General features: G+C 73.2%; 58 protein-coding genes (1 of these 58 cut by a window edge). 36 read left to right on the plus strand and 22 right to left on the minus strand.

The window, feature by feature from the left end; translation table 11 throughout:
• The first annotated feature begins 307 nt into the window (after window positions 1-307).
• The 3 genes from VNF07_03350 (at window position 308) to VNF07_03360 (ending at window position 4004) form a co-directional block, all read left to right on the plus strand.
• Entirely contained in the window at window positions 308-2044 is a 1737-nt protein-coding gene (locus tag VNF07_03350) for an ABC-F family ATP-binding cassette domain-containing protein (GenBank protein ID HVB05269.1), read from the plus strand.
• 1070 nt (window positions 2045-3114) lie between these two features.
• The gene (locus VNF07_03355; GenBank protein ID HVB05270.1) at window positions 3115-3636 is read left to right on the plus strand and encodes an alkaline phosphatase family protein; all 522 of its coding nucleotides are present in this window, start codon (window positions 3115-3117) and stop codon (window positions 3634-3636) included.
• Window positions 3633-4004 (plus strand): alkaline phosphatase family protein, encoded by a 372-nt coding sequence (locus VNF07_03360; protein HVB05271.1) that lies wholly within the window; start codon window positions 3633-3635, stop codon window positions 4002-4004. The genes VNF07_03355 and VNF07_03360 overlap by 4 nt, the downstream gene beginning before the upstream one ends.
• Before the next feature lie 91 nt (window positions 4005-4095).
• Here the strand turns inward: VNF07_03360 and VNF07_03365 are convergent, their stop codons facing one another.
• On the minus strand, window positions 4096-5004 hold the full coding sequence (locus VNF07_03365; GenBank protein ID HVB05272.1) for an alkaline phosphatase family protein: 909 nt from the start codon (window positions 5002-5004) through the stop codon (window positions 4096-4098).
• A 98-nt stretch (window positions 5005-5102) separates the two neighbouring features.
• Here VNF07_03365 and VNF07_03370 point away from each other — a divergent pair, with 98 nt between their 5' ends.
• From VNF07_03370 to VNF07_03385, 4 genes are all read left to right on the plus strand, one after another.
• Window positions 5103-5333, plus strand: coding sequence for a hypothetical protein (locus VNF07_03370; protein ID HVB05273.1), 231 nt, complete (start codon window positions 5103-5105; stop codon window positions 5331-5333).
• A gap of 127 nt (window positions 5334-5460) precedes the next feature.
• Window positions 5461-6186 carry a GAF and ANTAR domain-containing protein gene (locus VNF07_03375; GenBank protein HVB05274.1) on the plus strand — a complete coding sequence of 242 codons (726 nt, stop codon included), beginning with the start codon at window positions 5461-5463 and terminating at the stop codon, window positions 6184-6186.
• Between the two features lie 614 nt (window positions 6187-6800).
• Window positions 6801-7397, plus strand: a complete 597-nt coding sequence (locus VNF07_03380) for a GAF domain-containing protein (protein ID HVB05275.1) — start codon at window positions 6801-6803, stop codon at window positions 7395-7397.
• Between the two features lie 125 nt (window positions 7398-7522).
• Entirely contained in the window at window positions 7523-7771 is a 249-nt protein-coding gene (locus tag VNF07_03385) for a hypothetical protein (GenBank protein HVB05276.1), read from the plus strand.
• 182 nt (window positions 7772-7953) lie between these two features.
• Here VNF07_03385 and VNF07_03390 read toward each other — a convergent pair whose 3' ends face one another.
• Entirely contained in the window at window positions 7954-10110 is a 2157-nt protein-coding gene (locus VNF07_03390; protein ID HVB05277.1) for an FUSC family protein, read from the minus strand.
• Window positions 10111-10281: 171 nt separating this feature from the next.
• Here VNF07_03390 and VNF07_03395 point away from each other — a divergent pair, with 171 nt between their 5' ends.
• From VNF07_03395 to VNF07_03405, 3 genes are read left to right on the plus strand one after another with little or no spacing between them, the layout of a single operon-like run.
• Complete coding sequence (locus VNF07_03395) at window positions 10282-12630, plus strand: glycosyltransferase (protein ID HVB05278.1); 2349 nt, start codon at window positions 10282-10284, stop codon at window positions 12628-12630.
• Window position 12631: 1 nt separating this feature from the next.
• Window positions 12632-13765, plus strand: a complete 1134-nt coding sequence (locus VNF07_03400; GenBank protein HVB05279.1) for a glycosyl hydrolase family 8 — start codon at window positions 12632-12634, stop codon at window positions 13763-13765.
• A 31-nt stretch (window positions 13766-13796) separates the two neighbouring features.
• Window positions 13797-15218 (plus strand): glycosyltransferase, encoded by a 1422-nt coding sequence (locus VNF07_03405; GenBank protein ID HVB05280.1) that lies wholly within the window; start codon window positions 13797-13799, stop codon window positions 15216-15218.
• Window positions 15219-15250: 32 nt separating this feature from the next.
• On the opposite strand, the gene VNF07_03410 is transcribed toward VNF07_03405, so the two are convergent.
• The 7 genes from VNF07_03410 to VNF07_03440 form a co-directional block, all read right to left on the minus strand.
• Complete coding sequence (locus VNF07_03410) at window positions 15251-15967, minus strand: DedA family protein (protein HVB05281.1); 717 nt, start codon at window positions 15965-15967, stop codon at window positions 15251-15253.
• Complete coding sequence (locus VNF07_03415; GenBank protein ID HVB05282.1) at window positions 15964-16137, minus strand: hypothetical protein; 174 nt, start codon at window positions 16135-16137, stop codon at window positions 15964-15966. The genes VNF07_03410 and VNF07_03415 overlap by 4 nt, the downstream gene beginning before the upstream one ends.
• 100 nt (window positions 16138-16237) lie before the next feature.
• A complete protein-coding gene (locus VNF07_03420) occupies window positions 16238-17257 on the minus strand; it encodes a hypothetical protein (protein HVB05283.1) in 1020 nt (339 codons plus the stop codon).
• 74 nt (window positions 17258-17331) lie between these two features.
• On the minus strand, window positions 17332-18591 hold the full coding sequence (locus VNF07_03425) for a YncE family protein (GenBank protein HVB05284.1): 1260 nt from the start codon (window positions 18589-18591) through the stop codon (window positions 17332-17334).
• Window positions 18592-18593: 2 nt separating this feature from the next.
• The gene (locus VNF07_03430) at window positions 18594-18989 is read right to left on the minus strand and encodes an ATP-binding protein (protein ID HVB05285.1); all 396 of its coding nucleotides are present in this window, start codon (window positions 18987-18989) and stop codon (window positions 18594-18596) included.
• Entirely contained in the window at window positions 18919-19683 is a 765-nt protein-coding gene (locus VNF07_03435; protein HVB05286.1) for a histidine kinase dimerization/phospho-acceptor domain-containing protein, read from the minus strand. The genes VNF07_03430 and VNF07_03435 overlap by 71 nt, the downstream gene beginning before the upstream one ends.
• A gap of 534 nt (window positions 19684-20217) precedes the next feature.
• The gene (locus tag VNF07_03440; protein HVB05287.1) at window positions 20218-21372 is read right to left on the minus strand and encodes an SLC13 family permease; all 1155 of its coding nucleotides are present in this window, start codon (window positions 21370-21372) and stop codon (window positions 20218-20220) included.
• A gap of 78 nt (window positions 21373-21450) precedes the next feature.
• Between VNF07_03440 and VNF07_03445 the strand changes: the two genes are divergently transcribed.
• The 6 genes from VNF07_03445 (at window position 21451) to VNF07_03470 (ending at window position 26220) form a co-directional block, all read left to right on the plus strand.
• Window positions 21451-21795, plus strand: a complete 345-nt coding sequence (locus VNF07_03445; GenBank protein ID HVB05288.1) for a metalloregulator ArsR/SmtB family transcription factor — start codon at window positions 21451-21453, stop codon at window positions 21793-21795.
• Window positions 21792-22700, plus strand: a complete 909-nt coding sequence (locus VNF07_03450; protein HVB05289.1) for a cation diffusion facilitator family transporter — start codon at window positions 21792-21794, stop codon at window positions 22698-22700. The genes VNF07_03445 and VNF07_03450 overlap by 4 nt, the downstream gene beginning before the upstream one ends.
• Before the next feature lie 117 nt (window positions 22701-22817).
• The gene (locus VNF07_03455; protein HVB05290.1) at window positions 22818-23114 is read left to right on the plus strand and encodes a PadR family transcriptional regulator; all 297 of its coding nucleotides are present in this window, start codon (window positions 22818-22820) and stop codon (window positions 23112-23114) included.
• Window positions 23111-23995 carry a hypothetical protein gene (locus VNF07_03460; protein ID HVB05291.1) on the plus strand — a complete coding sequence of 295 codons (885 nt, stop codon included), beginning with the start codon at window positions 23111-23113 and terminating at the stop codon, window positions 23993-23995. The genes VNF07_03455 and VNF07_03460 overlap by 4 nt, the downstream gene beginning before the upstream one ends.
• A gap of 180 nt (window positions 23996-24175) precedes the next feature.
• Window positions 24176-25177: a non-homologous end-joining DNA ligase gene (gene ligD, locus VNF07_03465; protein ID HVB05292.1), complete on the plus strand. Its 1002-nt coding sequence runs from the start codon at window positions 24176-24178 to the stop codon at window positions 25175-25177.
• 365 nt (window positions 25178-25542) lie between these two features.
• Complete coding sequence (locus VNF07_03470) at window positions 25543-26220, plus strand: DUF1345 domain-containing protein (protein HVB05293.1); 678 nt, start codon at window positions 25543-25545, stop codon at window positions 26218-26220.
• A 68-nt stretch (window positions 26221-26288) separates the two neighbouring features.
• Here the strand turns inward: VNF07_03470 and VNF07_03475 are convergent, their stop codons facing one another.
• The 4 genes from VNF07_03475 to VNF07_03490 all read right to left on the minus strand — a co-directional run bounded on the left by VNF07_03475 (window position 26289) and on the right by VNF07_03490 (window position 30240).
• The gene (locus VNF07_03475; protein ID HVB05294.1) at window positions 26289-26870 is read right to left on the minus strand and encodes a TIGR03557 family F420-dependent LLM class oxidoreductase; all 582 of its coding nucleotides are present in this window, start codon (window positions 26868-26870) and stop codon (window positions 26289-26291) included.
• Window positions 26846-27244 carry an LLM class flavin-dependent oxidoreductase gene (locus VNF07_03480; protein HVB05295.1) on the minus strand — a complete coding sequence of 133 codons (399 nt, stop codon included), beginning with the start codon at window positions 27242-27244 and terminating at the stop codon, window positions 26846-26848. Before VNF07_03480 ends, VNF07_03475 begins: the two co-directional genes overlap by 25 nt.
• A gap of 78 nt (window positions 27245-27322) precedes the next feature.
• Complete coding sequence (locus tag VNF07_03485) at window positions 27323-28435, minus strand: enolase C-terminal domain-like protein (GenBank protein HVB05296.1); 1113 nt, start codon at window positions 28433-28435, stop codon at window positions 27323-27325.
• Window positions 28432-30240 (minus strand): glycoside hydrolase family 15 protein, encoded by a 1809-nt coding sequence (locus tag VNF07_03490; protein HVB05297.1) that lies wholly within the window; start codon window positions 30238-30240, stop codon window positions 28432-28434. The genes VNF07_03485 and VNF07_03490 overlap by 4 nt, the downstream gene beginning before the upstream one ends.
• Window positions 30241-30357: 117 nt before the next feature.
• Here VNF07_03490 and VNF07_03495 point away from each other — a divergent pair, with 117 nt between their 5' ends.
• From VNF07_03495 to VNF07_03540, 10 genes are all read left to right on the plus strand, one after another.
• Window positions 30358-32121: a thiamine pyrophosphate-dependent enzyme gene (locus VNF07_03495; protein HVB05298.1), complete on the plus strand. Its 1764-nt coding sequence runs from the start codon at window positions 30358-30360 to the stop codon at window positions 32119-32121.
• A gap of 44 nt (window positions 32122-32165) precedes the next feature.
• A complete protein-coding gene (locus VNF07_03500) occupies window positions 32166-32585 on the plus strand; it encodes a hypothetical protein (GenBank protein ID HVB05299.1) in 420 nt (139 codons plus the stop codon).
• 1 nt (window position 32586) lies between these two features.
• Window positions 32587-33279 (plus strand): gluconate 2-dehydrogenase subunit 3 family protein, encoded by a 693-nt coding sequence (locus tag VNF07_03505; protein ID HVB05300.1) that lies wholly within the window; start codon window positions 32587-32589, stop codon window positions 33277-33279.
• Window positions 33276-34940 carry a GMC family oxidoreductase gene (locus VNF07_03510; GenBank protein ID HVB05301.1) on the plus strand — a complete coding sequence of 555 codons (1665 nt, stop codon included), beginning with the start codon at window positions 33276-33278 and terminating at the stop codon, window positions 34938-34940. The genes VNF07_03505 and VNF07_03510 overlap by 4 nt, the downstream gene beginning before the upstream one ends.
• 10 nt (window positions 34941-34950) lie before the next feature.
• Window positions 34951-35958 carry an SDR family oxidoreductase gene (locus tag VNF07_03515; GenBank protein HVB05302.1) on the plus strand — a complete coding sequence of 336 codons (1008 nt, stop codon included), beginning with the start codon at window positions 34951-34953 and terminating at the stop codon, window positions 35956-35958.
• 66 nt (window positions 35959-36024) lie between these two features.
• On the plus strand, window positions 36025-37290 hold the full coding sequence (locus VNF07_03520; GenBank protein HVB05303.1) for a hypothetical protein: 1266 nt from the start codon (window positions 36025-36027) through the stop codon (window positions 37288-37290).
• A 10-nt stretch (window positions 37291-37300) separates the two neighbouring features.
• A complete protein-coding gene (locus tag VNF07_03525; protein HVB05304.1) occupies window positions 37301-37723 on the plus strand; it encodes a VOC family protein in 423 nt (140 codons plus the stop codon).
• A 71-nt stretch (window positions 37724-37794) separates the two neighbouring features.
• Window positions 37795-38073 carry a hypothetical protein gene (locus VNF07_03530; GenBank protein ID HVB05305.1) on the plus strand — a complete coding sequence of 93 codons (279 nt, stop codon included), beginning with the start codon at window positions 37795-37797 and terminating at the stop codon, window positions 38071-38073.
• A gap of 10 nt (window positions 38074-38083) precedes the next feature.
• Window positions 38084-38479 (plus strand): MaoC family dehydratase, encoded by a 396-nt coding sequence (locus VNF07_03535; protein ID HVB05306.1) that lies wholly within the window; start codon window positions 38084-38086, stop codon window positions 38477-38479.
• A gap of 28 nt (window positions 38480-38507) precedes the next feature.
• On the plus strand, window positions 38508-40196 hold the full coding sequence (locus VNF07_03540) for an AMP-binding protein (GenBank protein HVB05307.1): 1689 nt from the start codon (window positions 38508-38510) through the stop codon (window positions 40194-40196).
• Here VNF07_03540 and VNF07_03545 read toward each other — a convergent pair.
• Both VNF07_03545 and VNF07_03550 read right to left on the minus strand, forming a co-directional pair.
• Entirely contained in the window at window positions 40163-41911 is a 1749-nt protein-coding gene (locus VNF07_03545; protein HVB05308.1) for a hypothetical protein, read from the minus strand. The two genes, VNF07_03540 and VNF07_03545, sit on opposite strands and share 34 nt — an antisense overlap.
• A gap of 132 nt (window positions 41912-42043) precedes the next feature.
• Entirely contained in the window at window positions 42044-42577 is a 534-nt protein-coding gene (locus tag VNF07_03550; protein ID HVB05309.1) for a GNAT family protein, read from the minus strand.
• A gap of 131 nt (window positions 42578-42708) precedes the next feature.
• Between VNF07_03550 and mscL the strand changes: the two genes are divergently transcribed.
• From mscL to VNF07_03565, 3 genes are all read left to right on the plus strand, one after another.
• On the plus strand, window positions 42709-43116 hold the full coding sequence (gene mscL / locus VNF07_03555; protein ID HVB05310.1) for a large conductance mechanosensitive channel protein MscL: 408 nt from the start codon (window positions 42709-42711) through the stop codon (window positions 43114-43116).
• Window positions 43117-43480: 364 nt separating this feature from the next.
• Entirely contained in the window at window positions 43481-43669 is a 189-nt protein-coding gene (locus VNF07_03560; protein HVB05311.1) for a helix-turn-helix domain-containing protein, read from the plus strand.
• A 583-nt stretch (window positions 43670-44252) separates the two neighbouring features.
• A complete protein-coding gene (locus VNF07_03565) occupies window positions 44253-44714 on the plus strand; it encodes a 2,4'-dihydroxyacetophenone dioxygenase family protein (GenBank protein HVB05312.1) in 462 nt (153 codons plus the stop codon).
• 13 nt (window positions 44715-44727) lie between these two features.
• Here the strand turns inward: VNF07_03565 and VNF07_03570 are convergent, their stop codons facing one another.
• The 4 genes from VNF07_03570 to VNF07_03585 are packed head-to-tail and all read right to left on the minus strand — an operon-like array spanning window position 44728 to window position 47781.
• Window positions 44728-45066, minus strand: coding sequence for a DoxX family protein (locus tag VNF07_03570; protein ID HVB05313.1), 339 nt, complete (start codon window positions 45064-45066; stop codon window positions 44728-44730).
• A gap of 39 nt (window positions 45067-45105) precedes the next feature.
• Window positions 45106-46026, minus strand: coding sequence for a hypothetical protein (locus VNF07_03575; GenBank protein ID HVB05314.1), 921 nt, complete (start codon window positions 46024-46026; stop codon window positions 45106-45108).
• Window positions 46023-47195 (minus strand): sterol desaturase family protein, encoded by a 1173-nt coding sequence (locus VNF07_03580; GenBank protein ID HVB05315.1) that lies wholly within the window; start codon window positions 47193-47195, stop codon window positions 46023-46025. Before VNF07_03580 ends, VNF07_03575 begins: the two co-directional genes overlap by 4 nt.
• A 28-nt stretch (window positions 47196-47223) precedes the next feature.
• The gene (locus tag VNF07_03585; protein ID HVB05316.1) at window positions 47224-47781 is read right to left on the minus strand and encodes a hypothetical protein; all 558 of its coding nucleotides are present in this window, start codon (window positions 47779-47781) and stop codon (window positions 47224-47226) included.
• A 405-nt stretch (window positions 47782-48186) separates the two neighbouring features.
• Here VNF07_03585 and VNF07_03590 point away from each other — a divergent pair, with 405 nt between their 5' ends.
• A complete protein-coding gene (locus VNF07_03590; GenBank protein HVB05317.1) occupies window positions 48187-48951 on the plus strand; it encodes a dienelactone hydrolase family protein in 765 nt (254 codons plus the stop codon).
• An 11-nt stretch (window positions 48952-48962) separates the two neighbouring features.
• Window positions 48963-49223: a DUF6295 family protein gene (locus tag VNF07_03595; protein HVB05318.1), complete on the plus strand. Its 261-nt coding sequence runs from the start codon at window positions 48963-48965 to the stop codon at window positions 49221-49223.
• A gap of 6 nt (window positions 49224-49229) precedes the next feature.
• Here the strand turns inward: VNF07_03595 and VNF07_03600 are convergent, their stop codons facing one another.
• Window positions 49230-50288, minus strand: a complete 1059-nt coding sequence (locus VNF07_03600; protein HVB05319.1) for a glycerate kinase — start codon at window positions 50286-50288, stop codon at window positions 49230-49232.
• Between the two features lie 106 nt (window positions 50289-50394).
• Here VNF07_03600 and VNF07_03605 point away from each other — a divergent pair, with 106 nt between their 5' ends.
• From VNF07_03605 to VNF07_03615, 3 genes are all read left to right on the plus strand, one after another.
• Window positions 50395-51090 carry a response regulator transcription factor gene (locus VNF07_03605; protein HVB05320.1) on the plus strand — a complete coding sequence of 232 codons (696 nt, stop codon included), beginning with the start codon at window positions 50395-50397 and terminating at the stop codon, window positions 51088-51090.
• Window positions 51087-52595: an ATP-binding protein gene (locus VNF07_03610; GenBank protein ID HVB05321.1), complete on the plus strand. Its 1509-nt coding sequence runs from the start codon at window positions 51087-51089 to the stop codon at window positions 52593-52595. The genes VNF07_03605 and VNF07_03610 overlap by 4 nt, the downstream gene beginning before the upstream one ends.
• Before the next feature lie 120 nt (window positions 52596-52715).
• The gene (locus VNF07_03615) at window positions 52716-53534 is read left to right on the plus strand and encodes a hypothetical protein (protein HVB05322.1); all 819 of its coding nucleotides are present in this window, start codon (window positions 52716-52718) and stop codon (window positions 53532-53534) included.
• Between the two features lie 24 nt (window positions 53535-53558).
• Here the strand turns inward: VNF07_03615 and VNF07_03620 are convergent, their stop codons facing one another.
• Entirely contained in the window at window positions 53559-54311 is a 753-nt protein-coding gene (locus tag VNF07_03620; protein HVB05323.1) for an SDR family oxidoreductase, read from the minus strand.
• Window positions 54312-54338: 27 nt separating this feature from the next.
• A complete protein-coding gene (locus VNF07_03625; protein HVB05324.1) occupies window positions 54339-55061 on the minus strand; it encodes a class I SAM-dependent methyltransferase in 723 nt (240 codons plus the stop codon).
• Between VNF07_03625 and VNF07_03630 the strand changes: the two genes are divergently transcribed.
• Entirely contained in the window at window positions 55042-55425 is a 384-nt protein-coding gene (locus VNF07_03630) for a 2Fe-2S iron-sulfur cluster binding domain-containing protein (protein ID HVB05325.1), read from the plus strand. The genes VNF07_03625 and VNF07_03630 overlap by 20 nt on opposite strands.
• A gap of 85 nt (window positions 55426-55510) precedes the next feature.
• Window positions 55511-55999 carry the start of a glucose-6-phosphate isomerase gene (gene pgi, locus VNF07_03635; protein ID HVB05326.1) on the plus strand. Its footprint extends 1140 nt past the window's final position, so only the first 489 of its 1629 coding nucleotides appear in the window; it begins with the start codon at window positions 55511-55513; the stop codon falls past the right edge of the window.

The following is a 55999-nucleotide window of genomic DNA, read 5'->3' on the forward strand; positions in this document are numbered from 1 at the left end:
AAACCCCCCGCCCCCGACGACCGAGTGGAGGTCCCACCATCCTGCGCGCGCTCGACCCGGAAGTATTTGATGCCGCCTGGGCTGCGGTTGAGCCCGTGGTTCCGACCCCTGAAGACCGACATCCGCTCGGCTGTCGTCGCCCGCGCGCGTCGGACCGCGAGTGCTTCCGGGTGATGGTTGTCCGACTGGTGACGGGACGGGCCTCTTCCTGGTCGTGGCGCTCGCGGCCCTCGCATCGCCTACCTGTGGACCCGCCGCCCCTCACCTGACGGCCAGGCCGCTGAGCTGAGGGGAATACCCTCGCCCAATGCCCGTCCTCCTCGACCTGCAGGCGGTGACCGTGCGCCGCTCGGACCGCATCCTGTTCGAGGCGCTATCGCTCACGGTGAGCGAGGGCGAGCGCGTCGGGGTGGTGGGGATCAACGGCACCGGCAAGTCGACGCTGCTGCGCGTCGCGGCGGGCGTCGAGACCCCCGACTCGGGCACGGTGCGGCGCGCCCGCAGCTCGCGGGTCGGCCACCTCGACCAGGACCCAAAGCTCGCCGCCGGCCTGGTGGGCGCGGCGGTCGGGGAGGGATGGGAGCCGAGGGCGGTGCTCGAGCGCCTCGGCATGGGCAGCCACGCGGCGACCGACGTGGGCGAGCTCTCCGGGGGCGAGAGCAAGCGGGTCGCGCTCGCCGCCGTGCTCTCACGCCCGGCCGAGCTGCTGATCCTGGACGAGCCGACCAACCACCTCGACCTCTCGGCGGTGGCCTGGCTGGAGCAGCACCTGCTCTCGCTGCGCGGCGGCCTCATCCTCGTCTCGCACGACCGACACCTCCTCGATCGGGTGACGACGCGCATGGTGGAGATCGACCGCGGCCAGCACTACGTCCACGAGGGCGGCTACGCCGGGTACCTCGAGGCGCGCGCCGAGCGCGAGGAGCGCGCCGCCGCCGCGGACGCCACCCGGCGCAACCTCGCGCGCCGCGAGCTGGCCTGGCTGCGCCGGGGAGCTCCGGCCCGCACCCGCAAGCCGCAGGCGCGCATCGACGCCGCGCTGAAGATCGTCGAGGGGCGCCCCGTCGCGCCGGCGCGCGCCAATGAGCTCGAGATGGCCTTCCACACGCCGCGCCTCGGCGAGAAGGTCATTGAGTGCGCCGCGCTCTCCTACCGCTACGCCCCCGACGCCCCCGAGGTGCTCGCCGGGGTCGACCTCGACCTCGCGCCCGGCGAGCGCCTCGGCGTCGTCGGGGCGAACGGCAGCGGCAAGTCGACGCTCCTCGACCTGCTCGCCGGACGGCGCACGCCGACCTCGGGCGAGGTCGTCGTCGGGCCCACCGTGGTGCGCGGCTACTACGACCAGCGAGGCGTCGAGCTCGACGCCTCGGCGCGGGTGCGCGACCTCGTCGCCGGCCCCGGGCGCCCCGCCGGCGCTCCCGAGGACGTGGCGCTCATGGAGCGGTTCTGGTTCACCGGTGAGCTCCCCTTCGCCCGCGTCGCGACGCTCTCAGGGGGCGAGCGCCGCCGCCTGCAGCTGCTGCTCGTGCTCGTCGAACGGCCGAACGTGCTCTTCCTCGACGAGCCGACCAACGACCTCGACCTCGACACGCTGCGCAGGATGGAGGACTTCTTCGAGGACTGGCCGGGCGCGCTCGTGACGGTGAGCCACGACCGGACCTTCCTCGAGCGGGTCACCGATCGCATCGTCGCCCTTCCCGGCGACGGCCGACTGGTCGGGGTGCCGGGCGGGGTGGCCGGCTGGGTGAGCGCGATCTCCCAGCCGGCGGCGCGTCCGACGAGCCCGCGCGTGGCTGTCGCGCGCCCCGCCGCCGGGAGAGGGACGCGCTCGGCGAGCACCATCGGCCGCCAGCTCCGCGAGGCCGACAAGGAGATGGCCCGCCTCCTGCGCCGCCGCGACGAGCTCGCCGCGGCGATGCACTCGAGCACCGACCACGTCGAGCTCGGTCGCATCGGCTCCGACCTCGCCGAGGTGCAGTCCGCCCTCACCGAGGTCGAGGCGCACTGGCTGTCGCTCGCCGAGGAGGCCGAAGCCTCCTCCTGAGCCCCGGCCGGCGTCGACGAGTGTTCACGCGCCGTCCGCCCCGCGTCACCCAGCGGTCTCACGACCTTCAACTCGCGGCCGTACAACCACGAGAGGCGCGAGGCCCGCGGCGCGCCCGACCACCGACGCGGGACAACAGGAGGCGACCAGTGAGGTTCACCCGAACTGTTCCGGCGATGGTCGCGGCCCTGTGGGGGCGCTCGTCCTCGGCGCGACGGCGATCGGCTCGGCAGCGCCGAAGGGCCACGACGGCGGAGGCGGGCAGGGCTCGCCTCGACCAAGACGCCGATCAAGCACCTCGTCGTGATCTTCGACGAGAACGTCTCGTTCGACCACTACTTCGCCACCTACCCGATCGCGAGCAACCCCTCCGGAGAGTCGACCTTCACCGCGGCGAAGGGCACCCCGTCGGTGAACGGCCTGATGTCCTCGGTCAGCAACGGCCAGCCGAGCGGCCCCCTGCTCGCGGCGAACGGCAACGAGTCGAACCCGGTGCGGCTCGACCCCTCCGACGCGATGGCCTGTGACCAGGACCACGCCTACACCGCCGAGCAGGCGGCGGAGGACCACGGCGCGGTCGACCAGGTCGCACAGCAGACGGGCAACAACGCCACGCTGCAGAGCTGCCTCACGAGTGAGAACGCGGGCCTCACCAACCCCTCACCGATCCCCGCCGGCGCCTCGAGCAACTACGCGGCGCTCGACTACTACGACGGGAACACGGTGACCGCGCTGTGGAACTACGCGCAGCACTTCTCGATGAGCGACAACGCGTACGCGACGACCTACGGCCCCTCGACGCCGGGCGCGCTCAACGTCGCCGCGGCCCAGACCTACGGCGCGATCTGCCGCCCGACGAGCGCCACGATCAACGACAGCCCGTGCCCCGCGCCGGCCGGCTATGACGCCGCGGCGCCCGCGTCTTCGGCGATCACGACCTCGGTGACCGGGCCGACGAGTTCGCCAACCAGCCGGCGGCCGGGCCGGGCACGACCTATTCCGACGCCGACCCCACCTACGACCTCTGCTCTTACGTCCAGGACGGCCGCGCTCCGGCTGCAACGGTCACGATGGGCGGGAACAACGTCGGCCAGGAGCTCTCGACGGCGGGCATCTCTTGGGGCTGGTTCCAGGGCGGCTTCGACAACGGCTACGTGCCCGGGGAGGGGACGACCCCGCCCGCGACCGCGCAAGTCTGCGCCGAGTCGCACAACAACGTCGGGGGCGCGACCGTCGCCGACTACAGCCCGCACCACGAGCCCTTCCAGTACTACGCCTCGACGGCCAACCCGATGCACCTTCCGCCCACCTCGGTGGCGGCGATCGGCCACGACGACCAGACGAACCACCAGTACGACCTCGCGGACTTCTGGGCGGCCGCCGACGCGGGCAACATGCCGCAGGTCTCGTACCTGAAGGCCGCCGAGTACCAGGACGGCCACGCCGGGTACTCGGACCCGCTCGACGAGCAGGCCTGGCTGGTGTCGACGATCAACCACCTCGAGTCCCTCCCGAGCTGGAGCTCGACGGCCGTCGTGATCACCTGGGACGACTCCGACGGCTGGTACGACCACGTGATGCCCCGGTCGTGAGCGGCTCGCAGACCCCGCTCGACGTGCTCACCAACCCCGGCAGCTGCGGCTCGTCGAGCATCGTCCCGCAGAGCTCGGCGAACACCCCCGAGCAGGGCAAGTGCGGGGTAGGGGTGCGCATCCCGTTCCTCGTCGTCTCCCCCTATTCGCGGCACAACGCCGTCTCGAACACCCTCGTCGACCAGAGCTCGGTGGTCCGCTTCATCGAGTACAACTGGTCCCTCGCAGCGATGGGCAACGGCGCCGCTGACCAGAGCGCCGGCTCGCTCGCCACGCTCTTCCGCTTCGGCGAGGACCGCAACCCGCCGCTCTTCCTCGACCCGACGACCGGGCAGGTCACCGGCGAGGGAGGTCACGGGCACTCCTAGGAGGTTCCCCCGGCTCCGGAGGGGCGCGGCGCGCCGTCGCTGCCCCTCCGGAGCTCCGCGCCTCCCGGCAGCTCCCCCGGAAGGCGCTGCTTCAGAGACCGAAGGCGCGGAGCATCGAGGTGGCCGTTCTCGCCGCACCGAGCAGCGGAAGGCCGAGCAGCTGCTCGGTCGTGCGCAGCAGCGAGTAGTGGGTGAAGGGGGTGGCAGCCCGGGTCCCGCGCGGGACCGACGGCGCGACGACGAAGGTCGCGACCTCGTTCGCCGGCCCGGTGTCGCTCTCGTCCCAGGTGATGAACAGCACCATCTCGCCCGACCGGTACTCGCTGCTCGCGAGGAGGCCGGGCACGAAGCGGGCGAGCCAGGCGTCACCGGTCGCGACCGGGCAGTCGTGCATGTCGTCGCAGATGTTCGGGGTGACGAAGGTGAACGCGGCCGAGAGCGGGGGTGGCGCTCGCAGCGGGAGGTCGTCGCGCGAGCAGGTCGACGCGAGATCGGTGTAGTAGGCCGCGGGGTCGTGGCGCGCCGCGTAGGAGCCGCTCGTCACCTTGTCGCAGGCGCCCGGCATCGACTCCTCGAGCGCGCGCCAGTCGCCCTTCAGCTGTGAGAAGAGGTTCGTCGTCGCCACGTGGTGGGCGCTCGGCTCTCCGTCGTCGACGATCCCGTCGGTCGTCCCCGAGGTGAGCGCGAGGTAGTTCGGCAGGCTCGGGTGCGCGACGGCGCGGTAGTACGTCGCGAGGCCGCACTCGCTCCCGAGGCTGGCGAGGTAGGGCGCGGCCGCCGATCCGACCACCGACGAGTAGCCGTGGTTCTCCATCACGATCCACACGACGTGGCGGTAGCGGGGCGCCGGCACGGGTCGGCCGCAGGGCGACGGGGTCGCCGTCGCGGCGCGCGCCGTCGCGGCCGTGACCGCGGCCGCGGCCGTGCCGAGGAGGACAAGGGCGAGCGCGAGGCCCGCTGCTCGGGCGGCCGACCGTCGGGGTGCGTGGCGGACGGTCACCGGCCCATTCTCCTCCCGCGCGGCCCCGCGGGCCCCGCGACACGGGGGCGCCACCGCGCTCCCGGCGCCCGCCGGCCGTTGCCGACAGAATCGCCGACATGAGCGAGCGACGACCGGCGACCGTCTTCATCACGAGCGAGTGGGACGAGGACGAGCCGGCGGTGCCGCGCGGCATCTACTCGACGCCGGACCGGGCGATGTCGGCGATCGACGAGGAGTTCAGCGCGCAGGACTGGGTCGAGCAGGCGGTCGGCCCGGACGGACTCCGCCACTGGCGTGGCGGTGCGTACCTCTGGGTCGATGAGGTGTTCTTGGACCGCCGCCTGTAGCCGCGGGCGGGCCGCGCCGAGCCACGAGCGGCGGCGGATCGGCCGGCGATGCCTATGCTGGTGGGGTTGGCTTAGCGCCGCCTCCCAGTTCTGGGGAACAGCTTCCGAAGCCGAGATCGGAAGCTTGGTGGCCGAGCCGGAAGAATCCGACGTAGTGCGCTCCCTTGCGACCGCAGCACCCGGCGAGGAGTCCTTCGACCTCACGCTGCAGCAGGTGGTCGATCTCGCCTGTGCCAGCGTCGCCGGCTGCTCGATGGCCGGGATCACCCTCCTCGAGCGGAGCGGGCCGACGACGACGGTCGCGACGAGCGCCGTCGCGGCGAGTGTCGACGCCTTCCAGTACCGGGTGAACGCCGGGCCGTGCCTCGACGCCTACCGTCGGCAGATCACCAACCGGATCGACTCCACCGACTCCGAGGAGCGCTGGCCGGAGTTCTGCCGTGAAGCGGCGGCGAACGGGGTGCACGCGGTGCTGTCCTATCCGCTCGTCGTCGGGGGCGACGGGATCGGCGCGTTGAACCTCTACTCGGCTACCGAGCACGGCTTCGACGACCGGGCCGCGCGCTCGGGCGCGGTGTTCGCGAGCCACGCCGCCGTGACGCTCGCGAATGCCCGCGCCTTCTGGCGCACCGACGAGCTCCGCCGCCACCTCGAGGACGCCCTCCAGTCGCGCGGCGTGATCGACCAGGCCAAAGGGATCCTCATCGCTCAGGAGGGCTACAGCCCCGAAAGGGCCTTCGAGGTCCTGAAGCGCGCCTCCCAGCGCTCGAACCGCAAGGTCCACGACCTGGCGCTGGAGATCGTCGAGTCAGCGCAGCATCTCGCCACCGAGCGGCCCGCGAGCGATCGTTAGCTCGCGAGCGCGGCGTGGACGACGCCGATGGGCCGACGCGTTCAGCGGCCGAGAGCGAACCACACGGTCTTGCCGAGGGCGGCGGGCTCGACGCCCCAGGTCTGCGCGAGCCGTTCCACCAACAGGAGCCCTCTTCCGCCCGGAGTCGGTCGGAACTGGCGACCGCTGGCAGGGGAACTCGCCTCCCTCGTCGCTGACGCGGACCCACAGCCCCGGTGGGCGCCGCACCCGCAGCACGATGCGCCCGGCGCCGTGCTGGATCGCGTTGTTGACGAGCTCGTCGACGAGCAGCAGGGCCGCGCCATCTCGACGATGCCGAGGTCGACGGCACATTGCTCGACGATTCACCCGCGGTCAGGCGACGCGGAAGCTCGTGTTCGATCATGTGAGCCCGCTTTTTGGGCCGCTGTTGCAGAGGACCCATACCCCGCCGCGAACGCTCGGAACCGGATGGGCGCGAACCCAGCCGCGGTCGCGCCGGGCGGCTGCCGCCGAACGGTGGCCGAGTAGGTTGCGAGCGACAATCTGCAACCTGGTCAAAGAGTGGCCGGTGCTGTACCTGGTCCCCGAGGTCGGGCTCGACCCCGAGACCCACTCTGCGATCGGGAGCCGACGTGGCCGATGCGGGCGCGCCTGAACCACTGGCGGAGCCGTTCCCCCTGCTCGGCGGGGTGCTGTTCGACGAGCACTCGCTCGAAGAGCTCCTCGCGCACGTCCTGCGGGTCCTCGCGCAGACGATGCCCTCGGTGAGCGCCGGGAGCATCTCGCTGGTCCGTGGTGGCGCGGTCTTCACCAGCAACTCGACGAGCGCCGACGCGAGGCAGGCAGACGACGCGCAGTACCGCTCGGGTCTCGGCCCCTGCCTCGCGGCGATCGTCACCGGCGAGCAGCTGCGGGTCGAGATCGACACCGCGCGGGAACGGTGGCCCGAGTACGCGTCGGCGGCGATCGAGGCGGGCTTCCACACGAGCCTGTCGACGCCCTTGCGTGTCCGCGACGAGACCCTCGGCGCGCTCAACCTCTACGGGCACGCCCCCGACGGTTTCCAAGGCGCCGAGCAGCGCCTCGCTGAGCTCTTCGCCGAGCAGGCCTCGATCGCGTTGCGCAACGCCCTCGCGTACATGAGCGTCAACGAGACTGCCGCGAACCTGAAGGAGGCGCTCGCCAGCCGGGAGGCCATCGGGATCGCCACCGGCCTTTTGATGGGCTAGCAGGCGCTCACCCGCGAGCAGGCCTTTGACGCACTGCGCCGGAGCTCACAGCGCGAGAATCGCAAGGTGCGAGAGATCGCCACCACGCTCATCGAGCGGGCCGAGGAACGGGTAACGAACGGGGAGTGACCAGACCGGGGCAGACGCTTCTCGACAAGGCGCGCCTGCAGGCCGGGCTCTCGGTCGCCGACCTCTGGTACGCCTACTTCGCGCTCGGCGGCATGGCGCGCCCCGAGGAGGTGGCGGAGTTCGTCGCCGGCGCACGTGAGCCCGCGCGGCTCGACTACGACCTCCTCGCGCAGGCGATCAACGAGCGCCTCAGCGAGCTCGGAGGGGAGAAGCCGACGCCGTACTCCGACGAACTCGGTCGCTGAGCGCGCCTCGGGCCTTCGGGCCTTCGGCGGGGCGATGGTCACGACCTTGCCGGATCGTCGAAGCTCTGGGCTGGCGACGCGGGAGCTCGCGTGCTGGCTGTTCGGATCGGCGGTGGGGTTCACCGAAGCGGAGCTCGGTTTCGGGAGCGAGCGAGCGCTTCCGGGCAGAGCGTGGAGATCGCCTACTCGGTGCGCGCCGCGCGCGACCCCCCCTCGTGCCGCCCCTCGAGCCAACGCCGAGGCGCGGGGGCCTCGTGGGCCGGCTGCGGTGCCGCCGCGACGAGCGCCTCGAGGCTGTTCGTGGCGTCGACGACCTCGTCGAACTGCAGTGCGAGTACATCAGACATCCCCTGGGCTCCGAGTTCGGTCCGTAGCCGTCCGTAACGGGCGCGGAGATCCCCGCCGGCGGGAGGCGGCGCGCGCTCCGCGAGGGCTTCGCCGCTCGACTCGAGCGAGCGGCCGACGGCCTCGGCGAAATCCGCGAGCTCGTGGCTCTGCTCGACGCGCAGCCCCTCCTGCGCTGCGATGCGCAGCGAGTGGGTGACCTCGATGAGACGGCGGGTGATGGCGAGCGTCCCGGCGCCCGTGCGGGCGTCGATGCGTTGCGGCCGCGGCTCGCTGAGCGATCGCCTGACCGCCGCCTCGGCACCGGAGAAGGCGAGGCGGGTCGCTCGCGCCGCGACGGCGAGCGACTTCCCGTTCACCTCCTCGAGCTCCAGCGCGCCGAGGACCGACCCCAGGTAGTGCGCCTCGGCGTCGATGAGGCTGGCGAGGGCCCGCTGCGCGTCGAGGCGGCTCCACGTCGGCCAGAGGAGGTAGACGCCGAGCGCGAGGGCCCCGCCGGTGAGGGTGTCGACCAGGCGGTCGAGTGCCGTCGCGAGCGTGTCGGCCTGGGTCGTCGAGAGGAGGATCAGCACGAGCGCCGTCATGAACGCCATCGCTGCGGCGAAGCTCGCGGACCACACGGAGTAGGCCGCCCAGCCGGTGAACGCGACGAGGGCCACGACGGCGGCGGCGCCGGGGCGGAGCCCGCCGACGATGAGCGCTGCTGCCGTCCCGCCGAGGACCGTGCCGAGCATGCGGCCGAGCCCACTCCGGAACAGGCTGCTGTAGTCCGGCTTCAGCACGACGGCGACGGCGAAGGCGACCCAGTAGCTGCGGGGGAAGCCGAGGGCCCTTCCGACGAGCTCACCGGTGGGGACCGCGACGGCGAGGCGGACCGCGTGTCGGAGCGCCGCCGGGCCGACGTGGAGCGCACGCCCGAGCAGCTCGCGGGGCTGCGGCCGGGCCGTGCTGGCGCCCCTTCGGTGCTGCGGCCAGTCGAGCTTCCGGCCCACCACCACCTGCCGATGGGCGTCGTCGGCGAGCTTGCGCGCCGCGCGCAGCTGCCCCCCGAGCGCCCCGAAGTGGGTGGACCACTGGCCGAAGAGGGGCTCGGGCGAGACCGGTGTGTGTGGGCCGAGGCGCCCACTGTCCGTGGCCGACGCCCCGGCCCCTGTTTGCAGACGCCGGTGAGCGAGCGCGTCCGCGATCTCCTCGAGCGCCGCGGAGGCGGCGCGCAGTGGGGCGTCGAGTGCCTCCTCCGGCCGGGTGCCTGCCAGCCGGCGGCGGAGGCCGCGCAGCGCTCCGAGCTCGACGCGCATCCTCCATCCTTCGGCGACGAGGGCGCGCAGCACCCGGAGGTCGGTCCGGCCGAACAGCCCCGCCACTGACAGGGCCGCCTCCGCCCCGTCGAGGGCGTTGCCGACCGGTGTCGGCGTGTCCGAGCCGAGGTCGAGGGCGAGGGCGGCGAGCGACCGGTAGGCGGCCGCCACCGCGCGCCGCTGCGCCCGCAGCGTCGGGGGGAGCCGGAGCACGACGAGCACGAGCGCCTCGACGCTCGCGCCGAGGGTGACGAGCCCTCCGAGCCCGAGTGCCGGCCCGGCCGAGTCCACGAACCGCCCGAACACGACGAAGGCGATCACGGACTGCACCCCGGCCGTCGAAGGGCCGAGCCCGCCGGCGACGAGCAGCCCTGCGAGGAAGGACCACAGGGCGAGGAGGAGGAGATGGAGGGTCTCCTTCGAGGCGCTCGCCGAGCCGACGAAGGTGGCGAGACCGAGGCCGAAGGCGTCGACGAACAGCAGGCCCGCCCGCACGCGGGTCGCGCCGACGAGGGAGGCGGTGGCGACGAAGTTCGCGCCGACCCCGAGCGTCAGCGCGAGCCGCGGTTGACCGAGCCCCATCCCGATCGCGACCATCACCACGACGGGGAGGGCACGGAGCAGTCCCGCCCACGGTGCGATCGCCGAGAGGTCGGGCCGCAGCGCGTCCCGCAGCGACGCTCCGGCGCCGGCCACTCGAGGCGGCGTCGCCGTCATCGGCCCCGGCGGGCTCGCGTCATCGGGGACGACGCTAACGCTGCCGCGCCACGCAGCGCCGGGCCCATGCGGACCGCGTCGGCTCCTCCTCCGCCGTCCGCGCGGTTGGCGCGGGCGCTTGGGGGTACAGCGAAGTCGGAGGAATCCCTCATGCTCTCTGCGCTGCTGCTCGGCGGACTCTTTTCCGCGCCGATCTCCACCCTCGCGCTCTTCCTCATCCGGGGGCAATCGAGCCGCGGCGACGGAGCGATGGTGCGGCTCGGCCGCTTCCTCACGACCACGCTCGCCACGTTGGTGCTCGCCGCTGTGACCGCGCTGATCCTCTTCGCGATCGGGGTGACCCGCACGAACCTCGAGGCGGCGGCGGTCGGGCTCGTCATCGTGAGCCTCGCGTGGATGCCGGTCACGAGGAACTGGAACGCCCTCGCGCATCTCTGCTGGGCCGCCACGACCTACCTCTTCCTCGCCTACCTCGTCTTCATGCTGTGGTGGACCTTCGTCAGCCATCTGGGTGCCGGCGGGACGATCGGCGGGATGATCCTCTTGCTCCTCGAGCTGTTCGCGGCGCTCCTCGGGTGTGCCTACCTCTGGGAGCTGTGCGACACCCTCGGCAGGGCGAGGTGGGTCCGTCGCATCGGGGAGCGGGAGCTTGACGAGGTCGACTCCGAGCGTCGCCCCTTCGTCTGCATGCAGGTCCCTTGCTACAACGAGCCGCCCGACATGGTCATCGCCACGCTCGTGTCGTTGCAGGCGATGGACTACCCGAACTTCGAGACGGTCGTCCTCGACGACAACACCGACGACGAGGCGCTGTGGCGCCCCGTCGAGGCCTGGTGCGACGAGCACGGGGTGAAATTCGCCCATCTCTCGGACTGGCCGGGGTACAAGTCGGGGGCGCTCAACTACGCACTGCGGGAGATGATCGACGAGCGCGCCGAGGTTATCGGCGTCGTCGACTCCGACTACCAGATCGACCCCTCCTTCCTCGCGCGTTGCGCGCCGCTGTTCGCCGACGACCATGTGGGCTTCATCCAGGCGCCGCAGGACTACCGGGACTGGGAGGGGGCCGCTTTCTACCGGCGCCTCTACTACTCCTACAAGTACTTCTTCGCCGTCTCCCAGCCCTCCCGCAACGAGCGCGACGCGGCGATTTTCGCGGGGACGATGGGACTCATCCGGCGGAGTGCCCTCGAGCAGGCGGGGGGCTGGGACGAGTGGTGCATCACCGAGGACGCGGAGCTCTCGCTGCGGTTGCTGCGCGACGGCTGGACCGGCCTGCACGTCGACCCCTCCTTCGGCAGGGGCATCATGCCGCTCACCTTCGAGGCGCTGAAGGGCCAGCGCTTCCGCTGGTGCTTCGGCGGTATCCAGATCCTGCGCCGCCACTGGCGGTGGATGCTTCCCGGCCGCCGTACTGAGGAGAACCGGCTGAACGCGGGCCAGCGGTGGGCCTACTTCTCCGGGGCCATCCAGTGGTACGGCGATCTGCTCGCCATCATCTTCTACGCCTTCCTACTCGTCGGGGCGGCGAACATCGCATTCAGCGGCGGCCTGCTGTTTCGTAAGCTCACCGGCTTTCTCCTCGCAGCGATCCCCGTCCTCGTCCTCCTCGGCCTCCTGCGGGCCGTCGCCCTGTTGCGGCGGGGGACGGGGGCGACCTGGCGGGACGCGATCGGTGCCTTCCTCATCTGGCAGTCGACGAGCCTCACCGTCGCCCGCGCCTCGGTGCAGGCGCTGTTCGCCAAGGAGGCCGCCTTCCTGCGCACCCCGAAGACGGCGGAGGAGGGTCACCTGCGCGACGCGATTCGCGGCAACTGGGTCGAGTGCCTCCTCGGGGTGCTCGGTGTGGCGGCGATCGCTGGCGCGCTGGCGCGGAGCTCGGGATACGGAGGCATGCTCATCGCCGCCCTCCTCCTGTGGCCCACACTGAGTTTCTTCGGCGCGCCGATCAATAGCCTCAGCGCGCAGCGTGCAGCCCTCCCGCCGGAGCTCGCAGAGCGCCGCCGCACCGAGCACCGCCGCGCCGGCGCCCGGCGGGTCACCTATGCGGTCGGCAGCCTCGGCCTCGCGGGGCTCGCCTCCGCCGCCGCCTTCGCAGTGCTCGCCCCCGGCCCCGCGAACATCGTTCCGCCACAGCTCGTCGGCCCGGCGAGCGGCCACCCCGCGCACTATGGCCCGGCGAGGGCGAGCGCCGCGAAGAGCCCGGCGACCCAGCACCACGGGGCGGTCACGACGACCCTCCCGAGCGGCGCATCCGGCAGGAGCACCACCACCACGCTCGCCGGCAACAGCGGGGCACTCGGCAACAGCGGCGCGACCGGGCTCTCGTCGACCACGACGACCGCGCCCACCTCGACGACGACCGCGCCGACGACGACTAGCGCGCTGGCTTCGACCACCACCACCACGAGGGCCACGACGACGACCATTGCGAGGGCGACGACGACCACGACCCCGACCACGACGACCACGACGACCACGACCACGACGATCCCGTGAGATGCGACGCGCCGCGGCCCTCGGCCTGCTCGCGATGAGCACCGTGCTCGCGGCGTGCGGTGCCGACGCCGCGCCTTCCTCGCCGACCACGAGCCGGCCACCCGCCGCGGTGGTGCCGGGGCGCAAGGGGCCGAGCGCGGCCACGCGCTTCCTCTCCCGCTACGTCACCGCCGACGGCCGCGTGCTGCGGCGCGACCAGGGCAGTGACATCGTGAGCGAGGGGCAGGCCTACGGGATGCTCATCGCCGAGGTGGCCGGCGCCCCAGCCGTCGCGCGCACAATCTGGACCTGGACCCGCCAGCACCTCGCCCGCGCCGACGGCCTCTTCGCCTGGCACGCGAGCGGCGACGGCCAGATCGAGGACAGCCAGTCAGCGACCGACGGCGACGTGCTCATCGCCTACGCGCTGCTCTCCTACCGCGGCGCTGGCGCGGGCGAGCTCCACGGGGCTGGGAGGCGCGTCGCCGCCGCGGTGCTCGCGCACGAGAGCGCGACGCTCGCCGGGGGCGCCCCCCTCCCCGTCGCCGGCCCGTGGGCACTCACCGCCCAGCCACTGGTGGTCGACCCTTCCTACCTCGCGCCCGGCGTCTTCTCCGCCCTCGCCACCGCGACGGGCGACGCCCGCTGGGGCGCGGCGGCGGGCGCCTCGATCTCCCTCGTCGGCGCCCTCACCCACGGCGGCCGGCGCCTCCCTCCGGACTGGGCCGCGCTCTCGGGCGGCGCGCTCACCGCGACCGCCGCCCCCGGCGGCGGCGCGGGCGTCCAGTACGGCCTCGACGCGCAGCGCATCCCGATCTGGTTCGCCGCCTCCTGCGACCCGACGGCCCGCGCCCTCGCCGCGGCGTGGTGGAAGCTTCTGCAGAAGGGGGACCGGGCCGGGGCGCTCGCGCTCTCGCTCACCGGGGCCACCCTGAACGGGGCCAGCAATCCACTCCCGCTCCTCGCCGCCGCCGCGGCTGCCTCGGCCGCCGGCGACAGCGCCGCGGCCGCCTCGGCCGCCGGCGACAGCGCCGCGGCCTCGGCGCTCTCGGCCCGCGCCCTCGCGCAGTCGCAGCGGACCCCCACCTACTACGGCGACGCCTGGGTCGTCCTCGCCGGGGCCCTCGCCTCGGGCGGGCTCGCCGCCTGCCGCTAGCCCTTCAACCGCCTTCCCTAGGAGCCCAGTCATGGATGAGGTCGAGATCAGCCCCCGCCCCCCCGAGATGTTCGAGCGTCTCCTCGGGGAGGAGCGCGCCGCGGAGTTCCTCGCCGCGCTCGCCGGTGCCCGCAGCCGTCTCGAGGGGCACACCGTCTGGCACGTGAACTCGACGGCCGCCGGGGGCGGCGTCGCGGAGATGCTGCAGTCGATCCTCAGCTACCCCCGCGGCGCCGACATCGACGTCCGTTGGCTCGTCGCCGAGGGCAACGAGGAGTTCTTCGAGGTCACCAAGCGCATCCACAACCTGCTGCACGGCAGCGGGGGCGATGGCGGGAGCCTCGGCGAGGAGGAGCGGCGGGTCTACGAGTCGGCGCTGCAGCCCGAGATCGAGTCACTGCTCGGGCGGGTACGGCCGGGCGACGTCGCGGTCCTCCACGACCCCCAGACCCTCGGCCTCGCGGGGGCGCTCGCCGAGGCGGGGGTACGGGTGATCTGGGCCTGCCACGTCGGCGCCGACGAGCCGAGCGAGGAGACACGCGCCGCCTGGAGCTTCCTCCGCCCCTACGTGGACCACACCGAGGCACAGGTCTTCTCGCGCGCCCAGTATCGCTGGGAGGGCCTCGACGAGCAGCGGGTCGCCGTCATCCCCCCCTGCATCGACGCCTTCGCGCCGAAGAACCAGGACCTCACCTCCGGGCAGGTGCGGGCGATCCTCGACGCCGCGGGGATCATCCCCACGACGGCGGAGGAGGACCCCGTCTTCTCCCGCCAGGACGGCACTGCCGAGCGCGTCACGCGCCGGGCGAAGATGTTCGAGGAGGCCCCCGTGCCCGAGGACGCCCCCGTCGTCTGCCAGGTCTCCCGCTGGGACCCGCTGAAGGACCACCAGGGGATCATGGTGGCCTTCGCCGCGCACGTCCCCTCCGACCTCGACGTGCACCTGATCCTCGCCGGCCCGGCGCCCGAGGCGGTCTCGGACGACCCCGAGGGCGAGCAGACGCTGCGCGAGCTGATCGCGGCCTGGGAGGGCCTCCCCGACGCGGCGCGGGCGAAGGTGCACCTGTGCTGTGTGCCGATGGCGGACCTCGAGGAGAACGCCGCGGTGATCAATGCGCTGCAGCGCCGCAGCGACGTCGTCGTGCAGAAGAGCCTTGCCGAGGGCTTCGGCCTCACGGTCGCCGAGGCGATGTGGAAGGGCCGCCCTACCCTCGGCAGCCGCATTGGCGGGATCCAGGACCAGATCGATGAGGAGCGGTCCGGGCTGCTCGTCGACCCGAACGACGGCGAGGAGTTCGCGGCGTCGGTGGCCGGGTTGCTCCGCGACCCGGCGCACGCCGCAGAGCTCGGAGGCGCCGCCCGCAAGCGGGTGCTCGAGGAGTACCTCCCCTCCACCTACCTCACTCGGCAGTTCGCGCTCATCGGGGAGGTGCTCGACCGCGATGCGGCCTGACCGCGGGTGCGGTCGGGAGGTTCGCCCCGCTGTCAGCCCTCGGTCGTCGGCAGGCCTCCGCCCGCCACCGGCTCCGCGGGCAGCTGGCTGAGCGGGACCAAGCCCTCGCGTGGCGCGGCCTCCCCCTGCACCTGTCGCAGGCCCCGGTGCGCGTGGCGCACCTCGCGGAAGCGCTTCAGGAACAGCGCGGCCCCGAGCACCACGACGAGGGCGGCGACGGCGTAGCCGACGGTGCTCACGCTGTGCAGCGAGTGGTTCCACTTCGCCCCGAGGCTGTCGCCGAGGAGGGCGAAGGCCGCGACCCACAGCGTCGCCGCGAGGCCGGTGAAGACCGCGAAGGGCAGCACCGCCATCTCGGCGATCCCCGCCGCGATCCCGACGAAGGAGCGGACGAGCGGGATGAAGCGGCCGAAGAAGACGACCGGCTGGCCGTGGCGCTGGAAGAGCCGCTCCGCGCGGTCGAGGTCGCGGGGGGTGATGAGCACGTACTTGCCGAGGTGCTCGACGAGCGGCCTCCCGCCGACGCGGCCGATGCCGTAGCCGAGGAAGGAGCCGGCGAGCTCCGCGATCGAGGCGACGACGATCACGACGACGATGTTGAGGTGGTGCTCGCTGCCGCTCACCTTGCCGCTCGCGAGTGCTCCGGCGAAGGCGATGACGAGCTCGGAGCCGGTCGGGATGCCCATCGCCGCGAGCAGCACGGCGATGAACAGCGCCAGGTAGCCCCAGGTGAGGAGGAGGTGCGTCATCGGCCGGGTACCCCGTCGGCGGCAACCCCGCCGAGTGGAGCCGCCCCCGGGCCGCGCCCGGCGACGCGTGTGCCGCCCGCCGGGGTGCGGGGGTCGTTGCGGGGCGGCGAGTGCCCCTCGGCCGCCCCCGCCGCGGCGAGGCTCGGGTGGGCTGGCACCGACAGCTTCATCGACGGGTTTCCTCTCGTGGGAAGGGGCACTGCGACAGGGTACGGAACCGGAGATGAGATGACCATGAACAGCAGATGAGGGTCTGCCGGCGGGCGCGGGTCAGTGGGCGAGGCGGACCGCCGTGACGGTGGCCACCGGGTCGACGGGGCCGCTCACCTCGCCGCCGAGGAGGTAGCCCACGCTGCCGATGACGACCGCTCCCGCGTCGCTCCTCGGGCTCGCCCAGCTGCCGACGTGGGCCGCGTGCCCGCTATGGGTGTCGATCCGCCAGATGTCCCCCGAGAGCTGCGTGCCGTCGCGCCCGCCGAGGACGTAGAGCTGGCCGCCGAGGACGAGCGCCATCGCGTGGCTGAGCACGTGGGGGAGGTGGCCGATGATCGTCGTCGAGCCCGTGGCCGGGTCGAAGCGCTGGATGTCGGCGGTCTGCGGGCCGCCGAGGGTCCCCTCGGTGGTGCTGAGCGCGCCGCCGACGACGTAGACCTCGCTCCCGAGGGCCGCGACCGCGGGGTAGCGCACCGGCTGCGCGAGGGCGCCGACGGTGCTGAAGCTGCTGCCGTCGCGGGTCGCGAGGATCGCCGGCACGAGCTCGCTCCCGTCGAAGCCGCCGAGGACGTAGGCGACGCCGTGCACCGTGACCGCTGCGAGGTCCGAGCGGCCGACCGGGAGCGAGCCGGCGACGACGGCGTGGACGCCCCGAAAGGCCTGCACCGCGGACTGGGTCGTCGCGGCACCGCCCGCGAAGACGAAGGCCGTCCCCCCGAGCGCGGCGCCGCCGGCGTCGTGGACGGCGACGGGGAGCGAGCCGACCATGGCCGCGCTCGCTTTCGCCGGGTCGACCCGCACGACGTCGGCGGTCGAGACGTCGCCGGCGTGCAGTCCGGCGAGGAGCAGCGCCTCGCCGCCGACGGCCACCGCGACCGGCCGCGAGAGGGCCGCGGGAAGGTGCCACCCGAGCGTCGCGACCGTGAGCAGCGCCGCCGACGGCGCCGCGCCACGGTGGTCGCGCGGGGCCGAGGTGAGGGTGGTGCGCGCCGCGCCGCTGCCGAGGTGGCCGGCGATGACGACGGCGGCCGAGGTGATCCCCGCCAGCAGGACGACGAGCACGCTCCAGCGGCGCACGAGGGTCGCCTTGGTGGGCCGGGAGTGGCGCGACGTGGTGCGGGCGCGGGGCCGCCCGCCCGCGCGGGGCGCGCTCAGCGCAGGATCCCGGTGTGGCCGAGTGAGTAGCGGCCGGGCTGTGGCCAGACCGAGAGGCCGTGCGGGGCGGTGCCGACGGGGATCTCGGCCAGCAGCTTCCCGTTCGATGTGTCGATCGCGTAGACGACCGAGTTGTAACGCCCCGAGAGCCACAGCACCTTGCCGTTCACCGAGACGTTGCCCATGTCCGGGCTCCCACCACCGGGGATCCGCCACTTGGTGATCACCTTGCGCGTCGCTAGGGAGATCACCGAGATCGAGCCCTCCATGCGGTTCGAGACGTAGAGCGCCTTGTCGTTGCGGCTCACGTAGAGGCCGTGCGCGCCGAGGCCGGTCGGGATGAAGCCGATGACCCGCATCGAGGCCCCGTCGACCTCGTAGACGCCGTTCGCGACCATGTCCGCGACGTAGAAGACCTTCCCGTCGGGGGAGAGCTTGACGTCCTGGGGCATGCCCGTCATGCCGCCGACGCTCGGGAGCTGCAGGGTGGCGACGACCCGCTCCGCCGCCGTCGCGACCTTCACGAGGGTCCCGGAGAACTCGCAGGTGGCGAGTAAGTAGCGGCCGTCGGCCGAGAAGTCGATGTGGTCCACCCCGCGGCAGGGGACCGAGAGCGCGTGCGTGAGGGCCATCGTGTGCGGGTCGCGGAAGTCGAGCTGCTGATGGGCCTCGGCGACGACGATCGCGTGCCTGCCGTCGGGGGTGAAGTACATGTTGTACGGGTCGGTCACCGGGGCGTTCGGCCCGGGCAGGCCCGTCTTCGGGTTGATCGGCGTGAGCGAGTTGCTGAGGTCGTTGGTCACCCACAGCGTCTTCAGGTCCCACGAGGGCACGACGTGCTGCGGGTTGCGGCCGCTCACGAAGGTGCGCACGACCTTGTAGGTCCTCGGGTCGATCTCGGTCACGGTATCCCCGCCGGAGTTCGGGACGTAGATGAGGGGACGGTCGCCACGCACTGCCGGGCTCAGGCCCGAGGGGTTGTCCGCGGCGTAGATGTCCTTCGCGTTCCCGACCGGGGGCATCCCGGGGAGGGCCGAGCTCTGGGCGGCGACCGTCGCGTGGCCCGACCGGCCGGCAGCTCCGGCCGAGGAGCCGCCGACCGACGAGGCGGTGGCGGGATGGTCGGGGTCAATCGCGCGCCCCGCCGTCGCGAGGAGGGCGGCGATCACCGCGATCGCGGCGACACCGGCCGGCCAGCCCCGGCGACGTCGCCTCGGTCGGCCGCCGTGCCGCCGGCGCGGGGGACGAACCGCCATGCTCAATCGACTCCGTTCCGTGCTCGGGGGCGCCCCGCTTCGGTCACCGTGACGTCCTGCCCCGCCGTCGGGGCGGGCAGTGCGCGCGGCGCCGTTCGCGGCTCGGTGGCGTCGGGGAAGCGCAGTCTCGCGGCTGCACCGTACGGTGCGCTGTTCGCGAGGGTGAGCTCGCCGCCGTGCGCCTCCACGAGCGCGGCCACGATTGCGAGGCCGAGCCCGGCACCGCCGTGCGCGCGGTCGCGGGCGCTGTCGGGGCGGCTGAAGGCCTCGGTCGCACCGGGGAGGAAGGCCGCGGGGAAGCCCGGCCCGTCGTCGAGGACCGCCACCTCACGGCGCGACCCCTGCGCGTCGCGGCGTGCCGTGACGCGCACCGTGGTCCCCGCGGGGGCGTAGCGCATCGCGTTGTCGACGAGGTTGGTGACGGCCCGTCGCAGCGCCACCTCGTCGAAAGCGAAGGTGAGGCCCTCGTCGGCGTCGAGGGTGAGAGAGGTGCCGCTCGACGGCCAGCCGCTGCATCGCCTCCACTGATGCCGAGAGTACCGGTGCGACGGGCTGACGCAGTGGACGCACGAGGTCGACCCCCGACTCGGACTGCGCGAGCAGGAGCAAATCCTCGCAGAGATGGCCGAGGCGGAGCGCCTCCTCGCGCGCCGCGACGACGGCGGCGCGCAGCTCGCCGGGCGAGCGGTCGGCGCGCGCCGCGAGGTCGAGCTCCATCGTGAGCGCGGTGAGCGGGGTGCGCAGCTCGTGGCTGGCCGAGGCGATGAAGCCGCGTTGCCGCCCGAGCGCGCCGTGCAGGCGGCGCAGCAGGTCGTTGAGGGTCTCCGCGAGCGCCGCGATCTCGTCGTCGGTGCGCGGCACGTCGAGGGCGAAGTCGTCGTCGTCGGCGGAGGCCTCCGAGGCCTGCCGGCGCATCCGCTCGACCGGCCGCAGGGCGGCACCGGCGATCACGTCCCCGGCGACGGCGGCGGCGAAGACCGCCAGCGGGCCGCCCACGAACAGCAGCGTCTGCACGCCGTCGATCGCCCGGTCGACGGTCGCGAGCGAGGCCCCGACGACGAGGAAGTTGGGCGTGCCGCGGATCGCCGCCACCGAGACGACGGGGTCGTCGTCCGAGGAGAGGCTGCGCTCGGTCGTGAGCGGATGGCTCGCCGCCGCGGCGAGGGTCGCCCGGCCGACGAGGTGCTGCTTGGAGAGCGGCCCGGTGGCCGAGACGATGCGCGCGAGGGGTCGACGATCTGCGCGAACTCGCCCGGCCCCGCCGGTGCCCCGTTCTGGGTCATCGCCGCGAGCAGCCCGCTGCCGCGGCGACCGGTCGCGAGCGCGTACGCCGAGCGCGACTGCACCGAGGCCGCGAGCGAGGAGTTCAGCCCCCCGCTCAGCTCGTTCACGAAGATCGCGCCGCCGACGGCGACGAGGGCGGCGACCCCGAGCGCAAAGAGCAGTGCGAGGCGCCAGCGGACCGGAAGGGTCACGGGGCTCCGGTGGCGCGCAGCCGAAACGACTGCTCAGGCGGTCGCCGAGGTGCGCGCGTGCAGCGTCCCCAAACGTTTGGCGCTTCCCGCCGCGGGTGCGCACGAGCGCACGGCGCGCCCCGCGATCGACGGCGTCGGTCGACCGCGAGCCTCAGTGCGCGCCCGAGAGAGCGAGCGCCCCGAGGGCGGTCGCGATCGCGACGGGGACCGTCGTGGCGCCGAGGCGGCAGGCCCGCGCCAGCGAGGGCCGGGCGCCCGCTCTCCGTGCGGCCCGCAGCCAGAGCAGCCACGCGAGCGAGCCGGTGAGGAAGAGGTTGGGGCCGAAGTCGAGGCCCACGAGGAGCGCGATCGGGTGGCTCGGGGTCCGGGCGGCGAGGAGCGAGGCCGCGGGAAGGTTGTTCACGAGCACCGCCGCGACCGCGGCGACAGCCGCGCAGCCAACCGAGTCCAGGTGCCCTACGAACGTCGCCGGGCCGTGCCACACGCGCCCGAGCGTCCCGAGGGCGACGGCGACGCCGAAGAGGCCGATCAGGGAGGGCACCCCCACGGCGGCCACGGCGCGCCGCCAGAGCGAGCGGTCGGTGACCGTCCGCACTGCGGCCGCTCCGACCGCGACCGCCGCGACCGGCAGGGCTGGCGCGCGGAGCGCGATGACCAGCGCCGCGGCGGCGGTCACCGAGGCGAGCCCGACGCCGAGGTGGGGTCGCCGCCCAGCGGTGGCGGCGCCCCCGCGGTGGCGAAGGGCGCGGCGCTCGAGCACCCCGAGGACCGCCGCGGTGGCGACGAAGCCTGCGAGCGCCGGGGCCCAGGTCTCGGCGAGGAAGTGGCGGCCGTCGAGGTGGAGATGGCCAAGGACGATGAGGTTCGTGAGGTTCGAGCCGGGGAGGAAGAGCGAAGCGGCGTTCGCGAGCAGCAGGCTCGCGTAGAGGTAGGCATCGCCCTGCTCGTCGCGGGCGCGGGCGGTGTAGATGAGGACCGGGGTGAGGAAGGCGACCGAGGTGTCGAGGTTGAGGAGCGCGGTGACCACGCCGACGACCGCGGCGGCACCGACGAACAGCGTCGCCGAGTGATGCGCGGCGCGGGCGAGGCGCTCGCCCACGGCCGCGAAGAGCCGGTCGTCGTCAGCGAGGACGCCGATCACGAGCAGCCCGGCGACGAGCACGAACGGCGCCCAGTCCTGCGCCACCGCCGCCGCGGCGGGGTGCGGGCGGAGGACCGCGGCCACCGCGCCGACGCCCGCCCCGACGAGGACGAGGAGGGGGGTGCTGAGGCCACGACGGGCCCGGCCGCCTTGCGACTCGCCCATCGATTCCCGCTTCCTCCAACCCCGCCGTCAGGGCAGCGGGATGCGTAATGGTACAGCTACTGCTGTATTGTCGGCTCCGTGACCGTGGAGCCCCGACTCGCCGCCCTCGCTCGGGTGGGCCGTGCGCTCGCCGACCCGACGCGCTGCCGGCTGCTCCTTGCCCTCCTCGACGGGCCCGCGCATCCGAGCGAGCTCGCCGCCCTCCTCGGCCTTACCCGAGCGAACACGAGCAATCACCTCACCCGCCTCCGCCACTCGGGACTCGTCCTCACCGAGGCGAGCGGGCGCAACGTCACCTACCGCCTCGCCGACGAGCACCTCGCGCACGCGCTCTCGGACCTCGCCGACGTCGTGCTCGCCGCCGGGCGCAGCGGGGAGATCCGAGCGGGCGCCCCCGCCCTCGTGCTGGTGCGGTCGTCGTGAGCCACGGCCACGGGGGGACCGCCGCCGTCGCCCATCGCGCGCGCCTCGTGCTCGTCCTCGGGATCACCCTCGGGATCCTCGCCGCCGAGGTCGTGGGTGGGCTGCTCGCCCACTCGCTCGTCCTTCTCGCCGACGCCGGCCACGTCGCGGCCGACGCGGCGGGGATCGGCCTGTCGCTGCTCGCCATCTGGTTCGCGGGGCGCAGTCCGAGCGACACCCGCACCTTCGGGCTGCAGCGCGCGGAGATCCTCGCGGCGCTGTGGAACGCGATCCTCCTCCTCGGCATCGGGGTCTTCATCCTCATCGAGGCCGTCCGCCGCCTCGACCACCCGCAGGTGGTGAGGCCGTCGCTGATGTTCGCCTTCGGCGGGGTGGCGCTCGCCGGCAACCTCACGAGCGCGGCGCTGTTGTCGCGCGGCCAGGGCGAGAGCCTCAACCTGCGGGGCGCCTTCCTCGAGGTCCTCTCCGACCTGCTCGGCGCCGCCGCGGTGCTCGTCGCCGCCGCTGTCGTCGCGACCACCGGCTACGAGCGGGCGGACGCGCTCGCGTCGATCGTCATCGGCGCGCTCGTCGTGCCGCGCACCCTGAAGCTGCTGCGCGACGCCGCCGACATCCTGCTCGAGGCGGCCCCGAAGGATGTCGATCTCGTCAGGGTGCGCGCCCACATCCTCGAGATGAGCGGCGTCATCGACGTCCACGACCTGCACGCATGGACCGTGACGAGCGGCGTCCCGGTCCTCTCTGCGCACGTCGTCGTCGCCGATTCGGTGCTCGCCGATGGAGGGGCGGGCCTCGTCCTCGACCGCCTCGCCGACTGCCTTGGCGCGCACTTCGACGTCGAGCACTGCACGTTCCAGCTGGAGCCCGCCTCGCACCTGGAGCACGAGCGCGCGGTGCACCGCTGAGGCCGGCTTGCAACCGGAGTTCTTGTTGAACATAATAATGTCCAACAAGAGTGCGGACCGGAGGATCCCTTGCCACGTCATGCCGATGACCCGAAGTGGAACGATCCGGGGCTGTTGGTGCTCGGAAGCCTCGCCGACGGCGCCAAGCACGGACTCGCGATCCTCGCCGACCTCGAGGGTCTGGCCGGGACCGCCTTCGGCCCGGGGACGCTCTACGGGGTGATCGCCAGGCTCGAGTCGCGCGGGCTCATCGAGCGGCTCGACGGTGGGGACGCCCGTCGCCACCCGTACCAGCTGACGGCGCGCGGGGCCGAGGTGCTGCGCGACCAGCTCGCCTCGATGGAGCGCTTCGCCGCCCGCAGCACCGCCCGCCTGCGGGCGTCCGCGCCGAACCGCGCCTGGGGGCTCGCATGAGCGCGACGCGCCTGCAACGGGCACTCCTCGCTGCCTACCCGGCGCGCTTTCGCGAGCGCTACGGGCCCGAGCTGCTGCATGCCGCCGAGGAGCGGGGGCACGGTGGCCGCGCCGCGCTCGACCTCGCCCGCGGCGCCCTCTCGGCCTGGTTGCGACCGAGCGTCGGCACGGCCGAGGAGCGCCGCCGCGACCTCCTGGTGACGAGCTTCGCGATCGCCTTCCTCTCCTGGTGCGCCTCGGTGGCCGCCGCCGCGGCGTTCTCCAAGGCGGTCGACGACGAGCGGGCGCCGGGCCTCGCCTCGTGGGGCTGGGGCGGCTACTCCTTCGCACGCAGCGTCTTCGAGGTGAGCGCCGGCGTCGTCCTCCTCGTCGGGTTCGGCTACTGGCTGGCCGTGGTGCTCCCGGCGCTGCGATCTCGTGACCGGCGGGTGCTCGTCCCCGCCTGCTTCCCCGCGCCGATCGTGGGCTGCTGGCTCGGGCTCACTGGCCTCGTCGCCTGGTACGCGCGCGCCGAGCTGCGCGGGCCGGTGCACCACCCGGGGGCGGTCGCGCTGGCGGTCCTCTGCGCCTACGCCCTCGCCACCGTGCTCGCCGTCGGTGGCTGCGGCGCGAGCGTCGTGCGCGCGCTCGACGCCGCCTCGCTCACCACGCGCCAGCTCCGTCCCGCCCTCGCGCTCGTCGTGCTCGGCGCCGGAGCCCTGCTCGCCGAGACGGTGGGCAGCGCGATCGCGCTCAGCCGCGTGCTCGCCGTCGGGGGGATCGGACTGCGTGGCGCGGTGCTCGCCCTCTCGCCGATCCTCGTGCTGCTCGGGGCGGCCGGGATGGCGGTCGTCTCCTCGACGATGGGCGCCCGCCTCTGGCGTCCGACTGCGGGCGACTGAGGAAGCGCCGCTCGGAGCTGCGGCGGCCGGGCCACCGACGACGAGGGCGACCGAGGCGCGACGATGGCCGTAATCCACAAGGCGGGCCGCGGAGCCGAGGCGAAGAGCACGAGATGAGCACGACCAGCGCGAGGAAGCCTCCGTCGGGCGGGCGCCGCGGGGCGAGCGCCCAGGAGCGGCGTGGCTGAGCGCCGCGCAGCGCGCCAGGGAGGCGAGCCGCTGCCCACCTCGATCCAACCGATGCTCGCCGAGGCGGGTGCCTTGCCGGGAGCGGGCGAGGGGTGGGCCTACGAGTTCAAGTGGGACGGGGTGCGGGCGATCGTCTACCTCGCCGACGGCCGGGTGCGCGCCGAGAGTCGCAACGCGAAGGACCTCACCGGCTCGTTTCCCGAGCTCGGCGAGCTGCCCGACCTCCTCGGCGGGCGACGGGCGGTACTCGACGGCGAGCTCGTCTCGCTCGACGAGGAGGGGAGGCCGAGCTTCGGCCGCCTGCAGCAGCGGCTGCACCTCGGTGGCCGCCAACTGGTCGAGCGCCGTGCCGGCGAGTACCCCACCAGCCTGCTCGTCTTCGACCTCCTCTACCTCGATGGCGAGCTCCTCCTCGACGCCCCCTATGAGGAGCGGCGGGCGCGTCTCGAGGGTCTCGGGCTGAGCGCCCCGCACCTAGCCACGCCCCCCTCGGTCGCCGGCGGCGACGGCGGGGCGCTCCTCGAGGTGGCGCGTGAACGCGGCCTCGAAGGGCTCGTCGTGAAGCGACTCGGCTCGCGCTACGCGCCGGGCCGGCGGAACGGTGCGTGGCGGAAGGTGAAGATCTTCCGCACCCAGGAGGTGGTCATCGGGGGCTGGACCGAGGGGCGCGGCGAGCGAAAGGGGAGCCTCGGCGCGCTCCTCCTCGGCCTCCCCGGGCCAGAGGGGCTTGTGTACGTCGGGAAGGTGGGGACCGGATTCTCCGAGGGGGCGCGCCGGTCCCTGCTCGAGCTGCTCGCCCCGCTCGCGCGCGAGGACAGCCCGTTCACGGTGCCGTTCAGCCCCGCCGAGACGCGCCTCGCCCGCTTCGTCCGCCCGGAGCTCGTCGGCGAGGTGCAGTACGGCGAGTGGACGGGGGACGGGCACTTGCGCCACCCCTCCTGGCGCGGGCTGCGCCCCGACAAGGGGCCCGGCGAGGTCGTGCTCGAGCCCTGAGGATGCCCCGGGCGCCCCCCCGCCCGGTCGCGCTCAGCTCCCGGTGAGGCGGTTGCGGTCGGCGGCTTCCCCGGGCGGTGCGCTCCGTGTGCAGCGGGAGGGCGGTGGCGCGCGTTGCGCCGGTCAGGGGGGCTCCCCAGCGCTTCTCCAGGGCGTCAAGCTTGCGCAGGGACTCGAAGATCGGCGCGGCGTCGCTCATCTGCTCACTGCCGTAGGCCGACCGGGCGGCGCACCCGGGCTACGAGTAGGCCTACCGGTCGATCGCGCCGGCCAATCGCCCCCACCCAGCGTGTGGCGAGCGCGCCCCTCGGGTACGGAGGGGTCGTGCACACCTGCTCCGGAACCGCCCCGCCTGTCGTGCCTGCGTGAACGCGCACGGGCTGACCGTCGCGCGGCGCGGGAGCCCGAGCGACGCGCCAGCGGGGCGGCGGGTCCTCACCTCGGCGGCCCTCGGCCTCGCCGCGGGCATCGCCTGCGCGGCGCTCGCGCCCTGGCAGGTGGCGGACCTCTGCGGCTGGGACGTCGCGTCGCTCCTCTTCCTCACCCGGATCTGGTGGATCATCCGCCCGCTCGACGCCAAGGCGACCGAGAAGTGGGCCGATCGCGAGGATGCGAGCACCGCCGTCGCGGACCTCGTGGTCGTCTCGGCGGCGACCGCCTGCATCGCCGGGGCGGGCCTGACGCTGCTGCACGCCGGCAAGAGCGCGGGGGGGACCAAGGCGGCGATGATCGCCCTCGCCGCGCTGAGCGTCGTGCTCGCGTGGGCCGCGGTGCACACCGTCTTCACGCTCCGCTACGCCCGCCTCTACTACTCCGGTGAGGACGGGGGCATCGACTTCAACGCCCGCCACGACGAAGCGCCGTGCTACCTCGACTTCGCCTACGTCGCCTTCACCGTGGGGATGACCTTCCAGGTCTCCGACACCGACATCACCGACCTCGCGGTGCGCCGCACGATCCTGCGCCACGCCCTGCTCTCGTTCGTCTTCGGGGCGATGATCCTCGGGATGACGATCAACATCGTCGCCGGCCTGCTCGCCTGAGCGCCGACTCGCCCGGAGCACTGGCTCGCGCGGAGCACTGACTCGCCGGATCCACTGCGGCGCCGCGGTCAGCTGATGCTGAGCTTCGGCCGCACCTCGCTCTCGAAGAAGCGCAGGAAGCCCTGCAGGTCGGGGCCGATCTGGTTGATGAAGAGCTCGTCGAAGCCCGCCTCGACAAAGCCGTTGATCGACTCGATGTAGCGGGCCGGGTCGGGGCCGCAGGGGAGCGCCTCGCCGACCATCTCCGGCGTGACGAGCGCGGTCGCCTCGTCGAAGTGGGCCGGCATGGGCAGCTCCTGGGAGAGCTGCCCCGAGAGCGCCTCGGTCGGCCACAGGTCGTGCGCGAGCGCCACCGCGGCCTTTTCGTCGGGCCCCCAGCAGAACTTGCAGGCCCCCACCACTGGCCCCTGGCCGCCAGCCTCGCGGTAGAGCCGCACGTGCTCGGCGCTCGGCCGGGTGGTCACGAAGCCGTCGCCGACGCGCGCCGCCAGGCGGATCGCCTTCGGCCCGAAGCCCGAGACCAGCACCGGCGGCGGGGCGTCGGGGAGCGAGTACAGCCGCGCCGCGTCGAGCGTGTAATGCTCGCCACGGTGGCTGCGGACGCCACCGCTCCACAGCGTGCGGATCACCTCCACCGCCTCCTCGAGCATCTCCGGCGCACCTGTGCGGACGGCCAGCGATCACCGAGGATGTGCTCGTTGAGCTTCTCGCCGCTGCCGACTCCGAGGCGGAAGCGCCCCTCGCAGAGCAGCTGGCAGGTGGCGGCGGCCTGCGCGATGACGGCGGGGTGGATGCGCACGGTCGGGCAGGTGACGCCGGTCGTGACGGTGAGGCGGGTGCTCCCGGCGATGGCGCCGATCACCGACCAGACGAAGGCGCTCTCCCCCTGGCGGTCGTTCCAGGGGTGGAAGTGGTCAGAGATGAACACCGAGTCGAAGCCGGCCTCCTCGACGGCGCGCGCCTGGTGGACGAGCGCCGCGGGGGAGTGCTCCTCGCTCGACAGGAAGTAACCGAGGGTGTCCACGTCAGCTCTCCTTCGCCTCGCCGGCCGGCTCGCTCCGCCTGGCGCGCCGGGAGCGGCGCCTCTCGCGCGATGCCTGCTTCAGCCGAGTCGAAACTCGTCGTCGCCGCGCAGCGCCATGCCGTGGCCGGCGACGGAGGCGTCGGGGGTGAGGGTCCCGTCGACGACGGCGAGGGTTCCCTCGAAGAGCAGCGCCTCGAGGCGGGCGTGGTCGTGGAAGTACTCGATGTGGCGCAGGTTGGGGAGGCCCACGGCGACCGGCGCGTGCAGGCCGGGAGCGCAGTGCGCGGAGACCGCGAGGCCGTGCGCGGCGGCGAGGGCGGCGGCGCGCAGGAAGGACGTGTAGCCGCCGCAGCGCGTGACGTCGATCTGCAGGCAGTCGACCGCCCCGGCGGCGAGCATGCGCGCGAAGTAGGGCTCGTCGTAGCCGTACTCGCCCGCCGCCACGTCGCAGGTGAGCTGGTCCCGCACCTCGCGGAGGCCCTCCAGGTCGTCTGAGGAGACGGGCTCCTCGAACCAGACGACGTCGTGCTCCTCGACGATGCGCCGGCCGACGCGCACCGCCTGCTTGCGGCTGTAGCCGCCGTTCGCGTCGACGTACAGCTCGCGGTCGCCGATCACGCTGCGGGCGAAGGCGACACGGGAGAGGTCGCGGGCGACCTTGCTCCCCCACGACTCGCCGATCTTCAGCTTCATCGCGGTGATGCCCTGCTCCATCCAGCCGGTGAGCTGCCGTCCGAAGGTCGCCTCGTCGTAGGTGGTGAAGCCGCCGCTCCCGTAGACCGGGACCGCCTCGCGGTAGCGGCCAAACAGGTTCGCCAGCGGCAGGCCGAGGAGGCGCGCCTTCAGGTCCCACAGCGCGATGTCGACCGCGGAGATCGCGCAGGAGACGATGCCGGGGCGGCCGAGGTTGCGGCAGCGACGGACCATCTGCTCGTGCAGGCCGGTGATCTCGAGCGCCTCGCCGCCGAGGACCACCTCGGCGAGCTCCTCCTCGATGAGGGTCCGGCAGGCGGCCGAGGCGTAGGTCCAACCCGTGCCGACGGCCCCGGCCGCGCTCACCTCGACGACGACGGCGACGGTCGAGGTCCAGGCGAGGGTCCCGTCCGCTTCGGGCTGGTCGGTCGGGACGCGGTAGGCGCGGCAGTCGAGCGCCGAGACCGGCGCCTGGGCGGCACGGGAGGGGGCGCTCACTCCTGTGGCTCCTGGGCGGCGGCCGCTTCGATGAAGAGCGCGTGCACGAAGGCCTGCGGGAGGTTGCCCCGCAGCTGGTGCTGCTCGACGTCGTACTCCTCGGAGAAGAGCCCCGAGGTGCTGCACGCGGCGCGCGCCCGCTCGAACCACCGGACGCCCTCGGGGAGCTCTCCCACGCCGATGCAGGCGAGGGACATCCAGAAGTTGCAGATGAGGAAGGAGCCCTCGTCCTCGCCGAGGCGGTGGCCAGGGAAGGAGAAGCGGTAGAGGTAGCCGTCGCTCGAGAGGTCCCGGCCGATCGCTCGGCGCGTCGCGATGCTGCGCGGATCGCTCGGGGGGAGGGCCCCGCGCACCTCGGCGAGCAACAGGGAGGCGTCGACGTGCTCGTCGTCGGGGGCCCGCTGCCAGCGCCCCGAGGGGTGCAGGCACGACGCGTTCGCCTCGTCGAGGAGGTGGTCGGCGAGGGGCAGCGCCCGTGCCGTCCAGGGCTCGTTGGTTGCCGCCGCGGCGATCGCCCGCAGGCCGGCGACGCCGATCAGCTGGCTGTGCGCCCAGCGGTTTGGCTCGATCTCCCAGAGCCCCGCCTCGTGCTCCTTCCAGCGGCTCGCGATCGCGTCGGCGGCGACCTTGGCCGCCTGCCATCCCTCGCTGTCGAGGCGCTCCTTGCGCGCCGCCTCGGCGAACAGGAGAAGGGACTCGCCGAAGATGTCGAGCTGGAACTGCTCGCGGGCGCGGTTGCCGACGACGTCGGAGCCGCCCGGGTAGCCGGCGAGCGCGAGGTGGGAGGGGGCGGGGATCGGGTCGCCGTTCGCGAGGTAGGCGGGCGAGGTGTGCTCGCCGTCCTCGAGGAGGCGCCGTGCCACCCAGCGCACCGCGCCGTCGAGCAGCTCCTCGCCCCCGGCGAGCGCGGCGCCCGCGTGGCCGACGTAGCACGTGTCGCGGATCCAGGTGTAGCGGTAGTCGTAGTTGCGCCCCGCACCGGCCCGCTCGGGGAGGGAGGTCGTCGCTCCGGCGACGGTGGCGCCGTCGGGGCCGGTCATCCCGCGCAGGACCGCGATCGAGCGGCGGACGTCGCGCGAGGCGACCACGCCGCTTGTCGGGGCGAGCGCCTCGCGCCAGGCGGTCTCGGTGCGCCGCCAGCACTCGTCGGCGTTTGCGGGCTCGCGCTCGAGCGAGGCGGCGCTGCAGATCTCGAGGGCGAGGTCGTGGCTCTCGCCCCGCGCCAGCTCGAGGTGAAGGCGCAGTGCGCGCTCGCCGCCCGGCGCGCGCGCGGCGCGCGCTTCCGCGCCTCCGGACCAGCGGAGCGCGAGGTCCCCGTCGCGGAGCACCCAGCACTCGCCTTCTCGCCGCCACGGGGGAAGGGCCCGGCGGCCGTAGTCGCCCGACGGCGCAAGCAGGACGGTGACCGAGCCCCTCCCACGGATCGTGGAGATCCGGCGGAGGAGGATCGCCCGCTCGGCGGTCGCCGGGTAGACGAGGGCCTCCCGGCATTCGACCGTGCCGTCGGCGGCGACCCAGCGGCTCCGCCAGATAAGCGAGTCGTCCTCGTAGTAGCCGCCGGGCACAAAGCGCCCTTCCGGCTGCACCCGGTAGCAGCCGCCGGAGCCGACCAGGCCGGCGAACAGCGCCGGGTCGGACCAGCTCGGGAAGCAGAGCCAGGAGATGTCGCCGCCCGGGCTAACGAGTGCACCACGCAAGCCGTCGGCGATGAAGGCATAGGCGCGCAACTCGCTCGGGAACTCTGCAGAGCGGGAGGCCTCGGGCGCGCGCCCGCTGATGGCGCCGTCGGTTCGTCGCGTCGCCATGGAGCGTTGATACCCGAGCTCGGCCACCGGCTACCAGGCGGTTAGTGCGCCGCTGCAGCGGGTAGCGGTGACCCGGGCGGCGCCGGTTTCGCGCGCCGCGCGGCGGAGGGACTCACGATGGCGAAGATCGCTGCCGAGGCGTTGATCGAGCGACTCATCGACTGGGGCGTGGACACGATCTTCGGCCTCCCGGGCGACGGCATCAACGGGATCATGGAGGGCCTCCGCCGCCATCAGGACAAGATTCGCTTCGTCCTCGTCCAGCACGAGGAGGCGGCAGCCTTCATGGCGACCGGCTACGCGAAGTCGACGGGGAGGCTCGGGGTCTGCCTCGCGACCTCCGGCCCCGGGGCCATCCACCTCCTGAACGGCCTCTACGACGCGAAGCTCGACCACCAGCCAGTGCTCGCGATCACCGGCACGCAGGAGAGCCAGATGCTCGGCACCGGCTACCAGCAGGAGGTCGCGCTCGAGAAGCTCTTCATGGACGTCGCCGAGTACGACGAGATGATCCGCGTCCCCGTGCAGGTCCCGACGCTCGTCGACCTCGCCTGCCGGCACGCCCTCTCGCGGCGCACGGTCGCGCACCTCACCATCCCGACCGACATCCAGATCGCCGACGCGGGGGCGAACCCGTGGGAGGCCGTCGCCCCGGCGGTGATCTCCCCGACCTCCCCTGCCTTCCTTCCCCCTCCGGGCCTCCCGCGCGCAGAGGACCTCGCCGCTGCAGCGGCAGTGCTGAACGCCGGGGAGAAGGTCGTGATGCTCGTCGGAGCGGGGGCGCTGCACGCCCGCGAGGAGATCCTGAAGGTCGCCGAGCTGCTCGGAAGCCCGGTCGTGAAGACCCTCTCCGGCAAGGCGGCCGTCCCCGACGACCACCCGCTCACCCTTGGCGGCATCGGCCTCCTCGGCACGGCGCCCTCGATCGACGCGATGGAGGGCTGCGACACGCTCTTCATGGTGGGGACGAACTTCCCGTACACGAAGTACCTCCCCGAGCCCGGCAAGTGCCGCGTCGTGCAGATCGAGGCCGACCCGATCCGCGCCGGCAACCGCATCGCCACCGAGGTGCCGGTGGTCGGGGACGCGAGGGAGGGCCTCGCCGCGCTCGCGCCGCTGCTCCAGCGAAAGGACGAGCGCTCCTTCCTCGAGGGGCTGCAGTCGGCGATGGGGGAGTGGAACAAGAAGATGGAGGGCCTCGAATCGATCACGCACGACCCCATCCAGCCGCAGCACCTGATGCGCGTCATCGACCGGCTGGCGAGCGACGACGCGATCCTCGCCTCGGACTCGGGGACGATCGCCACCTGGGCGGCGCGCCACTTCGACATCCGCGGCGGGCGGCGCTTCTACCTGTCGGGGAACCTCGCCTCGATGGCGCCGGGGCTGCCGTACACGATCGCCAACCAGCTCGCCCACCCCGGCCGCCAGTGCATCGCCTTCGTCGGCGACGGCGGCTTCGCGATGCTGATGGCCGAGCTCGCGACGGCCGCCCGCTACGAGCTGCCGGTGAAGATCATCGTCAACAACAACGGCGCCCTCGGCCAGATCCTCTGGGAGCAGCTCGTCCTCGGCTACCCCGAGTTCGGCGTCCGCTACGCACAGCGCCTCGACTTCGCGCCCTGGGCGGAGGCCTGCGGTGCGCGGGGGATCCGCGTCGACAAGTGCGATGAGCTCGAGGGCGCGATCGCCGAGGCGTTCGCCTTCCGCGGCCCCGCGCTGGTCGACGTGAGCGTCAATCCCGACGAGCCACCGATGCCGGGCAAGGTCGACTACGAACAGGCGAAGGGCTTCGTGAAGGCCTTCCTCGCCGGCCAGCCGCGCCGCGCGACGATCGCCAGCACCCTCTTTCGCGACAAGTTCACCGGGTTCGGCTCGTGAGGCGCCTCCCCGGCCGCTCGGCCCCCGTAGGCAGGCTCGTCGGGGTGGACCGCCTCGTGCGCGACATCCGCCACGGGCGCTTCGAGCGGCTGATGTCCGGCCTCACCGCGGCCGGCGCGGCGGTGAGCGGTGTCGAGATCTGGCTCGAGCACGACCGCGCCAGCTTCGCGAACAGAATGATGTGGATCCCCGTCGCCCTCTCTCCGGTGATGGTCGCCGCCGGGGTCGCGGGCGTCGTCTCGCACAGGGCAGCGAAGACGGTGCTGCCGCTCGTCTCGGGGGTGGTCATGCTCAACTGCGCGCAGGGCCAGTACCTGCACCTGCGCGGCATCGCCCAACGCCCTGGCGGCTGGAAGCTCGCCCGCTACAACTCCGAGGCCGGGCCGCCGCTCCTCGCACCGCTGCTCTTCGGCCTCGTCGGCGGGATGGGGCTCCTCGCGGCGATCCTCCGCCGCGAGGACTGAGGTGGGGGACCCCGGGGGCACCGAGCCGCGCTTCCCCGGCTACGACGTCCTCGCCCAGGCCAGGCAGTGGGACGACGTCACCAGGGGTGTCGTCCTCGCCCGCCTCGCACCCCACGCGGGGGCGAGCTTCTTCGCCGCCGCGGAGGAGGCGACCGCCCGCGCTCTCATGGACCGCCTCCTCGCGCAGGACGCCGAGCCGCGGGTGCCCGTCTTCGAGATGGTCGACCAGCGCCTCGCGAGCGGCGTCGGCGACGGCTACCGCTTCGAGGACATGCCCGAGGACGGGGAGGCGTGGCGTGCCTCGCTCGCCCGCCTCGAAGAGGAGGCCGAGGAGCGCCGTGGCCTTCCCTTCCACGCCCTGCAGGTCCGCGACCAGATGGCCGTGATCGACGACCTGCAGCGCCTCGGCAAGCAGCGGTGGCGGGGGCTGCGCGCCGATCACCTCCTCGAGCTGTGGCTCCGCTACTGCTGCGAGGCCTTCTACTCCCACCCTGCGGCGTGGAACGAGATCGGCTTCGGCGGCCCCGCCTACCCCCGCGGCTACGTGAGCCTCGGCTTTGACCACCGCGAGCGTTGGGAGGTGGCAGAGCACGACGCCCTCGACCCGGTCCCCTGGGGCGAGCGCGCCGAGGCCGCCCGCCGCCGCCACGAAGCCGCCGGCGCGGGCGACGGGGACGCGGGCGGCGCGGCGTGAGGGGCCGGCACGGCAGCGGCGGGGTACGCGCCCGCAACGCCTCGGCGTGGCTGCTCCCGAACGACGGCCGCCGCGAGGAGCCGCGGCTGCGCGAGCAGATGCACCGCTTCGAGCACTCCGAGGAGGTCGACGCGGTGATCGTCGGCTGCGGTGCCGGCGGGGGCGTCCTCACCCAGCGGCTGGCGCGCCGGGGCTGGAAGGTGGTCACCCTCGAGGCGGGGCCCTTCTGGGAGCCCGACCGGGACTTCGTGAGCGACGAGTCCGCCTCGCAGCACCTCTACTGGACCGAGCCGCGGGTGATCGCCGGCGAGGACCCGGTGGCCCTCGGCGCCAACAACTCCGGCCACGGGGTGGGCGGGTCGATGGTCCACTTCGCGGGCTACGTCCCGCGCTTTCACCCTTCGGACTTCTCGACCTACACCGACGACGGGGTCGGCGCCGACTGGCCGCTCTCCTACGAGGACCTCCGCCCCTACTACGAGGACCTCGAGGCCGAGCTGCCCGTCGCCGGGCAGGACTGGCCCTGGGGGGTGCCGCACCGCTACCCGCAGTCCCCGCACCCGCTGAGCGGGAACGGCCTCGCCTTCCTGCGGGGCTGCGAGCGCGCCGGGATCGAAGCGCGCATCGGCCCGGTGGCGATCACCAACGGCCGCTTCGGCAACCGCCCGCACTGCATCTACCGGGGCTTCTGCCTGCAGGGCTGCAAGGTGAACGCCAAGGCCTCGCCGCTCATCACCCACGTCCCCGACGCCCTCGCGCACGGCGCGGAGATCCGCGCCGACGCGATGGTGAGCCGCATCGAGCTCGACGCCGCCGGCCGCGCGAGCGGGGTCGTCTACTTCCACGGGGGGGTGGAGCACCGTCAGCGGGCGCGCCTCGTCGTCGTCGCCGGCTACTCCATCGAGACGCCGCGGCTGCTGCTCAACTCGGCCTGCGCGGCCTTTCCCGACGGCCTCTGCAACGACCACGATCTCGTCGGCCGCTACGTGATGGTGCAGGGGGCGCCGCAGACCGCGGGGCGCTACGAGGAGGAGGTGCGCGCCTACAAGGCGCCGCCGCCCGAGGTCTCCTCGGAGGCCTTCTACGAGACCGACCCCGACAAGCCCTACAAGCGGGGCTTCTCCCTGCAGTGCGTCTCGCCGCTGCCGATCGTCTTCGCCGGGCACGTCACCGCCCAGGGCCACTGGGGTGAGGTGCTGCGCGAGTACCTGCGCGACTACGTGCACTGGGCGACCTTCGGCGCGCTCTGCGAGTTCCTCCCGCTTCCGGAGAACCGCGTCACCCTCGCCGAGGAGACCGACCGCCACGGCCTCCCGGTCGCCCGTTTCTCCTACTCGATGTGCGACAACGACCGGGCGCTCGTCGTCGAGGCGACGCGGGTGATGACCGAGATGCACGAGGCGGCCGGGGCCGAGGAGGCGATCACCATCAACCGCTACGCCCACCTCATCGGGGGCTGCCGGATGGGCGCCGACGCCCGCTCGGGGGTGGTGGACGGCGACCTGCGGAGCTTCGCTGTCCCCAACCTCTACATCGTCGACGGCAGCGTCTGCCCGACCCAGGGAAGCGCCAACCCGGCGCTCACGATCATGGCGCTCGCGGCGCGCGCCGCCGACCACCTCGCCGACGGCGCGGGTGAGCGCGAAGCGCGGCGCGGGTAAGGAGGGACCGATGAGCCAAGGCGAGGTCGTCGTCGTGACCGGCGCGAGCGGAGGGATCGGGCGGGCCACCGCCGAGGCCTTCGCGCGACGCGGCGCGCGCGTCGCGCTGCTGGCGCGTGGGGACGCGGGCCTGGACAGCGCCGCCGCGGCCGTCGAGGCCCTCGGCGGCGAGGCCTTCCCCTACCGCGTGGACGTCGCCGACGCGGATGCCGTCGAGGCGGCCGCGGACGCCGTCGAGGAGGCACTCGGCCCGATGGACGTGTGGGTCAACGACGCCTTCGTCTCGGTCTTCTCCCCCTTCTCCTCGATCACCGCCGCGGAGTTCCGGCGGGTGACCGAGGTGAGCTACCTCGGCTTCGTGCACGGCACGATGGCGGCGCTGCGACGGATGCGCCCGCGCGACGCGGGCGCCATCGTGCAGGTCGGCTCGGCCCTCGCCGAGCGCTCGATCCCGCTGCAGTCGGCCTACTGCGGCGCGAAGCACGCGATCAACGGCTTCACCGAGAGCCTGCGCTGCGAGCTCCTCCACGACAAGAGCAACGTCCACGTCACGATCGTGCAGATGCCCGCGGTGAACACGCCGCAGTTCTCCTGGGTCCGCTCGCGCCTGCCGCGCTCCCCGCAGCCGGTGCCGCCGATCTACCAGCCCGAGGTCGCGGCGCGCGCCGTCGTCTATGCCGCCGACCACCCCGAGCGCAAGGCGTACTGGGTCGGGGGGAGCACCGTCGCCACCCTCCTCGGCCAGCGCATCGCCCCCCGCCTCCTCGACCGCTACCTGGCGCGCACCGGCTACGACGCGCAGCAGACCGACGAGACGGCGCCCGAGCACCCCGACAATCTCTTCCGCCCCGGCGACGACGCCGAGGGCGGCGACCACGGCTCGCACGGCACCTTCGACGGTCGCGCGCACGGCCACAGCGCCGCGCAGTGGCTCTCGCAGCACCCCCGGCAGGTGATCGCGGTCGGCACCGCGCTGTCGGGGGCGGCGCTCGGCGCGCTCCGCCGACGGGGAGGCTGAGCCCGCACCGCGAATGGCCCGGGCCACCCCCCTGCCCGCCCGGGGGGCGCGGAGCTAGCGTGCGGCATGGCCGACCGGGCGATCTCATCGCGTTTCGTGAAGCTCGCGACGGGTGCCCCCGCCGCCCTCTACGAGCCGGAGCGCCCCGGCGACGAGGCGCACGTCGCGTTCATGTTCATGCACCCTGACAGCGGCTTCATCAGCCATCTCGGCTGCAGCGAGCTGGCGGGGCGCGGCTACCGCGCCCTCGGGGTGAACGGCCGCTTCACCAACATGCCCGGCCCGACCGGCGGCCCGTACGTGTACCACGAGGTGATCCCCGACGTCGCCGCCGGCGTGGCGTACCTGCGCGCCCTCCCCGGCGTCGACACGGTCGTCCTCGCCGGCCACAGCGGCGGCGGCCCGCTCTTCTCGGCCTACCAGAACCTCGCCGAGCACGGCGCGGTGGCCTTCCAGCGCGAGGGGCTGCTCACCAAGGGCCCGGACAGCCTCGCGGGGCTGCCGCCGGCCGACGCCCTGGTGCTCATGGACGCGCACGTCGGCTACGGCGCGCACGCGCTGCTGATGCTCGACGCCTCGATCGTGGACGAGGCCGAGCCGGCGAGGCGGGACCCCGACCTCGACATGTTCGAGGCCCGCAACGGCTACACCGCGGAGGGTGCCGACTACAGCGCCTCCTTCGTCGCCACCTTCAACGCCGCGCAGGCGGCGCGCATGGCGCGCCTCGTCCGCCACGCGGAGGAGCGGGTGGCGGCGATCGACGCCGGACGGGGGAACTACCCCGACGACGAGCCGATGGTCATCCCCGGCCTCGGGACGCGCATCTGGAGCCCCGACACCTCGCTGCTCGCACGCACCGTCGGGGAATGGAAGCTGCTGAAGGGCGACGGGAGCCAGTCGGTGCAGGTCGTGCCGTCGCTGCGGCCCCCCTCGGGCAAGCCGATCGACCACCGCGGCTACGGCGGCGCGCTCGTGACCTCGGTCCGCCGCTTCCTCGCCACCCACGCGATCCGCACGCTGCCCGACTACGCGATCACCGCTGACGAGCTGACCGGGATCGACTGGGCCTCGAGCTACACGAGCGCACCGGCGAACCTCGAGGGCGTGTCGGTGCCCCTCCTCTCGCTCGTGATGTCGGCGCACTACTTCCTCGTCCCGAACGAGGTGAACTTCGCGCACGCGGCGAGCGCCGACAAGGAGATGGCGATGGTCGAGGGCGCGGTCCACGGCATGACCCCCTGCAGCGCAGTCGAGAAGACGCCCGGCGAGTTCGGCGACACGGTGAGGACGACCTTCGACTACGTCGCGGGCTGGGCCGCGGCCCGCTACTGAGGGCGCGGCCGTGACCGGAGGAGCAGGCGCCCCCGACGCGTCGCCACTCACGTTGTCGGTGATGCTCGCCGTCCCCGACGCGGCGGCGGCGGCCGCCTGGTACGAGGGGGCGCTCGGCGCGGTGCGGCTGTGGGACCTCGGCTCGGTGGTCGGCCTCGAGCTCGCCGGCGCCGCCTTCTTCCTCCACGAGGCGACCGGGGAGGCCTTCGAGGCGCCCGCCGCGCTTGGCGCGACGACGGCGCGCGTCGAGGTCTTCACCGACGACCCCGACGCGCTCATCGCCCGCGCCGTCGCCGCGGGGGCGACCGCCTCGCCGGGGGCTCCCCGCGACCACGAACTCGCGTGGGGGACCCACCGCCAGGGGGGCTTCATCGACCCCGCGGGGCACGTCTGGTCCGTGGGCGACCGCTCACCGCTCGCGCCCCACCCCTGAAACGCCGTCGGGCCCGCGCGCCGGCACCGCCGAATGCCACAGTGGAGGCGGGCGGACGAAGGAGGAGCACGATGATCGGTGTCTGCATCCGGCCGCCGGAGATGACCGAAAAGCAGTACCACGCGGTCAACGCGCAGATCGGCGAGGCCGGCGTTGACCGGACGGACTGCCTGGTCCACACCTGCTTCTCAGAGGGCGACCAGCTCGCGATCTTCGACGCCTGGGAGAGCGAAGGGGCCTTCCCGGGCCTTCGGCGAGAAGCGCGCCCCGATCCTCGCCGCCGTGGGCCTGCCGGGGCTCGATCCGATGATCGTCTCGATGATCGACCTGCAGCTCGCCTGAGGGGCTGAGAGAACGACGATGGGGCGTACGGTCACCGAGGAGGATGTCGCGCGCTTCGCGGAGCTCTCCGGCGACCACCACCGCCTGCACGTCGACGCGGCCTTCGCGGCGGGCACGCGCTACGGGCGGCCGATCGCGCACGGCCTGCTCACCGCGGCGCTCGCGAGCGGCCTCCTCTACGCGGGCGGCGTGATCACCGACGATGTCGACGCGCTCGTCGAGGTGAAGCTGCAGTTCCTCGCGCCGGTCGTCCCCGGCGACGAGCTCGCCGACGAGACGCACCTCGTCGAGTCCCGCCCGACGCGCAACGGCGGGCGCCTCGAGCGCTACGAGAGCCTGCTCAGCACCGGCGGGGAGCGCCCCGTGCTGCGCGCCGAGTGGCTGCTGCTCCGCCGCGAGCCGGAGGGCGCGTGAGGCGCCCCCAGCGACCGGAGCGCCGCGCATGGAGCTGACCGCCGCGGCGGCGCGCTTCCGCGAGGCGCGCGACCTGCTCCTCGAGCACCGCTCCGACCCGCTGACCGCGCGGCGGCGCTTCTCCTGGCCCGAGCTCGACGAGTTCAACTGGGCGCTCGAGTGGTTCGACGCCGTCGGTCGGGAGAGCGACCGCCCGGCGCTGCGCATCGTCGCCGAGGACGGCAGCGAGACACAGCGCAGCTACGCCGAGATGACCGCGGCGAGCAACCGCGTCGCGAACTTCCTGCGCGCCGAGGGGGTGGGGCGCGGTGACGTGCTCCTCCTCATGCTCGGCAACGAGCTCGAGCTCTGGGAGACGATCCTCGCGGCGATGAAGCTCGGCGCGACCCTCGTCCCGACGAGCACGCTCTGCACCCCGACGGACCTCGCCGACAGGGTGGCGCGCGGCGGCGCCACGCACGTCGTCGCGGGCGCCGCGAGCGCCGAGAAGTTCGCTGACATCGGCGGCTTCAAGGGGATCGCGGTCGGTGACGAGGTCGCCGGCTGGGCGCCCTACGGCGGGGCCGCCGCCGCGGCCAGCGAGTTCGCCCCCGACGGGGTGACCCACGCCGGCGACCCGTTGCTCTACTACTTCACCTCCGGGACGACGGCCAAGCCCAAGCTCGTCGAGCACACCTACGCCTCGTATCCGGTCGGCCACCTCTCGACGCTCTACTGGGTCGGCCTCCGCCCCGGCGACGCGCACCTCAATGTCTCCTCGCCGGGCTGGGCCAAGCACGCGTGGAGCAGCGTCTTCGCGCCCTGGAACGCCGAGGCGACCGTCGTCGTCTTCAACTACGCGCGCTTCGAGGCGCGCCGCCTGCTCGAGGCGCTGGGCCGCGTCGGGGTGTCGACCTTCTGCGCGCCGCCGACGGTCTGGCGGATGCTCATCCAAGAGGAGCTCGCCGCCTTCCCGGTGCAGGTTCGCGAGGCGGTGAGCGCCGGCGAGCCGCTCAACCCCGAGGTGATCGAAGCGGTGGCGCGCGCCTGGGGGATCACCGTGCGCGACGGCTTCGGCCAGACCGAGACGACCGCGGTGATCGGCAACCCGCCCGGCGTGGCCCTGCAGCTCGGCTCGATGGGCCGGCCGCTCCCGGGCTACGACGTCGTGCTCCTCGACCCCGCCGACGGGCGCGAGGGCGACGAGGGCGAGATCTGCATCACCGCAGAGCCCCGCCCCCTCGGCCTGATGGTCGGCTACCGCGACGGGGAGGGGGCGCCGCTCGTCCCGGCGGACCGCTTCCACCACACCGGCGACGTGGCGCGACGCGACGCCGAGGGCTACATCACCTACATCGGCCGAGCCGACGACGTCTTCAAGGCCTCCGACTACCGGATCAGCCCCTTCGAGCTCGAGAGCGTGCTCATCGAGCACGAAGCCGTCGCCGAGGCGGCGGTCGTCCCCGCCCCCGACCCGGTGCGCCTCGCCCTCCCGAAGGCCTACGTCACCCTCGCCGCGGGCCACGAGCCCTCGGCCGAGACGGCCCGCTCGATCCTCGCCCACTGCCGCGCCGTGCTCCCGCCCTACAAACGGGTGCGGCGGCTCGAGTTCGCCGAGCTGCCGAAGACGATCTCCGGCAAGATCCGGCGCGTCGAGCTGCGCGAGGCCGAGCGCGCCCGCTCGGCGCGCGGCGCGGCCGAGTTCTACGAGGAGGACTTTCCCGACCTCGCCCACTGACCCGCGCCGCGGTCGGCGGTGTCGCCGAGGCCCCACAAGATGTTGAGCGGGCTCGTCCTCGGCGCCGGCGGGAGGGCGACCGAGAAGGGGTGGCTCCAGGTGAGGACGCGGAAGCTGCCGACCACCCAGGTGCGGGCGGGGCGGCCGTAGGTGGCGGCCGCCGAGCGGGCGTCGACGCCGTGCCACGGGCGCGAGGTGTCGTAGACGAGGAACTGGAAGCCGCCCGGCGCGTACCAGTCGGCCGAGGACTGGCGGTCGAAGCGCTCGATCCGGCGCGCCGCACCGGTCGTCACGGGGCGGACGGCCACCTTCCCACCGGTGTCGACGGTGACGAGCGAGGCGCTCCAGTAGTCGCCGACACCGTTGGTGAGGCCGTGCGCACCGAGGAAGCGGGCAAGAGGGGCCTCGGACTGGAGGGGGGAGGGGTTGGTCAGCGCGACCGCGAACTCGGCGGCGAAGGCCGCCGCGAAGGCGAGGCCGAGCGCCGCGAGGGTCCTCCCGAGGAGGTCGTTGCGGAGGCCGGCGACGAGTCGCCCCGCGGCGCGCGCCGCGAGCACGACGCCGAAGACCACCCCCGGCGTGAGGTACTTCGCGTACTCGGCGTGGCCGTTCGGCGAGCCCCAGACGAAGAGCACGAGGTCGCCCACGATGCCGAGGAGGAGGAGGTCCTCGAGGCGCCACGAGGCGACCTCCGCGGTGTCCCCGCCCGTGCCGAAGGCGGCGCCGCGCAGGAGCGAGTAGAGCGCGGCGAGCACGCCGGCGAGGACGACCACGAGCCCCGCGACGTGCGCCGCCTGGAAGGCCCCGGCGCCCTCGGGGAAGCCGTTCAGGGGGACCTTGCCGACGCCGAGCAGCGCCGGCACCCGGTTGGCGAGGTGGCCGACGTTCGCGACCACCTGCTGGTGGCGCACCACGATGTTGCGGTTCACGAGGTCGAAGGTGCCGATCGCCTGGAAGATCGCCCGCACGGCGAGCGCGAGGCCGACCGCCGAGAGGCCGGCGGCCGCGGCCGAGAGGCCGGCGGTGACGCGGCGCCGCCGCAACGAGGCGACCACTCCCGCGACGAGGCAGGGCACGACCCCGAAGGCGAGCGTGAGCAGGTCGCCGAGGAGGGCGGCGGAGAGCAGCACGACGGCGAGGGCGAAGGACCAGTCCCAGCGGCCGCGGGCGAGCAGGCGGAAGGCGACCAGGCAGTAGAGGGCGGTGCCGACGTGCCAGGGTCCCTGCAGGAGGTAGTACGAGAGGTCGGGGCTCGGGAAGGCGAGGAGCGCGACCACCACCCCGCCGGCGACGGCGGCCGGCAGGCCACGCCTCCCCTCGCGGGCGAGGAGCAGCGCGGTCGCGACGACGAGCACGGTCAAGAGGGCGGGGACGAAGTGCAAGAGGTCGACCCGCACGCCGACGATCCGCACCACGAGGGCGTAGAACGCGGCGTCGACCCCCCAGAAGGAGTCGAGGGAGAGCGCCCAACCGTGCAGGCCGACGTTGCCGTGCGCGATCGAGCTCCCCTCGAGGAGCGCCGTCGCGCCGTCGGGGGTCACCGAGAGCAGGCGGTTCGAGCTCAGGTCGAGCAGGTAGAGCAGGACGAGCGCGCCCGCGCCTCCGGCCGCCGCCTGCCAATGACGAACGACGCGTCGGTGTGCGGTGGCCGGGGCAGGCGGCGGGTCGTCGACTGCGGCATGGTCGTCGAGTGTGCGCAGGATCTCGTCCGTCATCGGTGGCCCCCCGCCGGCGGCGGCTGCCGGGGCGCCGTCGGGGCCCGGTGACCCGATCCGCCCGCGCGGGGCGGGGGTTTGGCTATGGCGCCCGGCATGCTACCGGAGCACCCGCCGACCTCGAAGGGGCCGTCAGGTCAGCTCCTCGGCGAGGAGATCCATCAGCACGCTGTCGTGCCAGCTGCCGTCGTTGCCCCGCTCGGCCGCCCTCCGCAGACCGACGCGCCGGAAGCCGACCTTGCGGTAGCAGGCGATCGCCGCGAGGTTGTCGGCAGCCGGGTCGATCTCCAGGCGGTGGAAGCCGTGCTCGTCGACGAGATGGCGCGCCACCGTGCGCACGGCGTCGGCTCCGAGGCCGCGGTTGTGGAGGTCGGGGTCGAGGTAGAGGTCGAGGGTCGCGCAGCGGTAGTCCGGCTCCTCCTCCGCGGACCACTGGATCCAGCCGGCGACCGCGTCGTCCACCTCGATGACGTAGGCGGTCGCGCCGGGCTCGGCGAGGTCCTCGTGCACCGCGGCGACGAGGTCGTGGCCGCCCCGCCAGTAGGTGAAGACTTCGGGGCGGGCGCGGATCTCGGCGAGGCGCGCGACATCGGACGGCCGCGGCGGCCGCAGGCGGACCCGCTCGCCGCGGAGCTCGCCCTCAGGGCGCGTGCGCGGCGGCGTCATCTCAGGCCGCCGCTCGGGGGAGGGCCGCCGCGTCGGCGCCGCCCTGCGCGCCGGGCGACGGTGTGGAATTTCCGGCACGGGCGCGCTGCGATTGCGACAATTCGGTCCTGGTCGTCGTCGGGGAGGTCGTGATGCTGAAGGGCTTCAGGGAATTCATCATGCGGGGCAACGTCATCGACCTCGCGATCGCGGTCGTGATCGGCACGGCGTTCGCCGCCCTCGTGAAGGCGCTCGTCTCCGACCTCCTCACCCCGTTGATCGCCGCGATCACCGGCAGCCCGAACTTCGGGTCGCTGCACTTCACGCTGCACCACAGCACCTTCTTGTACGGCGACGTCGTGAACGCCCTGATCACCTTCGTGGCGGTGGCGATCGTTGTCTACTTCTTCGTCGTCTTCCCGATGAACAAGCTCGCCGAACGCCGGGCGCGGGGCAAGGTGGAGGTGACCGAGCTCCCTCCGGACATCGCGCTGCTCACCGAGATCCGCGACCTGCTGGCCGCAGGCGACGACGGAGGTCCGAAGCCCGCGCTGCCGTAGCGAGCGGCCGCGTCGCCGCGGGCACGGCGACGAGGACGCCCTCGTCCACGGGCTGATCCTGCACCGGTCGCCCGCGCCTCAGGTGTCGCGGTCCTCGACCTCCTCGGCGTAGACGCTTGGCGTACTCGTCGAGGACCTGCTCGCAACGGGCGATCGCCTTCACGGCGTCGAGGCCGCGGGCCCCGAAGACGTCGCGCGCTGATCTTGTCGAACCAGCTCTTCAGCTTCACGAGGTCGACTCGTTCTCCTCGAGCTCGGTGACGCGGCCGAGCACTTCACCGCCGACCCGACCCGGCGGGCGCTGCTCGACGAGCTCTTCCTGCGCGACGGGCAGAGCCTGAGCGAGCTCGAAGCGCGCTGAGAGATGACCCGCTTCGGCGTGATGAAGCACCTGGAGGTGCTGGAGGAAGCGGGCCTTCTCGTCACCCGTCGAAGAGGGCGGGAGAAGTTGCACTTCCTCAACCCGGTCCCGATCCGCCTCGTCCACGACCGCTGGGTGAGCAAGTACGCCGAGGCCTGGGCGGCGGCGCTCGGCGAGATGAAGACACGATAGGAGCAGACGATGGAGAAGGTGTTCGAGATCTACGTAAGACGACGCCGGAGCGCCTGTGGGAGGCGATCACCGACGCCGAGGCCCGCAGCAAGTACCAGTTCGGCATCGAGGTGCACTCGGACTGGGAGCCCGGCTCGCGCTACGAGCTCGACCACGCCAAGGCACCCGGGCCCCTCGCGGAAGGGGAGGAACCTCGAGGTCGACCCTCCCCGGCGGCTGGTGCAGTCCTACACGGCGTGCTCGAGCGACGACGTCCTCGCCGCGGGCACTTCGCGGGTCACCTGGGAGATCGAGCCGGTGGGGGACTCGTGCTGTCTCACCGTGACCCACGACGAGCTGCCCGAGGGGGCGAACCCCGAGCTCTACGGGGGCCTGGCCGATGATCCTCTCGGGGCTGAAGACCTGGCTCGAGACGGGCGAGCTGCTCACCACCCCCGGCTCGCGCCTCAACGGCTGACAGAGCTCCCCGTGGACCCGAGCGCGCGGCCTGCCGGCGGCCCGCCCAGGGGGCTCGCCGGCCCCCGAGCCGCAGGCGGCGCCCGGTCGTGGGCACTACCGTCGCCCGGAGACGGAGGAGGGCGCGATGGGGTCGGTGAGCGACACGCCGGTGAGCGATGCCTTGGCGAGCTCGCTGGCGATCCCGTGGGTCGAGCAGGCGCCGGGCGTCTACTTCAAGCCGTTGCGGCTCTCGCCGGCGGCGGGGACGTGGGCCAACCTGCTGCGGGTCGAGGCGGCGGGCCGCGTCAGCCGACACCGCCACCTCGGCTCCGTGCAGGCCTGGGTGCTCTCTGGAAGCTGGCGCTACCTCGAGCACGACTGGGTCGCCCGGCCGGGGGACTACGTCTTCGAAGGGGCCGGTGACGTGCACACGCTCGTCGTCGAGGCCGGCGAGCCGATGGAGACGCTGTTCGTCATCGACGGCCCCTACGAGTACGTGAACGACGCCGGTGAGGTCACCGGGGTGGAGAGCGCCGCCAGCAAGCTCGCGTCGTACCGCGCCCACTGCGAGGCAGCGGGGATCCCGCTCGCGCCGATCGTCTACTGAAGCCCCGGCGGCCTCACGCGGCCGGGCGGAAGCCGGTCTCGCGCTGCGGCACTCGGCGCGAGACGAACACCCAGTGGAGCAGGCGGTCGAGGGCGATCCGCCCCGGGCCCTGGATCGCGATGACGAAGGCGGCGCCGAGGAGGGCGAGGTTGAGCTCGTAGCCGCTGCCGGCGGCGCTCGAGACGATGCCGTTGTTCCAGGCGACCGTCACCATCGCGACCACCATGTCGCCGACGAGGCCGGCGGCGGCGAGGCGGCTCAACAGCCCGAGGCCGACCGCCACCCCGCCGAAGCACTCGGTGAAGCCGTTCAGCACAGCGTCGCACCGGCCAGCGGGCTGGCTCGACTCCATTCGCTTCACTGCCGGACACGGCTCACTCGCTCGCCGTTGTCAGCCATGTGCCGCCATCTCGTACCACAACCCGCCGTTCAGATTGACGTTGTTGCCGTTCGCCTCCCCAGGAGAGGAATCACCGACATAGGTGTAGAGCAGATGGTGGTCGAAGCTGACCTGGCTTGCACCATCCGTGCGACGGATCGTGCCGAGCACACCGGTCACGCCCGGGCCAGCGATCGGCTTGCCGGTCACCGGCGGCCAGTACGCGGCGCAGGTCCCGTAGCAGACCGACTTGCTCGGCGTGTCAGGGGCGAACCAGTACAGCGTGAATCCCTTCGAGTTGGTGAGCACGGAAACGCCGTGAACGTTCGCCGTCTTCAGCAGGGCCGTCGACGAGTGGACCGTCGAACCCGGCCTGGTCGCCGCGAGTGAGAGCCCCAACAGCGCCGCGGCCAAGGCCGAGGACGCGCCCGCAGCCCAGCGAGCCGCCGGAACCGCGGCGAGCAACCTGTCGGTCCGATGCCTACCGGCGAGCGCCGTCCGGTTCGGCGGGCGCAGCAACGGGGGGGTCAGGAGTGCCGCGGCAAGCGCCGTGAAGGCGGCCACCTCGACGACCCCGGCGACGATCCCGGCGGTGGTGCGGAGCTCGCGAAAGCCGAAGAGCCCGAACCGCAAGGACAACAGGTACCCCCCGAGAGTCGCCACGGCGAAGCCGGCGCCGACCGCTGACACCAGCGCACGCCGCGACCCAAGCACGAGTGCACCGAGACCGAACGCCACGATCACCTGCAGCAGGAACAGCCAGCCGATCGTCGGGATCGTCCGATAACCGGTGACGTACAGGTCGAGGTGGATCGCCCCAGTCGCGACCAGCAGGCTTGCTCCGATGCACCGCAGCACGAGCTTCTCGTGAGTGCGGGGGGTCTCCCGGCCGCCCTCCTCCGGGGCGACGGGCGCTGGCGCCTCGGCGTTCACCGTGGGGCCGTGCCGTCACCGGCAAAACGCTGCCCACGGCGACGTCTGATGGTTCTGAGCGTGCCGAGGCAGGCTGCGGCGGGACTGCGGCGATGCGGCGACCACAGTGGCGCGTGCGCCGTCGCGGCCACCTCGCGCGAGCGAACAGAAAGAAGCGCAGTGCGGTCGGTCATCGGGCGGAATGGGCCGAGGAGCTGGGCCGCAAAGACCGAGAGGTGCCGTGGCCGTGCGCCGGCCTGTTCCACAATGAGTGGCCGACCCGGTAGCCCGGTATCGGTCCTGATGGTCTCGGGTGTGGGGAACACCGCACGGTGGAACATCTGGTCCCAGATCGTCAGCGCGAAGCCGAGATTGACGTCTTGCGGTCCATCGAGCTTGTGGTGCAGGCGGTGGAAGTTTGGGCTGACGAAGATCCGCCCGAGCGGCCCGAACCCGAGGTTGGTGTTCGAGTGCGCGAAGGCGACGACCCCTCCGTAGACGACGAGCAACCCCGTCGTGAGCGCGCCGTTGGCGACGAGGACGATGCCGGGGAGCAGCGCGATGAGGTACGAGACGTGGATCAGCGGGTGGGTGCGGAAGACGGTCAAGACGTTCAGGTCCTCCTGGGAGTGGTGGACCTCGTGGAAGCGCCAGAGCATGCGGACACGATGGTTGGCGAGGTGCGCGAACCAGTTGCACCCGTCCATCAGCACGAAGATCGCGCCGATCGCGGCCCAGCGCGGGACCGCGCCGATCCGGGGCAGGACGATCCACGGGATGGCCCTGCGGGCGACCTCGGAGAAGGTGAGGGTGAGCGCGCTCACGAGCGGCACCGTGAGCGTCGCGTTCAGGAGCGTGAAGAGGATGTCCTGACGATGGCCGCGGGCGAGCAGCGGCCGCCGTTGCGCCGGGCGCACCCTCTCGACGACGAGGAAGACCGCGATGATCACGAGCGTCACGGGCCCGATCACCACGACGCGCAGATCGGTCATCGATGCGGTGAAGTCGGCGCCACCCCAGCGGTTGGCCCATCCGATGCCGACGAGGACGCCGGCGAGAGCCACGATCGAGCACGCCGGTAGGTAGACCCGCGACGCCAGCGCGTGCGCGAGCCCGCTCGCCCTCCCCCTGACTCGCTCCGTCGGCAGCGGTGCGAGTGAGCGAACGGGCTCGACGACGACAGACGTCATGACTACCTCATCCTCTCCGGAGCGGGGGCTAGAACGCGACCCCGCCGGTTCCGGTGTTCGTGCCGGTACCAGAGCCAGAGCCAGAGCCAGAACCCGAGCCGGAGGTCGCCGCCTTGACGGTCACGACATCGGACCAGGTCCCCCAGGTGTCGGCCACATTTCCGTGCACCTGTCCGGCAGCGGTGTCGCCGGAGAACCAGTAGAGCCGCTTACCCGCATAGGTGACCTGCAAGACGCCGCGCGCGAGCTTCACCGTGCCGAGTTTCGCAGCACTCACCCCCGTGCCAGCGACCGCCTTCGTGGCTCCCTTCGGCAGCGTGACCGCCGGCCAGATCTTCAGACAGGAAGCCGTGCAGGCGACCTTGTTCGCCTTCAGGGTGTAGAGCGTCTTGCCGCTCACGAGCAGCGTGCCGCGCGTCTTGTTCTTCACCGTCGAGATGACGACGCTCTTCGTCGTGTGCGTCGTCGCCGCAGCGGCCGCACCCGCAGCAGACGCCGAAAGCCCACCAGCGGCGAACAGTGCAGCGGCGACACGCCCTGCGGGCACCCGATGGGCTGTCGATCGGTCGTGGTTCATGTGCTGCATCTCGTTGCTCTCCTCGGGTCGTCTTGCCGGTCACCGTTGGTACGGGCGGCCACTGTCGGGGGATCACCGCGGCGGTGAGGGCCGTGCGGTGTCCAGCAGTGAATCTGCGCCACCGGTTCCGGCGAAGGCTCGCCGCGGGACGGTTTGACCGAGCGGCTCCAGCAGGCGCGCGCTCCGCGAGGTCGCCTGACGGCTGGGGCCGGGAGGCTCGGGACCGTCGAGGGTGGAAGCTGGCGTGGCTCCCGGCAGGAGCCCGTCGCGGGGCGAGAGGGGGCTGACGGCGCCCGCACCCGCCGGGGCGCCGGGCCACCTCACCGGCCGCCCCTCATCTGGGGCTGTCGATCCGGGAGCGCCTTGCATAGAGTGCGGCCGGATAACCGATCCGCTGAACAAGGGACGACGACCGTGTGGAATTCCTTCAAGACCGACGGGATCGCCGGCGTGGACGCCGAGATCACGACCTACAAGGCCGGTGACGGCGACGAGATCCATGCCTACGTCGCGCGACCGAAGACCGAGGGCCCGCGCCCGGGCATCGTGCTCATCCACCACATGCCGGGATGGGACGAGTTCTACCAGGAGTTCGCCGAGCGCCTCGCCCGCCACGGCTACGACGTGATCTGCCCCGACCTCTACTGCCGCTACGGCCACGGCACCCCCGACGACGTCACGGCGCTCGTGCGCGCCGAGGGCGGCCCCCGCGATGCGAGCGTGATCGCGGACTGCGCGGCGGCGCTCGAGTGGCTGAAGGCACAGCCGGAGAGCAACGGCAAGGTCGGCGTCATCGGCTCGTGCTCGGGCGGGCGCCACGCCTTCCTCGTCGCGACGAACGTGCCGGGCTTCGACGCCGTCGTCGAGCTGTGGGGCGGCAACATCATCATGGCGCCCGAAGCGCTGACCGAGTTCCGCCCGGTGGCGCCGATCGACTACACCGAGAAGCTCAACATCCCGCTCCTCGGCCTGTTCGGCAACGACGACAAGTCACCCTCGCCCGAGCAGGTGGACGCGCACGAGGCGGAGCTGAAGCGCCTCGGCAAGGACTACGAGTTCCACCGCTACGACGGCGCCGGCCACGGCTTCTTCTACCACCACGCGCCGAACTACCGGCAGGAGCAGGCGATGGACGGGTGGAGCAAGGTCTTCCGCTTCTTCGACGACAACCTCCGCTGAGCAGGGCCGCCATGTGCACGATGATCGCGGTCACACGGACGGTGCGCGGCGCCGGTAAGGGCGCCGACGACTGGTTCCCGGTCACCCAGGCGACGGTCGGCTACGACCACGCCACCCACTCCGCGGACGAGCATGCGTTGCTGCTCGACTTCGCCAACTACGAGCTCGGAACGGGGGCGCGCGTCGCCCTCGAGCTCGACCTCGAGTCGGGGCGTGCGCTGATCGCGCAGCTGCAGTCGGCGATCGAGCAGGCCGAGCTGAGCGGGGTCTGACCCCGCTCAGCGAGCGAGCGCCTCGGCGACGGTCTCGCGCACGAGCGCGAGCGGCTCGGCGCGGGCGCGGCGCTCGCCGTAACGGTCGGTGAGCGAGCGCACGTCGACCCGAGCCGCGGCGGCAGGGTCGGCCTCGCCGGCGACCACGAGGAGCGGCACCCCGTGGCGCTCGGCGAGCGCGGCCACGCCGCCCACCACCTTGCCGGTGAACGAGGCGGCGTCGAGGCGCCCTTCGCCGGTCACGACGAGCTCGCTCGCGGCGACGGCCTCCTCGAGGCCGAGGTGCTCGGCGACCACCGTGAAGCCGGAGCGGAGCTGCGCGCCGAGGGCGGCGAGGCCACCGGCGAGGCCACCGGCAGCGCCGCTGAAGGGGCGGGCCGCGAGCTCCACGCCGAACTCCTCCCGGTAGGCGACGGCGAGCGCCTCGAGGCGAGCGCTGAGCGCCGCGACCTGCGCGGGGTGGGCGCCCTTCTGGGGTCCGAACAGGCGCGCCGCCTCGGTGAAGGCGCTCTCCACGTCGCAGGCGACCTCGACGGCGATCCCGAGCTCGCCGAAGGGCCGCCGCCCGAGCGCGTCGAGGGCGCCGGCGCCGCCGTCGGTCGTCGCCGAGCCGCCCACCCCGACGAGGAGGTGTCGCGCGCCGGCGGCGACCGCCTCGAGGATCAGCTCGCCCGTGCCGCGCGTCGTCGCCGCGAGCGGGTCGTTGGCCGCCGCCCCACCGGCGGCAGCGAGGCCCGAGGCCTCGGCCATCTCGATCACCGCCAGCGGCCCGTCGAGCCTCCAGCGGGCGGCGACTGGTCGCCCGAGCGGCCCGGTCACGGTGCTCGTCCGGTTCGCGCCGCCGAAGGCCTCGAGCGTCCCCTCGCCACCGTCGGCGAGGGGGAGCGCGCGCCCCTCACGCCCCGCTGCGCGCGCCCCGGCGACGATCGCGCCGGCGATCGCCGCGGCCGCCGCGGTGCCCTTGAACTTGTCGGGCGCGGCGAGCACCGTCACGGCCGCCGCCCGTCGGCCCCGCTCGCCGAGCGGCCGGCATCGGGTGGCCGCAGCGCGAGAGGCATCCCCCATCATCCTCCGCGCCACCGGGGGAGGCCTCTCAGCCGGCGTTCAGCCGGCTGTCAGCGCAACGCCCGTCGGCGCGGCGACGATGGTCCGCATGCGAGAGGAGCACGCGATGGGGGCTGTCGGGCCGGAGGCAAGGATCCTCGTCGTCGACGACGAACCCTCGATCGTCGATTCGGTGGCGACGGTGCTGCGTTACGAGGGCTTCGAGGTGGAGGTCGCGAGCTCCGGGCGCGCCGCGCTCGCCAAGGCCCAGAGCGAGGCCTTCGACCTCATCGTCCTCGACGTGATGCTCCCCGACCTCGACGGTCTCGAGGTGACGCGGCGGCTGCGTGGCGACGGCCTCGACGTGCCGGTGCTCTTCCTCACGGCCAAGGCCGAGGTCGAGGACCGCATCGCCGGGCTCAGCATCGGCGGTGACGACTACGTCGCGAAGCCCTTCTCGCTCCTCGAGATCGTCGCCCGCGCACGCGCGATCCTCCGCCGGCGGAGCGGCCCGGAGGAGGACCGTCGCCTGCGCTTCGCCGATCTCGTGATGGACGAGGAGAGCCACGAGGTGTGGCGCGCGGCGATGCCCGTGCAGCTCACCGCGACCGAGTTCAACCTGCTGCGCCTCTTCCTCCTCAACCCCCGGCGGGTGCTCTCCAAGGACCAGATCGTCGATCACGTCTGGCACTACGACTTCGGTGGCAACCTGAACATCGTCGAGACCTACGTCCGCTATCTGCGCCGCAAGCTGGACGCCCTCGGCCCCCCGCTGATCCACACCATCCGACTCGTCGGGTACGTGATGCGCGAGGCGCAGTGATCCGGGCGCTCTCGCTCCGGGCCCGCCTCCTCCTCGCCGTCGCAGCGGTGACCCTCGTCGCCCTCGTCCTCGCCGACGTCGCCGTCTACGCCTCACTCCGCAGCTACCTCGTCCACCAGGTCGACGACGCCCTCGTGCACGCGAACGCCCCGATCGCGAGGGCCCTCGCGCGCGGCCGCCCGGGCCCGGGGCCGGACCAGCCCCCGCTGGGGGTCAACCGCCCACCGGGGGGCGCCCGGGCGGGCCAGCTCTGCGAGCTGGCGCTCAACGCCGCGCCCGGCCAGTTCATCGAGGTGCTGACAGCGCGTGGCAGCGTCGCCGGCGGCGGTGCCGACCGCTGCTCGGCCCACCAGCCCGGCGGCTCGGTGAGCGCCAGCCCGCTGCTCCCCGCCAACCTCGTGACGAGGGCGCGCGCCCTGCCCGGCGGCGGGGCGGGCCTGTTGTTCAGCGCGCCCCCGTCGGCCGGCAACGGCCCCTCGTTCCGGGTGCGCGTCTCGCCGCTGCCGGACGGCGGCGCGCTCGTCGTCGCCGCGCCGCTCGGCGACCTCGGCGACACCCTCTCCCAGCTGCTGTGGGTCGAGATCGCGGTGACCGCGGGCGCCCTCCTCACGGCCGCGCTCCTCGGCCTGTGGTCGGTGCGTGTCGGCCTGCGGCCGCTGCGGGACATGGAGCGAACCGCCGAGGCGATCGCGGTGGGCGACCTCATGCACCGGGTGCCGAACAGCAACCCTCGCAGCGAGGTCGGCCACGTCGCCTCGGCACTCAACGTGATGCTCGGGCGCATCGAGGAGACGGTCGACGAGCTCCGTGCGTCCGAGCACCGCCTGCGTCGCTTCGTCGGCGACGCCTCCCACGAGCTGCGCACGCCGATCGCCGCGGTCGCCGCCTACGCGGAGCTGTTCGGGCGCGGCGCCTCGTCGCGCCCCGAGGACCTCGAGCGGGTGATGGGCGGCATCGCGAAGGAGTCGGCGCGCATGGCCAAGCTCGTCGAGGACCTCCTCACGCTCGCGCGCTTCGACGAGCACCACCTCCTCGGCCCCGAGCCGGTCGAGCTCGTCGGCCTCGCCGTCGAGGCGGCCGAGACGGCCCGCACGGTCGGCTCCGAGTGGCCGGTCGCCGTCGTCGCCGACGGGCCGGTCGAGGCGCTCGGCGACCGCGCCGCCCTGCGGCGCGTGATCGACAACCTCCTCGCCAACGTGCGCGCGCACACGCCACCGGGGACCGCGGCGACGCTCACCGTGCGTCGGGTGGGAGCCGAAGCGGTGATCGGGGTCGCCGACGATGGGCCGGGGATCAGCCCGGAGGAGGCACCGCTTGTCTTCGAGCGCTTCTTCCGCGCCGACCCTTCGCGCTCGCGGACCACGGGGGGCGCCGGTCTCGGCCTTGCGATCGTCGCCTCGATCGTCGCCGCGCACGGGGGGCGCGCCGTTGCCGCAGCCCGCGCCGAAGGGGGCACCCTCGTCGAGGTCACCCTCCCGGTGCTCGACGAGGAGCCGCTCGAGTAGTTCGCGGCGACCTCGGACGGGGCGTCCCGCCCGGTGGTGCGGCCCGCTCGCAGGCGCCGGGGCCGGGTCGTGGCGCAGCGTCCGGCGGCCCCGTAGGTTCGCGTGCGTGCGGGAGCGACGATGGCGGTGACCGAGCTCCGCCCACGACGGCCGGGGGAGATCCTCGACACCGCCCTCCGCCTCTGCCGGAGCCGCTACCTCACCCTGATGGGCGTCGTGGCGCTCATCGTCGTGCCGCTGCAGCTCTTCTCCGCCCTCCTGCAGCTCTCGGTGGACCCCGCCCGGCACGGCACGACCGTCCACGGGTGGGGCGCGCTCGCCGCCTCCCTCGGCCCCTCGGTCCTCGGCGGCCTCGCCGCGCAGCTGGCGAGCGCAGCCTGTCTGAAGCCGGTCGCGGCCGGCTTCCTCGACGAGGAGGTCTCCTGGCAGGACGCGCTCGAGTTCGCGTGGAGCCGCACCGGCGATCTGCTGCGGGTGATCGTCGTCGTCTACGTCGTGTCGACGATCGGCCTCATCGTCGTGCTTCCCGGCATCTACCTGTGGATCTCCTGGCTCGTGGTGCTCCCGGTGGTCCTCCTCGAGGGCGGGGCCGGCCTCACGCCGCTGCGCCGCTCACACGAGCTCGTGCGCGGCCGCTGGTGGCCGACCTTCGGCACCTACCTGCTCGCCACGGTCGCGCTCGGGATCATCACCGCCTTCGTGAGCGGCATCCTGCTGCGGGTGACGGGCGAGGCGAACGCCGTATACACCGCCAAGGTGCTGCTCTCGACGATCGTCGGCTCGATCACCGGCGTGCTGACGATGCCCTTCCTCGCCTCGGTGATCGTCGTCATCTACTTCGACCTGCGGACGCGCAAGGAGGGCTTCGACCTGCGCGGCCTCGCCGCCCTCCTCGGTGTCGCCCTCATCCGGGAGCGCCCCGCCGAGCCGCCGTGGTGAACTGCGGCCTGTCCGCGCCGGCCCTCAGCCGCGGCCGATGAAGGGCATCTCGGTCGCCATCACCGTGAGGAACTGCACGTTCGCCCCGAGCGGGAGGCCCGCCATGTAGGAGATCGCCGCGCCGACGTGCGCGACGTCGAAGGTCGCCTCGACGCGCACCGAGCCGTCGGCCTGGGCGATGCCGCCGGCCATGCGCGCCGTCATCTCCGTCGCCGCGTTGCCGATGTCGATCTGGCCGCAGGCGATGTGGTAGCGGCGGCCGTCGAGCGAGGTCGAGCGCGTGAGGCCGGTGATCGCGTGCTTGGTCGCCGTGTAGGGGGCGGAGTGCGGTCGCGGGACGTGGGCCGAGATCGAGCCGTTGTTGATGATCCGGCCACCCTGCGGCTGCTGGTCGCGCATGATCCGGAAGGCGTGCTGGGTGCAGAGGAAGGCCCCCGTGAGGTTGGTGGCGACGACCGCCGACCACTGCTCGTAGGTGAGCTCCTCGAGGGGGACGGCCGGCGCGCCGATGCCGGCGTTGTTGAAGAGCAGGTCGAGGCGGCCGAAGTTGGCCGTCGTGGCGGCGAACAGCGCCGCCACCTGCTCGGGGTCGCCGACGTCGCAGGGGTGCGCGAGCGCCGCGGCGCCGCCGAGCGCGGCGGCGCACTCCTCGAGCGGCTCGAGGCGTCGGCCGGCGAGCACGAGGGCGTAGCCGTCGGCTGCGAGCGCCTCTGCGGCGGCGCGGCCGACGCCGGAGCCAGCGCCGGTGACGAGGGCGACGCGCCCCGCTGCGGCCACCTCAGCCCCGACTGCCCGCGGCGCGGCTCACGCCGGCCGCCGCCCGCCGTAGATCACGTAGTCGAGGTGTTTCCAGTAGACGTCGACGGCCTCGAAGCCGGCCTCGCGCAGGTAGCCGAGCTGGGGCTCGAGCGGGATCATGTAGCGGACGTGGTTCTCGTGGCGGGCCTGCGCCTCGGGGCTGAGGTGCCGGGCCTTCTCCGCCGCCTCGGGGTCCTGGCGCTCGTTGGCCCGCTGCCAGGCCGCGTCGACGACGGGGTCGTCAGAGGTCACGGGGTCGTAGTTGAGGTACCAGCCGCCGGGGGCGAGGCGGGCGAAGAGCTCGGCGAAGAGGCTGGCCTTGCGCTCGTCGGAGAGGTGGTGGACGCACTGCGAGGTGACCACCGCGTCGAGAGCGGTGGGGATCTCCTCGGGCCAGGGCGCGCCGCCCATGTCGAACTCGACGTAGCGGGCGCGCTCACCGAAGCGCGCCATCGCCTCGGTGCCCGCGGCGATCATCGGCGGCGAGTACTCCCCGAGCACGGCGTGCGCGTGCGGGTAGCACTCGAGGAGCACCTGCGCGGCAGCGCCCATCCCGGCCCCGAGGTCGAGGAAGGTGAAGTCCTCGTCCTCGCGATAGGGGAGGAGCTGGGCCATCAGCTCCCACTGCGCACGGCGACGCGCCTCGCGGTCGCCCACCTGGGCGGCCCAGTTCGCGACGACGGCGTCGGACTTCCAGAGATCGGCGTTGGTGTCTTCACCCTCGGTCATCCCCGAGTTCTACACCGAGTCGGGTGCTCCTCCCCGCTCGCGCTCGGTACCGTGGGCGGGTGCGGGGGAGGCGACGACGGTGAGCATCCCCGACGCCGCGCCCTTCTCGGTCGAGCTGGCCCGGAGCGGCCTCGTCCTCGAGGTGCCCGCACACCGCACGCTCCTCTCGGTGATCCGCGACGTGCTGCCGGACGCCCCCTCGTCGTGCGGGATGGGCACCTGCGGGAGCTGTGCCACCCGCGTCCTCGCCGGCCTCCCTGACCACCGGGACGGCGTCCTCTCGCCCGAGGAGCGGGCACTGGGCCAGGTGATGATGGTCTGCGTCGGGCGGGCCCGCTCCGAGCGCCTCGTCCTCGACCTCTGACGGCTGGCCCGGGGGCCGCTCGGCCCCGCGCCACCGCCCGTGGCACGATGCAGGCGAGGGCCCCCTTCGGCGAACGAGGTGAACGATGGCGAGCAGCGGGCTCCGGGAACGCCCGGCGTGGCGTGCGCTCGAGCAGCACCACCGCCAGATAGCGGGCCGCCATCTGCGCGAGCTCTTCGCCGAGGACCCGGGACGGGGCGAGCGCCTCACCGCCACGGCCGCCGGGCTGTATCTCGACTACTCGAAGAACCGCGTCACCGACGAGACCCTAGGGCTGCTCCTCGCGCTCGCCGAGGAGTGCGGCGTCGCCGAGCGCCGGGAGGCGATGTTCCGTGGCGAGCGGATCAACGTCTCCGAGCACCGCTCCGTGCTGCACGTCGCGCTGCGCATGCCCGAAGGGGCGAGCCTCGTCGTCGACGGCGTGGACGTCGTCCACGAGGTCCACGAGGTCCTCGGCCGCATGGCCCGCTTCGCCGCCTCGGTGCGCGCCGGTGAGTGGAAGGGATTCACCGGAAGGCCGATCCGCAACCTCGTGAACGTCGGCATCGGCGGCTCTGACCTCGGCCCGGTGATG

Source organism: Acidimicrobiales bacterium, assembly GCA_035533595.1.
GTDB lineage: Bacteria > Actinomycetota > Acidimicrobiia > Acidimicrobiales > Bog-793 > DATLTN01.

Coding starts and splice junctions, on each gene's coding strand:
- VNF07_03350 (HVB05269.1), top strand. CDS start 308: ATGCCCGTCCTCCTCGACCTGCAGGCGGTGACCGTGCGCCGCTCGGAC.
- VNF07_03355 (HVB05270.1), top strand. CDS start 3,115: ATGGGCGGGAACAACGTCGGCCAGGAGCTCTCGACGGCGGGCATCTCT.
- VNF07_03370 (HVB05273.1), top strand. CDS start 5,103: ATGAGCGAGCGACGACCGGCGACCGTCTTCATCACGAGCGAGTGGGAC.
- VNF07_03395 (HVB05278.1), top strand. CDS start 10,282: ATGCTCTCTGCGCTGCTGCTCGGCGGACTCTTTTCCGCGCCGATCTCC.
- VNF07_03400 (HVB05279.1), top strand. CDS start 12,632: ATGCGACGCGCCGCGGCCCTCGGCCTGCTCGCGATGAGCACCGTGCTC.
- VNF07_03405 (HVB05280.1), top strand. CDS start 13,797: ATGGATGAGGTCGAGATCAGCCCCCGCCCCCCCGAGATGTTCGAGCGT.
- VNF07_03410 (HVB05281.1), bottom strand. CDS start 15,967: ATGACGCACCTCCTCCTCACCTGGGGCTACCTGGCGCTGTTCATCGCC.
- VNF07_03415 (HVB05282.1), bottom strand. CDS start 16,137: ATGAAGCTGTCGGTGCCAGCCCACCCGAGCCTCGCCGCGGCGGGGGCG.
- VNF07_03425 (HVB05284.1), bottom strand. CDS start 18,591: ATGGCGGTTCGTCCCCCGCGCCGGCGGCACGGCGGCCGACCGAGGCGA.
- VNF07_03430 (HVB05285.1), bottom strand. CDS start 18,989: ATGCGCTACGCCCCCGCGGGGACCACGGTGCGCGTCACGGCACGCCGC.
- VNF07_03440 (HVB05287.1), bottom strand. CDS start 21,372: ATGGGCGAGTCGCAAGGCGGCCGGGCCCGTCGTGGCCTCAGCACCCCC.
- VNF07_03460 (HVB05291.1), top strand. CDS start 23,111: ATGAGCGCGACGCGCCTGCAACGGGCACTCCTCGCTGCCTACCCGGCG.
- VNF07_03475 (HVB05294.1), bottom strand. CDS start 26,870: ATGCTCGAGGAGGCGGTGGAGGTGATCCGCACGCTGTGGAGCGGTGGC.
- VNF07_03490 (HVB05297.1), bottom strand. CDS start 30,240: ATGGCGACGCGACGAACCGACGGCGCCATCAGCGGGCGCGCGCCCGAG.
- VNF07_03495 (HVB05298.1), top strand. CDS start 30,358: ATGGCGAAGATCGCTGCCGAGGCGTTGATCGAGCGACTCATCGACTGG.
- VNF07_03515 (HVB05302.1), top strand. CDS start 34,951: ATGAGCCAAGGCGAGGTCGTCGTCGTGACCGGCGCGAGCGGAGGGATC.
- VNF07_03520 (HVB05303.1), top strand. CDS start 36,025: ATGGCCGACCGGGCGATCTCATCGCGTTTCGTGAAGCTCGCGACGGGT.
- VNF07_03530 (HVB05305.1), top strand. CDS start 37,795: ATGATCGGTGTCTGCATCCGGCCGCCGGAGATGACCGAAAAGCAGTAC.
- VNF07_03535 (HVB05306.1), top strand. CDS start 38,084: ATGGGGCGTACGGTCACCGAGGAGGATGTCGCGCGCTTCGCGGAGCTC.
- VNF07_03540 (HVB05307.1), top strand. CDS start 38,508: ATGGAGCTGACCGCCGCGGCGGCGCGCTTCCGCGAGGCGCGCGACCTG.
- VNF07_03545 (HVB05308.1), bottom strand. CDS start 41,911: ATGACGGACGAGATCCTGCGCACACTCGACGACCATGCCGCAGTCGAC.
- VNF07_03550 (HVB05309.1), bottom strand. CDS start 42,577: ATGACGCCGCCGCGCACGCGCCCTGAGGGCGAGCTCCGCGGCGAGCGG.
- mscL (HVB05310.1), top strand. CDS start 42,709: ATGCTGAAGGGCTTCAGGGAATTCATCATGCGGGGCAACGTCATCGAC.
- VNF07_03560 (HVB05311.1), top strand. CDS start 43,481: ATGACCCGCTTCGGCGTGATGAAGCACCTGGAGGTGCTGGAGGAAGCG.
- VNF07_03565 (HVB05312.1), top strand. CDS start 44,253: ATGGGGTCGGTGAGCGACACGCCGGTGAGCGATGCCTTGGCGAGCTCG.
- VNF07_03570 (HVB05313.1), bottom strand. CDS start 45,066: ATGGAGTCGAGCCAGCCCGCTGGCCGGTGCGACGCTGTGCTGAACGGC.
- VNF07_03580 (HVB05315.1), bottom strand. CDS start 47,195: ATGACGTCTGTCGTCGTCGAGCCCGTTCGCTCACTCGCACCGCTGCCG.
- VNF07_03585 (HVB05316.1), bottom strand. CDS start 47,781: ATGCAGCACATGAACCACGACCGATCGACAGCCCATCGGGTGCCCGCA.
- VNF07_03595 (HVB05318.1), top strand. CDS start 48,963: ATGTGCACGATGATCGCGGTCACACGGACGGTGCGCGGCGCCGGTAAG.
- VNF07_03600 (HVB05319.1), bottom strand. CDS start 50,288: ATGGGGGATGCCTCTCGCGCTGCGGCCACCCGATGCCGGCCGCTCGGC.
- VNF07_03605 (HVB05320.1), top strand. CDS start 50,395: ATGGGGGCTGTCGGGCCGGAGGCAAGGATCCTCGTCGTCGACGACGAA.
- VNF07_03615 (HVB05322.1), top strand. CDS start 52,716: ATGGCGGTGACCGAGCTCCGCCCACGACGGCCGGGGGAGATCCTCGAC.
- VNF07_03625 (HVB05324.1), bottom strand. CDS start 55,061: ATGACCGAGGGTGAAGACACCAACGCCGATCTCTGGAAGTCCGACGCC.